This window comes from Burkholderia sp. BCC0398 (assembly GCF_902833245.1).
GTDB lineage: Bacteria > Pseudomonadota > Gammaproteobacteria > Burkholderiales > Burkholderiaceae > Burkholderia > Burkholderia sola.
Genome location: NZ_CADFEM010000009.1, coordinates 225,851 through 281,892, shown reverse-complemented (window position 1 = coordinate 281,892; position 56,042 = coordinate 225,851). Strand labels below are relative to the sequence as shown.

Sequence of the window (56,042 nt, the reverse complement as noted above, 5' to 3'; positions counted from 1 at the left end):
ACCGCGTGCTCGGCATCCCGAGCCAGGCGATCGCGCTGCTGACGATCCTGTTGCTGCGCGGCCCGCAGACGGCCGCCGAGCTGCGCCTGAACAGCGCGCGCCTGCACGGCTTCGCGGATATCTCGTCGGTCGAGGCGTTCCTCGACGAACTCGCGGCGCGCACGCAGCCGCTCGTCGTCCGGCTGCCGCGTGCACCGGGTGCGCGCGAGAACCGCTGGATGCACCTGATGTGCGGCGAAGTGAACATGGCCGACTTCGCGAGCGCGGATGCCGGCGGTGGCGCGGATTCGGTGCCGCCTTCCGAATTCGAGGCACTGAAGGCCGAGCAGAAGCGCCTCGCGGACGAAGTGGCGCGACTCAATGCGCTGGTTCAGCGGATGGCGAGCGAACTCGGTATCGACGTCGATGCGCCGGGCGACGCGGGCTGACAGACGCCCAAGGCACCTGAAACGGAGTGACACCGGCGCACACGCGCTCACGCGCGCGCCGGGTGACGAACGCGCTCCGCAACCCTGCCCGAAGCCGCATTACCAGCGGCACCCCGCCTTCGCGGACGCATCGACGTCCTGCGCCCACGCGAAATCCGTTTGCTTGCCGGTGCGTGCGTTGCGGTACGTCATCGAATAGACGATCGCGCCCTGGCTCGTCATCTCGTACTCGCCGTTGATCTTGCCGTCGACCATTTCCCACCACGTGGTCGTGAACTGGTACGGTCGGCCCTCCGCCAGTTCTTCGTGATCCTCGTGCTTGAACAGCAGCGGGATCGCCGTCTTCGACTTCGCATACCGGACGACACCGCCTTGCCACTTGGCCACGTCGTCGTGGTACGTGCGCAATTCGAAGCGCACGGGTTTGTCTCCGCTCGTCTGAAAACACAGCACTTCGGTACTGACTTCCGCCGACGCGGGCAATGCGATGCACAGCAGCAACGCCGCGAATGTTTTTTTCATGTTCGTCTGTCCGTCATGGAAAAGCGCTTCAACCGACACTGATTCGCGTGGCGCCCGCATCGACGAGCCGGAACAGCAGGTCCTCGACCGCCGCGCCCGGCGCCGAGCCGAGATCCGCGTTGACGCGCCATCCGTGCTCGGTGTTCGCCGGTTCCGACAGATAGTGAACGATGCCGTGCAGGCCGTCGTCGGCCGGCATGCTTTCGTCGTCGGCGTCGAACCACGCGAAGAACCAGGTCTTGAACACCTCGGTGGCCGCGGCTTCGTCGAGACCGTCGGCTTCGATCGTCGCCCAGTCCCACACGAACGGATGGATCGATACGGCTACCGTTTCGAGCTCGAACGCGAACGGCTCGAAATCGAGTTGCGTGGTCGAATCGACCATCGCCGGCTGGCCAGCCGATTCGCCTTCGCCGTGAATGGTGTCGGCCCGGCATGGCAGCGCGAGCGGGCCTTCGGTGGCGAGCGTGCCGTCGGCTTTCCGGTAGGCCGGCTCGACGACGGCGGCCGGTTGCGTGGCCGCTTGCGCGAGCAGCTCGGCGTAGGGTTGGCGGATGGCGCTGAGGAGGTCGGATACGGTCATCGTGGCGTGTCGGGCAAGGGGTGAACGATCGGTCGCAGGCAGGCGGCGCATGTTGCCGCCGGTGTCGAGCGAGGGGCCGCATCGGCAGCGGACAGCCACGATCGTACGGCACCGCGGTGACACGCGACCACTCGGCCGAATGGCCGAATGGCCGGCGGACCGCGATCGCCGTCACGTCGCGACCCGTCGTGTCGATTTCGGTCGACTTCCCCGCAACCCGCTATCGTTCCGCACGGGTGCCATAATCGAGCCTGCCCATCATTCCAGACAGATGTCCCCCGGAGAATCACCATGCAGAACCTCGACAATCCTTCCCACGATCGCGAGGTAGGCAGCGCCGACGCGACGCAGGACACCACCCGCATCGACGACGTCCGCATCGGCGCGGTGCGTCCGCTGATTTCTCCCGCGCTGCTGCTCGACGAGTTGCCGGTGCCGGCCGCGACGCAGACGCTCGTCGAGGATACGCGCCGCGCGATCGGCGACATCCTGCACGGCCGCGACGACCGGCTGCTGCTCGTCGTCGGCCCGTGCTCGATCCACGATCACGACCAGGCGCTCGATTATGCGCGCCGCCTGAAGGCCGCCGCCGACGCGCTGAAGGACGACCTGCTGATCACGATGCGCGTGTACTTCGAGAAGCCGCGCACGACGGTCGGCTGGAAGGGGTACATCAACGATCCGCGCCTCGACGGCAGCTTCCGCATCAACGAAGGGCTGCGCGCCGCGCGGCAACTGCTGCTCGACATCAACGCGCTGGGCCTGCCGGCGTCGACCGAATTCCTCGACCTCCTGAGCCCGCAGTACATCGCCGACCTGATCGCGTGGGGCGCGATCGGCGCGCGCACGACCGAGAGCCAGAGCCATCGTCAGCTCGCGTCGGGGCTGAGCTGCCCGATCGGCTTCAAGAACGGCACCGACGGCGGCGTGCAGGTCGCGTCGGACGCGATCGTCGCCGCGGCCGCGAGCCATGCGTTCATGGGGATGACGAAGATGGGGATGGCCGCGATCTTCGAGACGCGCGGCAACGACGACGCGCACGTGATCCTGCGCGGCGGCAAGAACGGCCCGAATTACGATGCGGAGCACGTCGAAGCGAGCTGCGCGGTGCTGCGCAAGGCCGGCTTGCGCGAGCAGGTGATGGTCGACTGCTCGCATGCGAACTCGAACAAGTCGCACGAGCGGCAGATCGAGGTCGCGCAGGATCTCGCGCGGCAGTTGGGGCAGGGCGAGCACCGGATCGTCGGCGTGATGGTGGAGAGCCATCTCGAGGCGGGCAGGCAGGACCTGAAGCCGGGCGTGCCGCTGCAATACGGCGTGTCGATCACCGATGCGTGCCTGAGCTGGACGCAGACGGAGCCGGTGCTCGACGTGCTGGCGGAGGCGGTGCGGCATCGCCGGGTGTATGCGCGGAATGCGTGATGCTGCGCGGCGGCGCGGCGCCCGCCGCGTGATTCGATGTGTTCGATACGCCGCGAAGATCGGGCGCTCGTCCGTGAGATTGCGCTAATCGACGGGTCACGGCGCCATTTTCCGCGCCGCGCGCGCCGTCTGTTTGCACGAACCTTGATCCTGATCCGTTCCGCCCCGCTTGCCACGTTGCACGCTCAACGCACGATCCGGCGAATCCCGCTACCATGAAAGACGTGTTGCTCGCTGCAGTCCGGCCACGCACACACGCGTGGCGGTGCGGCCGGCCGTCACGCGACCGACGAAGCGCGGGGCGGCCATCCGCGGGGCGGCCATCCGCGGGCGCTCACCGATCAGCCATTGCGCCCGCGTCGCTTCGTTCCCGGAATCCACAACAACCGAACCGGAGTGCATCACACATGAAGTTCTACAAGACCCTCCTCGCAGCAACCGTCCTCGCGTCGAGCATCAGCGCGCATGCGCAGATCGCGGGCGCGCAGCCGATCAGCGTGACCGTCGAGCAATCGCAGGCGCTGCTCGAAGGCTGGAGCGTGAAGAAAAGCGTGCTCGGCAAGACCGTGTACAACGACGAGAACCAGAAAGTCGGCAAGGTGCGCGACCTGATCGTCGCGCCGGACGGCTCGGTGTCGGCCGCGATCGTGTCGGCAGGCGGCTTCCTCGGCGTGGCCGCGCACGACGTCGCGGTGCCGATCGCGTCGCTCGACGTGCGCAACGGCAACATCTACCTGCCGGGTGCGACCAAGGAAGCGCTGAAGGCCACGCCGGCGTTCCAGTACGCGAAGGTGCCGTCGGCGCCGAAGCCGAAGAAGGTCGACGAAAAGCACTGATTTGCCGTATCGCGCGGCACGCGTCGTACGTCGCGTGCCGCGCGTCCTTGCGACGGTCAGGTTGCGTCGAGTCCGCCGTCGACCGTGATCACCTGACCTGTCATCCATGCCGCCTGCGGCGACGCGAGCGACACGATCCAGTTCGCGACGTCCGCGGGCTCGCCGCGCCGGCCAAGCGGAATGCGCGTGCGCTCCTGCGCCTTGATTGCTTCGATGTCGGGTGCCGACAGCTTCATCCGTTCGGACAGGAAGTCCGTTTCCGTCGGGCCTGCCGCGACGGCGTTCACGCGTACGCCCGCCGATGCGAGCTCGAGCGCCCAGCAGCGCGTCAGATGCTCGAGCGCGGCCTTGCTCGCTGCATAGTGCGACAACAGCGCCGCGGCCTTGTGTCCGAACGTGCTCGACACGTTGACAATGCTGCCGCGGGCTGCTTTCAGATGCGGCAGCGCGGCGGTCGCGAGCATCGACGGTCCGAGCGTATTGACGCGGAAGATCGCGCTGATCGCGTCGAAGGTCGCCGACTCGAGCGGCAGGATCGCCCCCGCGCCCGCATTGTTGACCAGCACGTCGAGCCGCCCCGCCAGTGCGACCGTTTCGTCGATCGTGCGCGTGGCGTCGGCCGGATCGCCGGCATCCGCGACCACGTAGTCGATGCCCGGCGCGCTGCGCGCGGCGGCGGAAAGCGCCTCTTCGCGGCGGCCCGTGATGACGACGCGCGCCCCTTCGCGTGCGAACGCGACGGCCGCCGCCCGCCCGATGCCGGCGCCGCCGCCGGTAATGAGGACCACCTTGTTGTCGAATGACTGCATGACTTTCTCGTGAAGATGATGGGTTGAACGTGCGTGCCGTTTAGCGTTCGTGCGCATCGTCCGCCGGCGCCAGCGCCACCACGTGGCTGATTCCCTCATGCGCCATCTTCGTGTAAGGACTGAAACGCTCCGTATTGCGGACGAGCTCTTCCGCCACGACGCGTTCGACGCCCGGCAGCCGCACGCGAATGTTCGCGTTCAGCATGAACAGCCCGTCCATCGGATCGCGGCAGAAGTCGATCGACGCGGACACCGATGCACCGGCGATCGACACCCCCGCCCGTGCAGCCAGCAGGCTCAGCGCGCCGTGAAAACACGCCGCATAGCTCGCGGCGAACAGTTGCTCCGGGTTCGGGCCGTCGCCGGGTCCGCCGAGCGCGGACGGCAGGCGCAGCTCGACATCGAGCCGCCCGTCGTCGGAACGCGCGACGCCCGATGCGCGGCCGTGCTCCGCCGCGCCGCCGGTAACGGTCACCGTCGTCGAGTACAGCGTCTGCGGTTCTCGTCCGCGATACCGGTCGAGCAGCGATAGCGGCGGCGGGCGCAGCGGCGTCATGATGTGCGTGATCCGGCCGAGGCGCTCAGCGCGCGGGCTGGTTCTGCCGGAACCACGCGTCGAAGGTCGTCGCGCCGAGGCGCGCACCGGCTGTCGGCACGAGCGTATCGTCCTGCAGCACGGCGCCGAAGTAGTCGGCGCTGGCGTCGCGCGTCACCGTGCGCGCGTCGTGCGTCGCCGACAGGAAACGCTCGACCAGATCGGCGATCCGCACGCGCTCGGGGCCGCCGATTTCGGCGATGCCGTTGCGCGGCGCGTCGAGCGCGAAGTCGGTCACGGCGGCCGCGACGTCGTCCGATGCGATCGGCTGGAAGTGCGCGGTGGTCAAGCGGACCGTGTCGCCCTGCGCGCCGGCCTGCGCGATCGCGCCGACGAATTCGAAGAACTGCGTCGAGCGCACGATCGTGTACGGCACGCCGGCTTCGCGGATCAGGTTCTCCTGGATGATCTTGCCGCGGAAATACGCGCTCTGCTGCAGCCGGTCGGTGCCGACCACCGACAGCGCGACGTGATGGCGTACGCCGGCCGCGCGCTCCGCGGCGAACAGGTTGCGCCCCGACGCCTCGAAGAACGCCTTCACGGCCGCTTCCTCGAACGACGGCGAATTCGCGAGATCGACGACGACCTCCGCGCCGGCCAGCGCGGCGTCCAGCCCCGCGCCCGTGATCGTATCGACGCCCGTCGACGGCGCGGCCGCCACCGCGTCGTGGCCGCGTGCGATCAGGTTCCTGACGACCTTGCTGCCGATCAGGCCGGTACCACCAATCACGACGATTTTCACGATTGCTCTCCTTGAACGGGCGCGCGACATGCGCGCCGCTTGAATCTGCCGAAACCGGCGCCCATCGCGTTCGCGCGATCGGGCCGGTACGTTGCCGAACGGCGCAGCGCCGTATTCGCGTGCCTGTCGAACAGCCCGCATCGTAGGCATGCGCCGCGCGATCCGGTAGAGGCCGGCAAGCCCTCACCATGTTGCCGGGAATGCATCAATCGACCGTCTCCAGCGGCGCCAGCGTCGTCATCGTGGTCAGGCACTGCAGATCGCGCGCCCGCGTCTGTTCGATCATGTAGTCGATGAACACGCGGATGCGCGTGGGCAGATGCTTGCGGCTCAGGTAGCAGAGATAGTGGCCGCCGTCGTCCGGCGCGTGCTGGCCGAGACAGCTCAGCAGCCGGCCGTCGGCGAGCAGGTCGCACACCTGGTACGCGGGCAGCTGCGCGATGCCGAGCCCGTCGAGCGCCGCGTGCACGACGAGATCGATGTCGTTGAACGTGTGATGCGCGGCGATCTGGCGCTGCTGCGTCGCCCCGTCGATCCTGAATTCCCATTCCGTCACGCGGCCCGATGCGGTGCGCAGGTTGATGCAGCGATGCCGCTCGAGATCGTCGACGTGGCGCGGCAAGCCGTGCCGGTGCGCGTACGATGGCGACGCGCAGACGATCATCTGCATCGGAATCAGCCGGCGCGCGACGATCGCGCTGTCCTCCATGCGGCCGTCGCGAAACGCGACGTCGATGCGGTCGGCGGAGAAATCGACGGGCCTGTCGTTCAACAGCAGTTCGAGCGTGATGTCCGGATACCGCGCATGGAAGTCGCGCAGCAGCGGCGCGATGACCTTGCGGCCGAAGCCCGGCGTCGCGCCGATGCGCAGGTGTCCGCTCGGCGGCCCGCTGCGCAGCTCGCGCATGTCCTCGAGCGCCTGCGCCAGATGCTCGATGCCGGGCCGGCAGTTTTCGTAGAAGAGTTCGCCTTCGCGCGTCAGCGACATGCTGCGGGTCGTGCGCTGGAACAGGCGGGCGTCGAGCCGATCCTCGAGCCGTTGCACGTGGCGGCTGACCGACGAGCGGCCGACGCCGAGGCGATCGGCGGCGCGTGCGAAGCTGCCTTCCGTGACAACGGCCAGGAAGGTGACGACGCCGGCGTAGCAGGTCGAGAAGCTGCGTGCGAAAGGGTCGTCGGCGTCGGGGCGGCGGATGGAGGTGTCGGGCATGGAGGCGCTGGAATCGTGGTGTCCGTATGCGACTAGACGGTTCAGCGCTGCCGCCTGTGACACCGCCCGCCGCATTTTTTCAAAAAAGGGCGCGGCGGCGTGCGGGCCGGCTATTTCTCCGGCACGAGCACGGGTGCACCCTTGTCCTTCAACAGCAGCACGATGAACTTCGCGGGCCGCGTCCGGCTCGCATTGCGTCCGACCGTGTGCAGATCGTTCGGGCCCTCGTAGAAGGTCTGGCCCGGCTTCAGCGTGACGGGCTCGCCGCCCTTCACCTGCATCACGATCGAGCCCTCGACGACATAGACGAAGGCCTCGGCGTGGTGACGGTGGACCGGGTCGACCGCGCCGGGCGGATATTCGACCGAGATCATCAGGGCTTCCTTGCCCGGATACGCGTCGAGCGGCTTCGTCATCAACGGGGTGACGATGGCCGAAGGCGCCGCGTGGACAGCGCCGGTGGTCGAGGCGGCGACGAGCGCGGCCGCGATGGCATGTTTCAGGCGAATCATCGGATGGATTCCAGTGAAGCCGCCGGCCGGCAGCCGGCGGCGAAGCAGGGAGCGGCCCGTAGCCGGGCGCGGGCGTCAGGCGAGATTGGCCTTGTCGAGGCCGTAAGCCTTGTCGGCCGAGCCCGGAGCGGTGCGGAACGCCACGTTCGCGCGGTTCCAGCCGTTGATCGCCATCACCTCGAACGTCAGGTCCGACAATTCCTTCTCGGAGAACTGGCCGCGCACGCGATCGTAGACGTCGTCGGGCACGCCGTGCTCGGGGAGTTTCGTCAGTACTTCGGTCCAGGCCAGCGCAGCCCGCTCGCGCGGCGAGAACAGCGTCGATTCGCGCCACGTCGCGAGATGGTGAAGGCGCAACTCGCGCTCGCCGTGCAGGCGAGCCTCCTTCACGTGCATGTCGAGGCAGAATGCGCAGCCGTTGAGTTGCGACGCACGCGCGGACACGAGGTCACGGATCGATTCCTCGATCGCGCTGCCGCGCAGCAGGTTGCTGAGTTCGAGGAATTGCCGGAACAGTTCCGGCGATTGATGCATGTAGTTGAGACGCTGCGTCATGATTTCTCCTGGCGACGAAGAGGCTGGCCCGCGTTGCGCGGGCGTCGGGGGCGGCAGGGCGCCGCGCGAAATCATCTTAGGAGTGTGGGCCGGCGCGCGGTAGCCACGCACAGGGACGCATCGTGTTGCGCGGGCTGCACCAATGCCGCATCGAGCGGTGCACGACGCGCGCTTCGGGGTTCAACCCATCGCTAGGGCGTGAACACGCCCTAGCCAGCACTGCACGCGGCTGCGATGCGCGCGAGCTTGTCGGGGTTGCGCTGCACGAGAATCCGGACGATGCGCGTGCCGTCCGTCTCGAACGCCATCGCGGATTCGAGCTGGCCGGCGATGATGCGCAGCATCGCCCATTCGCCGTTCAGCACGACCGGACGCATTTCGACGCCGCTGCCGCAGCGCAACCACGTCGCGTAGAACAGTTGTGCGATGCGGCGACCGCCGACCATCGGTTTCGGGAAACTCTGGACCTTGCCGCCGCCGTCGCCGATCAGCATCGCATCTTCGGCGAGGAGCGCCTGGATCGACGGAAAATCGCCCTGCGCGAGGGCATGCGAAAAGGTCTGCAGCAATTGCCGGTGCGTTTCGCGCGGCACGATGTGGCGCGGCCTGTCGTCGTCGCGCAACTGGGCCTTCGCCCGGCTGACGAGCTGCCGGCACGCGGCTTCGGATTTGCCGATCGCGTCGGCAATCTCGTCGTAGTCGGCATCGAACACTTCGCGCAGCAGAAAGGCTGCGCGCGCTTCCGGCGTCAACCGCTCGAGCAGCAGCAAATAGGCGACCGACACGTCGTTCGCGCGCTCCGTCATTTCCTCGGGTGTCGCAGGCGATTCGCCGAGTTCCGGCTCGGGCAGCCAGATACCCGTGTAGTGCTCGCGCCGGATCTTCGCCGCGCGCAGCCGGTCGATCGACGTCCGGGTCGTGACCGCGACGAGCCATGCCTCGGCATTCTCGATACCGTCGCGCGCCGCGTCGTGCCAGCGCAGCCACACGTCCTGCACGATGTCTTCGGCGTCCGCGATGGAGCCGAGCATCCGGTACGCGATCTTTTGCAGGCGCGGACGCAGCGTGTGGAAGATCTGTGCGTCGTCGCTCATGACAGCCACACCCCGCTGAACCCGAATGCAACCGGCCCGCTCAGGAACACATTGCCGGTGCCATCCCAATGCACCGTCACGTTGCCGCCGTCGCATTCGACGTTCACGGTCTCGTCGAGCAGTCCGCGCCGGATACCGTTGACCACCGCGCCGCACGAACACGAGCCGGAGCCGAGCGGCACGCCGCCGCCGCGCTCCCAGATGCGCAGGCGAATGTGCGTGCGATCGATGACCTGAACGAAATGCACGTTGGTTTTCCGCGGAAACAGCGGATGCGTTTCGATCGCCGGGCCGAGCGTTTCGAGGTCGAGTGCAGCGACATCGTCGACGAAGAACGTGCAGTGCGGATTGCCCATGCTGCAGGCGGCCGGTGTGCCGGGCAGCGGCAGCGCGAGCGTGTCGGCGGCTTCGGCAAAGGGTATGTCCTGCCAGCCGAACCGCGGCGCGCCCATCTCGACCTTGATCAGTCCGTGCGCATCCTGCGAACAGTGCAAGCGGCCGCGATTCGTGCGCAGCACGACCGACGCCGCGCCGGTTTCCCGCATCAGCTTCCATGCGGCGCCGCGCGTCGCGCTGCCGCAGGTATCGAGCGTCGAGCCGTCGGGATTCCGGAAGGCGACGTACGCGGTGGCGTCGTCGCAGTCCGAGATCAATGCGAGCTGATTGAAGCCGATGCCGCGATGCCGGTCGCCCATGCGCCGCACGAGATCGCGATCGACGCGGTGCGCTTGCTCGTGTCCCTGATCGCGCAGGTCGACGATGACGAAGTCATCGCCATTCGCGTTCATCTTCTGAAATGCGATCGGCATGGCGGTTCCGGAGTGGGGGTAGGCGAACACTGTACGTGGCTCGGCGGTCGCGGGCAATCGTTGCCCGACGAGGCGCATGCGACAGGGGTCTACGTAATTCTACGTAGCCCCGCATACGTAGTTATCCGCTTGTAAGCCTCCCCCATCGCGCGGAATACTACGGCCCATCGCCGCGGCCTCTGCGAGGCTGCGGCACGACGCATCGACGTCACGCGGGTTCGGCGCCTCGCCGCATCCACTCAAAAACACATTGGAGACCAGGAGACGCCATGAATCGGGCTTCCAGTACCCTGCTATGGATCGCGGTCGCGCTGCTCGGCGCGTTCGCATTCGGCACGATCGCACTCGCGCACGGCGAACGCGTCAGTGCCCTCTGGATCGTGATCGCCGCAGTCTGCGTGTATCTGATCGCGTATCGCTTCTACAGCCGTTTCATCGCCAGCAAGGTCATGCAGCTCGACGGGCTGCGGATGACGCCGGCGGTCAAGTACAACGACGGCCTCGACTACGTGCCGACCAACAAGTACGTGCTGTTCGGCCATCACTTCGCCGCGATCGCCGGCGCCGGGCCGCTGGTCGGACCCGTGCTCGCCGCGCAGATGGGCTATACGCCCGGCATGCTGTGGATCCTGGCCGGCGTCGTGTTCGCCGGCGCGGTGCAGGACTTCATCGTGCTGTTCATCTCGACGCGCCGCGACGGCCGCTCGCTGGGCGACCTCGTCAAGATGGAGCTCGGCACGGTGCCCGGCGTGATCGCACTGTTCGGCGCGTTCCTGATCATGGTGATCATCCTCGCGGTGCTCGCGCTGATCGTCGTGAAGGCGCTGACCAATTCGCCGTGGGGCACGTTCACCGTCGCCGCGACGATTCCGATCGCGCTGTTCATGGGCGTCTATACGCGCTACATCCGCCCGGGCCGCATCGGCGAAGTGTCGATCATCGGCTTCATCGGGCTGATGGCCGCGATCGCGTTCGGTCAGAACGTGGCCGCCTCGCCGGCGATCGCCGCGTGGTTCACGTTCAGCGGCACGCAGCTCACGTGGATCCTGATCGGCTATGGCTTCGTCGCGTCGGTGCTGCCGGTGTGGCTCTTGCTCGCGCCGCGCGACTACCTGTCGACGTTCCTGAAGATCGGCACGATCCTCGGCCTCGCGATCGGCATCCTGGTCGTCGCACCGGAACTGAAGATGCCCGCGCTGACGAAGTTCGTCGACGGCACGGGCCCGGTGTGGGCGGGCAACCTGTTCCCGTTCCTGTTCATCACGATCGCGTGCGGCGCGGTGTCGGGCTTCCACGCGCTGATCTCGTCGGGCACGACGCCGAAGCTGATCGACAACGAAACCAACGCGCGCTTCATCGGTTACGGCGCGATGCTGATGGAATCGTTCGTCGCGATCATGGCGCTGGTCGCCGCGTGCGTGATCGAACCGGGCATCTACTTCGCGATGAACGCGCCGGCCGCCGTGCTCGGCTCGACGCCGGAAGCGGTCGCGAACACCGTCACGCAATGGGGCTTCGTGCTGACGCCCGACATGCTCACGCAAACCGCGAAGGCCGTCGGCGAAACCACGATCATCGCGCGTGCGGGCGGCGCGCCGACGCTGGCCGTCGGCATGGCGCACATCCTGCACCAGGTGATCGGCGGCGAAGCGATGATGGCGTTCTGGTATCACTTCGCGATCCTGTTCGAGGCGCTGTTCATCCTGACGGCCGTCGACGCCGGCACGCGTGCGGGCCGCTTCATGCTGCAGGATCTGCTCGGCACGTTCCACCCGGCGCTCAAGCGCACCGAGTCGCTGCCCGCCAACCTCGTCGCCACCGCGCTGTGCGTGGCCGCGTGGGGCTACTTCCTGTACCAGGGCGTGGTCGATCCGCTCGGCGGCATCAACACGCTGTGGCCGCTGTTCGGCATCTCGAACCAGATGCTCGCCGCGATCGCGCTGGTGCTCGGCACCGTCGTGCTGTTCAAGATGAAGCGCGAGCGCTACGCCTGGGTGACGATCGTGCCGACCGCGTGGCTGCTGATCTGCACGCTGACGGCCGGCTGGCAGAAGATTTTCGACGCGAACCCGAAGGTCAGCTTCCTCGCGCACGCCGCGAAGCTGCAGGCCGCGGTGGACGAGGGCAAGGTGCTCGCGCCGGCGAAGTCGATCGCGCAGATGAAACGGATCATCTTCAACGACTACATCGATGCGGCGCTGGCCGGGCTGTTCATCTTCGTCGTCGTGGCGATCGCGGTGTACGGCCTGCTCGCCGTGCTGCGCGCGCGCCGCGAGTCGAAGCCGACCGTGCGCGAGACGCCGTACGAAGCGATGCCGGCCGCGCAGGCGCTCGGCAGCGGACGTTAAGGGGAGGCCGCGATGTTCAGCGATCTTGGCGGCGACCTGCGCAGCGCGGGGCGTTACCTTGGGCAGGCGTTGCGGCTGATGGTCGGCCTGCCCGACTACGATACCTACGTCGCGCACATGCGCGACACCCATCCGGACCGCGAGCCGATGACGTACGAGGAATTCTTCCGTGAGCGTCAGAATGCGCGGTACGGGTCGGGGGCGGGGAAGTGTTGCTGAACCGGGCCGTTGCAATCGCCTGACGAATCGGTTCGGTATCGAAACGGAAGCGCCGCGATGGCTGTCGCGGCGCTTTTTTCTTTGGTGGGCCGACGACGCGCACCGCAGGGCGCTTGCGTGCCGTTTGCCCGCGCGCAGCGCGGCGGCATCCGGCCGCCGGTATCATTAGGGCACTTTCTTTTCCCGATGGACCGCAGGAGAACACGTCGTGCATGTCGGTGAGCGTTTCAACAGCATTTCCCATCTCGTCGGCGCGGTGCTGTCGGTGGCCGGCCTCGTCGCGCTCGTGACGATGGGCGCGCTCGAAGGCGACCCGTACAAGGTGGTGAGCTTCAGCGTGTACGGCGCGATGCTGATCCTGCTCTACGCGATCTCGACGGCCTATCACAGCGTGCGCAACCCGCGCCTGAAGGCGATCCTGCAGAAATGCGACCATGCGGCGATCTATCTGCTGATCGCAGGGAGCTATACGCCGTTTACGCTCGTCACGCTGCGCGGCCCGTGGGGCTGGTCGCTGTTCGGCGTGAGCTGGGGGCTCGCCGTGTTCGGCATCGTGCAGGAGCTGACGCTCGGGCGCCGCACGCGCCTGCTGTCGATGATCCTGTACGTGCTGATGGGCTGGCTCGCGCTCGTCGCCGTGCGGCCGCTGATCCACGCGCTGCCGCCGGTCGGCACCGCATGGCTCGTGGCCGGCGGCGTGATCTACAGCGCGGGGATCTACTTCTTCATCAACGACGAACGCATCCGCCACGGACACGGTATCTGGCACCTGTTCGTGCTGGCCGGCAGCCTGTGCCAGTTCGTCAGTGTCGCGATGTATGTCGCGTGAGGGGCATGGCGCGTTGAGCGCGTGATGCTCCGCGCGTCGCGAGTCGGCCGCAGCATGCGCTACCGGCGCGGCGCGTCCCGCAGCGCGCCGAAGCCCACCCATCCCCAGTACACGCGATGATGCGCGATCAACCCGTCGCGCAGATCCATCACCTCGACGAGATCGACCTGATCGCCGTCCGGCGTGGCGCGCGGGTATTCCCAGACGAGCTGGCGGCCGTTCGAGAAGAACAGCCCGGTCCGGTACCAGCGTCCGAGCGGGTTGTCCGGATTGCGCAGGCCGGCCGCGAAGAACGCGCCGATCGCGGCCTTGCCGTGCAGCACGCCCGAGCCGTGTTCGGGCAGCGTGGCGACGACGAGCGGCGTTTCGAGCACCGCGTCGTCGGCATACAGCGACATCAGCGCGTCGAGGTCGCGGGCGACGACGGCCGCGTGCCAGTCGTCATGGATGCGCCGGGCATCGGCATCGGTGTCTGCGGGTGTCATGGCGGGTTTCCGGAAGTCGATCACGGAAACCACTGTAGGGGTGCGCCGCCGCGAGACGTTTCACGTCGACCCGAAACGTGGATGCCGGGCCGCGCCGCGGGCGCTCTGCGGGTGGCGCCTAGCCGGCCAGCGCGTCGAGATTCAGCGCATGCGACTTGCCGATCCACACCGCGCAATCGCGGTGGTCGCGCAGTTCGTCGTGCGTATTCGGATGCAGGAAGATGTCGAGCGCGCCGCGGTTCAGCACGAGCCACGGCACGATGTCGTCGAATCGCGCGGCATCGAACGCGATCTGGTACGACCACGCCGGATGCGGGCCGACGAGGCGTTCGTGAAAGCGGCCGAGTTCGATGACCGCGCCGAACCGCGCGTCGACGACCTGGCGAAATGCCCAAGCCGCGTCGCGGCTTGCCGCATCGAAATAGACGTGCGCGTGCCAGCTGTCGATGGCGGTAGTGTCGAGAGCAGCCATGGGAAGACTCGATTAAAAATGAAAATGCCTGGGATGCCGTGCGAAACGGTCGATGCGTGATTATCGCGCGTCCTTGCAGATTGCGTCGCGTCTCAATCCGGCGGGCCGATGCGAGTGATTTGTCCTGCATCAGAAGAATCGGCTGATCCGACTCGATCGCTTCGATGGTATCCGTGTGCGCGATAACACGCCAAGCCTTGTGCGCAGGCGCGCCGGCCGGATTTCCGTCGGCAACACGTCATTTCGGAAATTGAAAGAGCGTGGTGAGCGTCCCACCGGATCGCCGGTAAAAGTCCGATCAGATCGTTGAATGAAATAAAGAAATTCCATTTCGAAGGGATACGCGAACGACGCAGTTCGCACGCCGAATGCGCGGCTGAAAATAACAATTGCGGATTCGGCTATTCAAGCGGGATGCGGCCCGACATACGATGATTTCAACGCATCGATGCTGGATCGATGCGGGGACAACCATCTGGAGGCCATTATGCGATCCCTCGTTCCCGTTGCCGTTCTTTCCTGCGCACTCGCTGCGCTGCCGGCCGTCAGCTTCGCGCAGACGATCGGCGTCGCCGACACTTCGCATGCCGCGTCGTTGACCTGGTCGGCGGCGCGTGCCGAAACCGATGTGCAGCTGATGCAGATGACGCGTGCCGGCTATCGCGCGACGACGGCCGGCAACCAGAACTATCCGCTCGCGATGCAACGTGCGCTCGAGCGCGTGTACAACCCGGTGCCCAACCGGTGGCCCGACGAAAAAGCCGCGATGCAAGCGCGGGCGGCCCGCGACGTGCAGAGCGGCCATCCGGTGAAGGCGTTCTTCGTGAAAACCGCGTACTACCTGAAGGGCGACAACACGTTTTGACACAGGAGACGAACATGGCATGCGCTGACCGATTGCTCGGCGGGTGGCGTGCGTCGGCGATACGCAGGCCGCCGCACGCGTGCGCGGCACGGCGGCGCGCCGATGTGCACGGCATGCGACGCCGAGCGGACGACCTGCGCGACGCGGGCGGGTGCGCGGTTGCATGCGGCGACGCGCGGTCCGGGGCGACGGCGGACGACGCGAGCGCGAGCGAGGGCGGATCATGAAGGCTGCCCGGAAAGGCCGTCGCCATCCGCCGTTGACGCGCGAATGGCTGCTGCCGCTGCCGCCCGCGCATGCACGCGACATCTCGCTGAAATGCCACATGGCGCTGGTCGCGCTGCGCGGCGAGCACGGTAGCGAAACGCTGCTGATGAGGCTGCGCACGAGCGTGTATCTGGTGTTCCTCGCGCTCGACGATGTGGTCTCTCCCGACGCGACCATCGACCTATGCGTCGACGCGGAGCGCGTGCTGGACGCGAGCGTGGCGCGCGCCGCGCGAAGCGGTGCATGGACGCTGCACGACGACGAATGCGCGGTGCTCGAACGCGTGCTCGCCGCGAACGACGCATGCGTCGCGACGCTCACGCGGCATCGGCTGGCCGAGCTGTGGCGTCACGTCTGCACGTTCGCTTCCGCCGAACAGCCGGGGATCGTCGCGCAGGCGGCGGCGAAGATGCGGGCGCCGGCCGTTCTGCATTGAATCGCTGGCCGCGGGCCGCGTTTCATACCCGTCCGATTCCATCGCGCGGCCGCGCGCCGTCTAATGACACGACTGGAACCCGGCGTGGCCGGGCGACGAGGATCCATCCTCGCGTTTGCGGCGATCGTGCGTGTCGACGCGAACGCATTCGTTTCGGTCAGGAGGAGCGATGGCGCTATACAGGAGCGGCGGCTACTTCACGTGCGGAAGTGGCCGCGCATTCAGCGAGAATCTGCCGCCGGGCAGCAAGGTGACGGTGGCGGGCATCTATCGATGCACCGTGTGCGGCGACGAAATCGGCATTGCGAAATGGCAGATGCTGCCGTCCGAGGACGCGCATCCGCACGATCTCGATCCGCCGTCCGACCCGCTGCTCGATCCGGGGCCGACCGCGTGGCAACTGATCGCCGCGGCGGAGTCGCGCAGCTAGGCAACCGACGTTCGCCGCCGCACGCACGCGCGTGAGCGCAATGCGGCACGCGGCGTCCGCCAAAACAAAAAGCGCCGCGGAGCGAACTCCGTGGCGCTTCTTCGATCCCAGGCCGCTGCGAAGGCGCGACCCTCCGCGCGGCTCACCGCGCTGCTTAAGCGGCCGTCGCCGACTTCGCCGGCTTCTGCAGCTTGCCCTTGCCGGCGCGCTGGATTTCCTCGAGCTTGATCTCGACGTGGCGCGAGAACACGTACTCGGCCGGACGCTGCTTCGCGATCGAGATATCCGGTGCGAACGGGCCGTCGGTCTTGATGCCCTTGCGGCTCACGCGCAGCGCCTTCAGCGGGTTCGAGATCGTGTCCATCACGGCCGTGGCCTCGAAGCCGCAGTGGACCATGCAGTCCGCGCACTTCTCGTAGTTGCCGACGCCGTAGTTGTCCCACTCCGTCGTTTCCATCAGTTCCTTGAAGGTCTTCACGTAACCTTCGCCGACCAGGTAGCACGGCTTCTGCCAGCCGAACACCGTACGCGCCGGGTTGCCCCACGGCGTGCACTTGTACGTCTGGTTGCCGGCCAGGAAGTCGAGGAACAGCGACGACTGGCTGAACGACCAGCGCTTGCCGCCTTCGCCGCGCTTCAGGATTTCGCGGAACAGGTTCTTCGTCTTGTCGCGGTTCAGGAAGTGCTGCTGATCCGGCGCGCGCTCGTATGCATAGCCCGGCGACACGGTGATGCCGTCGACGCCGATCGGGCCCAGCGTGTCGAAGAACTTCGCGACGCGTTCCGGCACCGCATCGTTGAACAGCGTGCAGTTGATGTTCACGCGGAAGCCGCGGCGCTTCGCTTCCTTGATCGCCGCGACGGCCTTGTCGTACACGCCTTCCTGCGACACCGAGTGATCGTGCGCTTCCTTGTCGCCGTCGAGGTGGACCGACCAGACGAAATACGGGCTCGGCTGGTAGTCGTCCATCTTCTTTTCCATCAGCAGCGCATTCGTGCACAGGTACACGAACTTCTTGCGCTTCATGATGCCCTTGACGATTTCCGGCATCTCCTTGTGGAGCAGCGGCTCGCCGCCGGCGATCGACACGACGGGTGCGCCGCACTCGTCGACGGCCTGCAGGCATTCCTCGACGGACAGGCGCTGGTTCAGGATCGGATCCGGATAATCGATCTTGCCGCAGCCGTTGCACGCGAGGTTGCAGCGGAACAGCGGCTCGAGCATCAGCGCGAGCGGATAGCGTTTGTTGCCGGACAGGTGCTGGCGCACGATGTAGGCGCCGACACGGACTTGCTGGAGCAGCGGAATAGACAAGGGATGTCCTCCTTAAACTTCGCGGGCGACAGCTTGCGTGAGCTTCGCCGGCAACTTGAATTCGACTTTTTCTTCACGGCCCGCCATCGTCGCGACATCGACGGGCCCCAGCGCGCGCAGCGCGCCGATTACATCCTCGACCATTTCCTCGGGCGCCGACGCGCCGGCGGTCAGGCCGACCGTCTGCACGCCCGCGAACCATTCGGCCTTCACTTCCGAGCCGTCGGCGACGAGATAGCTCGGTACACCGCTTTCGGTGCCGATCTCGCGCAGGCGGTTCGAGTTCGAGCTGTTCGTCGCACCGACGACGAGCAGCACGTCAACCTGTTCGCTCAGCTCGCGCACGGCGGCCTGGCGATTCTGCGTCGCATAGCAGATGTCGCGCGTGTCCGGGCCGACGAGGTCGGTGAACCGGCGCTGCAGCGCTTCGATGATGCCGCGCGTGTCGTCGACCGACAGCGTGGTCTGCGTGATGTACGCGACCGGCGTATCGACGGGCAGCGTCAGCGTATCGACTTCGGCTTCGCTCTGCACGAGGATCACCTCGGCCGGAATCTGGCCGATCGTGCCTTCGACTTCCGGGTGGCCCGCGTGGCCGATCAGGATCAGCCGGCGGCCCGCCGCGACGTACTGGCGGCCCTGTACGTGCACTTTCGTGACGAGCGGGCAGGTCGCGTCGAGCACGTCGAGCCCGCGCGTTTGCGCGTCGCGCTCGACCGTCTGGGCGACACCGTGCGCGCTGAAGATCGCGACAGCGCCGTGCGGCACCTCGTCGAGTTCCTCAACGAATCGTGCCCCTTTATTACGCAGATTTTCGACGACATGCCGGTTGTGCACGATCTCATGACGCACATAGACCGGCGCACCGTGCTGTTGCAGCGCGCGATCGACGATCTCGATCGCACGGACAACCCCCGCACAGAAGCCGCGGGGCTGGGCAAGGATGACTCGCATAAGTGAGCGAACTCCGACGACAGACGCCGGGGTTCGAGGCGCTTGGCACGCGCTTGCTCGCCCCGGCTTGATGTTATGAAGGCAGGAACGAACCGGCCGGCCAGGCCCCGGAACCCCGAATTAATCGCGCATTTTAACCCTATCGGGCCGTCCGTGCTTCGGTGCCGTGTCGACACCGTTGCAATTGCGGGAGAGCCGCGTCGGCGCTGGCGCGCGCGGAACCCGGTAAACTGCGCGGTTTCGCGGGCGGCCGCTCCGGCTGCCCGCCATCGCGCTCATTTCAAGGCCATTCGATGACCGTCGATTCTCACGCGTATTGCCCGTCCGCCCGTGCGGCGTCGGGCGTTTTGTTCCAGACCCTTATTTCTACCGAACGAGCCGACGGGCGGCAGGAGGCAGGCCGATGATGCTCGCGATCGCTTTCCTGGTGTCCGGCCTGTCGCTGGTGATCTGGATCGTGCTGCTCGTCGCGCGCGGCGGCTTCTGGCGCGCGCAGCCCGCACGGCCGCTGCCGCCCGACGCGCGCGGCGCGGCGGCCGAGGCCGGCTGGCCGGCCGTCGTGGCGGTCGTGCCGGCGCGCAACGAAGCCGACGTGATCGCCCGGGCGGCGACTTCGCTGCTCGAGCAGGACTATCCGGGCGACTTCCACCTGATCATCGTCGACGACCACAGCGACGACGGCACCGCCGACGCGGCCCGCGCGGCCGCGCTCGCGATCAACCGCGCCGACCGGCTGACGGTGCTGAGCGCGAAGCCGCTGCCGGCCGGCTGGTCGGGCAAGGTGTGGGCGCAGTCGCAGGGAATCGCGGCGGTGCAGACGCTCGGCCTGCCGGCCGACTACCTGCTGCTGACGGATGCCGACATCGGCCATCCGTCCGACGCCGTCGCGCAACTCGTCACGCGCGCGCAGGCCGAGCAGCGCGATCTCGTGTCGCTGATGGTGCGGCTGCGCTGCGACTCGTTCTGGGAAAAGGCGCTGATCCCGGCGTTCGTGTTCTTCTTCGCGAAGCTGTACCCGTTCTCGTGGATCAACAACCCGCGCAACCGGACGGCCGGCGCCGCCGGCGGCTGCATGCTCGTGAAGCGCACGGCGCTCGAGGAAGCGGGCGGCATCGAATCGATTCGCGGCGCGCTGATCGACGACTGCAGCCTCGCCGCGCAGATCAAGCATCGCGGCAGCGGCCGCCATCCGATCCGGCTCGATCTCGCCGATCGCAGCGTGTCGCTGCGCCCGTACGACAGCTGGCGCGACATCTGGAACATGATCGCGCGCACCGCGTTCACGCAGCTGCACTATTCGCCGCTGCTGCTGGCCGGCACGCTGCTCGGGATGACGATCATCTATCTGGTGCCGCCCGTCGCCGCGCTCGCGTACGGTGCGCGCGCGTGGCCGGCATGGCTCGCGTGGGCGTCGATGTGCGCCGCGTATGCGCCGATGCTGCGCTACTACCGGCGCTCGCCGCTGTGGGCGCCCGCGCTGCCGCTCGTCGCGCTGTTCTATGTGGGCGCGACGTTCGCGTCCGCGTGGCGTTACTGGCGCGGCAAGGGCGGCCAGTGGAAGGCGCGCGTGCAGGCGCCGGTGGAGCGTTGACCACGCCGGCGGAGGCCGGCCGTCCCGATCAACCGGAACGCTGAAAACACACAGCCCGGATCGACGCTAGCCGATCCGGGCTGTTTGCTTTTTGGCCGGTTTCCGGCCGATGCGCGTGCTTACCGCTGCGTCAGCATCATGTACATCTGGATCACGACGTCCGGCGAGAACGTGAACGGCACCCAGCCGTAGCCCGTGTGGCGGGCGACCAGCAGGCGGTCGCCGTTCGACTGCTTCTGCACGGCCATCATCGGATTCTTCGTCGTCACGAAACGCCAGCCGGCCGGAATGCCGGGCGGCGGCTCCGGCTGCATCGACGCGCGGGCGTGCGCGAGTTCCTCGATCAGCTGGCCCAGTTGCTCCGGATGCAGCGTGATCGACTGGCCGTTGATGGTCAGCGTGAGTTCGTTCTGGGACGGGCGCGCGACGTGCAGCGTCGCCTTGTCGGCCGGCGCGGCAGCGGTGTCGGCTTCAACCGCGGTTTCGGCTTGCGTCGTCGGAATCGGCGCGGTCTCGGCATTGGCCGGGGCGTCGGCGACTTCGACCACATCGATCGTTTCCACCGTTTCCGCCGCCAGCGCGGTCGTGTTCACCGACGCTTGCGCCGCCACGGACGGCTCGACGACATCGGCCGTCACGGCAACCGCGCTCGTCGCGGCTTCCTTGACGACGGCCTCGACCAGCGCTTCGGCGTCGGCGATCGCCTTCGCGTGGTGCTGCGCGGCCGCTTCGGCCTGCGCGATCGCTTCGGTATGGCGCTGCGTGATCGCTTCGGCTGCGGCGGTCGCTTCCGCGTGGCGTTGCGCGGCGGCTTCGGCCTGGGCGATCGCTTCGGCGTGACGCCGTGTGATGGCTTCGGCCTCGGCGGTTGCGTCGGCGTGACGCTGGGCGGCGGCCTGCGTGTCGGCGAGCGCTTGCGTATGACGCTGGGCGAGCGCCTCGGCCTCGGCGATCGCGGCCATGTGGCGCTGCGCGGCGGCTTCGGCTTCGGCGGTCGCTTCCGCGTGGCGCTTCGCGGCGGTTTCCGCTTCGGCAGTCGCCGCGGCATGACGTTGCGCGGCCGCTTCGGCTTCGGTCGCCGCGGCGTGATGACGCTGCGCGGCGGCCTCGGCTTCGGCGATCGCCGCCGCGTGGCGCTGCGACGCGGCTTCGGCATCCGCGTGACGTTGCGCGAGCGCTTCGGTCAGCGCGGTGGCTTCCGCATGGCGCTGCGAAGCGGCTTCGGCTTGCGTGGCGGCATCCGTATGACGTTGGGCGGCCGCTTCGGCGGCGGCGGTGGCGTCGGCATGACGCCGCTGCGCGGCTTCGGCGTCGGCGGCTGCGGCCGTGTGGCGCTGCGCGGCCGCCTGCGCTTCGGTTTCCGCCGCCGCGTGACGCTCGGCCGCGGCCCGGGCTTCCGCTGCCGCGGCGCGCGCGAAGGCTTCCGCGCTGCGTGCCGCCTGCTGGGCGGCGTGGTGATCGTGGAGGAGCTGATCGACGCCCGTGGCGAGCGAAGCGATCTGATCGTTCAGGTTCATGCGTGTCTTCTCTGCGTAAGACCCGCGATTTTAACCGCAGCGCCGATGCCGGTCCGTGCGCGACGTGTAACAAAGTGCGCAAAGCGGCGCGACGTGCGCCGCTTTGTGTTACTTCAGGTAGCCCGCCGAGCCGAACCAGTCGAGCGCATCGCGCAACCCTTCGCGATACGGGCGCGCACGGTAGCCGAGCTCGCGCTCGGCCTTCGCGGACGTGAAATACATCTTGTTCTTCGACATCCGCAGCCCGTCGACGGTGACGAACGGCTCCTTCTTCGTGAACTTCGCGACCGCTTCGGCGCCGACCGCGAGCGGGTACAGCGGCCAGCGCGGCAGTGCGATCGTCGGCGCCTTGCGGCCCGTCATCTGCGCGATGTCCGCGAGCATCTGCTGCAGCGGCAGGTTCTCGCCGCCGAGGATGTAGCGCTCGCCGATCCGGCCGCGCTCGAGCGCGAGGAAGTGGCCGTGCGCGACGTCGTCGACGTGCACGAGGTTCAGCCCCGTGTCGACGAACGCGGGAATCTTGCCGAGCGCGGCCTCGACGATGATGCGGCCGGTCGGCGTCGGCTTCACGTCGCGCGGGCCGATCGGCGTCGACGGGTTGACGATCACGGCCGGCAGCCCTTCGTCGGCGATCATCCGTTCGACCGCGCGCTCCGCGAGCACCTTGCTGCGCTTGTAGACGCCGATCGCCTGCTCGGCCGTGAGCGGCCGATTCTCGTCGGACGGATCGCCGGCGCTCGTCACCTTCAGCGTCGCGACGCTGCTCGTATAGACGATCCGCTCGACGCCTTCCGCGCGGGCCGCGCGCATCGTCGCGACCGCGCCTTCGAGGTTCGCGCGCTCGATCTCGTCGGGATCGGGCGCCCACAGCCGGTAGTCGGCCGCGACGTGCAGCAGGTAGCGCACGCCGCGCAGCGCGGCGCGCATCGACGCCTCGTCGCGCATGTCGCCGGTGACGATCTCGGCGTCGAGATCCGCGACGTTCGTGCGCGGGCTGGTGGGGCGCACCAGCACGCGCACCGCATAGCCTTTCTGCTGCGCGATGCGCGCGACGGCCGAGCCGACGAAACCGGACGCGCCGGTGACGAGAACGAGATCGCGGGAAGTATCAGTCATGCGTTTCCTTCGGGGCCGCGCGGGCGGCGCGGCGGTTGAGCATCGGCGAGATTGTACGTGGTCGGCGCGCGCGGCGACGCCCGGCCGGCGCGTGTGCGAAGCGGCCGACGCGACTACAATGCCGGGCTTGAATGCAACGGGAGGGCGACGCGATGAGCCGCAATGAACTGGACGAACGGATCGAGACCTACTACGTGCGGGTGCGCGGCGTCGTGCAGGGCGTCGGCTTTCGTCATGCGACGGTGCGCGAAGCGCATGCGCTGAAGCTGCGCGGCTGGGTCGCGAATCTCGAGGACGGCACCGTCGAGGCGATGATCCAGGGCCCCGGCGCGCAGATCGACCGGATGCTCGCGTGGCTGCGTCACGGGCCGCCTGCCGCGCGCGTGACCGAGGTGACGTTCGAGGAACGGCCGACCGAGAAGCGCTTCGAGCGTTTCCAGCAGCAGTAAGCGGCACGCGAAGGGACACACAACAATATGACGGGGTATCCGGAAGCCGGGCGCGGCCTCTTGCTGTCGGTGATGGCGTCGACGCTGTTCGCGCTGATGTCGGCTTACGCGAAACTGCTCGCGCCGCTCACGGGGCTCGACATCTTCGCGTGGCGCATCGTGTGGACCGCGCCGGGCGCGCTCGCGCTGATCGCGCTGCGCGGTCGCTGGCCGGCGCTCGTGGAGCTCGCGCGGCGCAGTGCGCGCGACTGGCGCCTGCTGGTCGCGCTGCCGGTGAGCGCGGCGTTGCTCGGCGTGCAGCTGTGGCTGTTCCTGTGGGCGCCGCTGCATGGCCGCATGCTCGAAGTGTCGCTCGGCTATTTCCTGCTGCCGCTGACGATGGTGCTCGTCGGCCGCTTCTACTATCACGAAAGGCTCGACCCGCTGCAATGGGCGGCGGTCGCGTGCGCGGCGCTCGGCGTCGCGCACGAAGTGTGGGCGACGCGCGCGTTCGCATGGCCGACGCTCGTCGTCGCGCTCGGCTATCCGCCGTATTTCGTGCTGCGCCGGCGGATCAACGCCGATTCGCTCGCCGCCTTCGCGATCGAGATCGTGCTGCTGTGCCCGATCGCGTTCGCGATGGTCGCGACGAGCGCGACGCGCGTCGCCGGCCATCCGCTGCTGTGGGCCGCGCTGCTGCCGGGGCTCGGCCTCCTCAGCACGCTCGCGCTCGCGAGCTACCTGAAGGCGAGCCGGATGCTGCCGATGGCGCTGTTCGGGATTCTCGGCTACGTCGAGCCGGTGCTGCTCGTCGTGGTGTCGCTGCTGCTGCTCGGCGAGACGCTGAGCGTCTCGCAGCTCGCGACGTACGGGCCGATCTGGGTCGCCGTCGCGCTCACCGCATGGCACAGCGCGATGCTGATGCGGCGCTTGCCCGCGCGCGGTTAAGCGCATCGTCGCGATGCGCGGGCCGTGCGGAACGTGCCGCGCATCGCGCATCGTCCGGCCGTCGAACCGCGTTCGTTCCGCTGCCACGTCCTCTCGAATCCGTCGATACTGACCGCCGACTGACGCCGCGCTGACGCGAATCTGGCGACGCTGCCTGCTTCGCCGCGCCACGCTCACGCTTGTAATCGAAGAGAAGATTCAGTTGCATTTTGTTACTTAGGGTCGCCCCTGATCGGCCATTAGACTGATCTGATCGACTTCCCTTCGTATCCGGCTTTTCATTGAACGGTCACCTCCCTGCCAAGTCGGCCGGGTTGGCACGATACGGGCATACGCGTATCGTCGCCGATCGCGCTCGCCGTCTTTCTCCCGCTCCCTTCCCCGGTGCACGTCGCACCGCCGCCGTGCAGGTGCGCTCATGTCGTTGAGCCCGCTGCATGCCGCCACGGCGCAGCCGTCGCGCAGCGGCCGCCTGATCGAAATCGACTTCTTCCGCGGGCTCGTGCTGTTGATGATCGTCGTCGATCACATCGGCGCGAGCGTGCTGTCGCGCGTGACGCTGCACGCATTCGCGCTGTGCGATGCGGCCGAGGTGTTCGTGTTCCTCGGTGGCTTCGCGACCGCGAGCGCGTACGGCGCGATCGCCGAGCGGCACGGCGCGCGCGCCGCGCAGCAGCGGTTCGTGCGACGCGCGATGCAGATCTACCGCGCGTTTCTCGCGACGTCGACGCTGATGCTCGTCGTGTCGGCGGTGCTCGATCACTACGGGATCGATGCGCCGAACCTCGCGCTCGACGACGTCAGCGTGATGCTCGCGTCGCCGCTGACGGGGGCGGCCGAGCTGCTGACGTTCCAGCGCCAGCCGTATCTCGCGTCGGTGCTGCCGATGTACGTGCTGTTCGCGCTCGCGTCGCCGGTGCTGGTGCCGTTCGCGCGGCGCCGTCCGTGGCTGCTCGTCGCGCTGAGCGTCGCGTCGTGGCTCGCGGCGGGCTGGCTCGGCCCGGAGCTGCTGGACACCGACGGCTTCCGCTGGAGCTTCAACCCGTTCGCGTGGCAACTGATGTTCGTCGCTGGCGTGCTCGCGCGCTCCCAGCCGTTCTACCGGCGCGTCGCGCTCGGCCGCTGGGGCGCGGCGGCGACCGGGCTCGCGTGCGCGATCGTGCTCGGTTGCGCGAGCTACAAGCTGTTCTCGGGGCTGCCGGCGCCCGAAGGCGTGCTCAAGCGCGATCTCGCGCTGCCGCGCGTCGTGAGCTTCGCGGCCATCGCGTGGCTGATGGCCGATTGCGTGCGCTTCGGCTGGATCGCGCGGATCGCGCAGGGCGTGCGGCCCGTCGTGGCGGTTGGCCAGCGCGGGCTGATCTGCTTCGTCGCGGGTGCGGCGATCTCGCTCGTGATCGATTCGCTGCTGCATCCGGTCGCGGGCAGCGCCGATCTGCGGCATGTCGGCGTGGGCCTTGTGGCCGACGCGTGCGCGGTCGGGCTGATGATGGCGGTGGCCGGTTCGGGGACGTGGATCGCGCGATGGCGCGGCGCGGCGGCGTAGGCGCGCGCAAGAAGGGCGGCGCGGCAGGCGCCGCGCGGCGTCAGTGAGGTGAGCCGATACGGGAGCGGGGCGTGGCGGTGGCGTCGTCGGCTTCGGCGTCGTCGCGTTCGTCCGGCGCCGGGTCGTCGCGCTCCGCGAGCACCGCGTCGGCTTCGGCCGCGGCCCGGGCGGCGCGCATCGCGGTGCAGCGCTGCGCGTGCCGGATGTCCGACAGGATCCTCAACAGCCGCGTCGTCTTGCTTTTCATCGGGTTCTCCCGCCAGTGCGCATCTCGGGAAGCGGATGCGTTGCCTGCAACCAGTGTAGGACGCGTTCGCGTTTCCGGCGGGAGAATGTGGCGTGCACGCCGCACGCCGAGGGATAGTACTTACTGCGCGGCGGCGGCCTGCGCCTGCAGCGCTTCTTCTCGGCGCTCGTCCGTGCAGCGCTGATGCTGGCGCGACAGGCGGTTCATCAGCGGCAGCAGCAGCAGCGCGAGCAGCATGCCGATCGCGGCGAGCCAGCCGAGCTTCTCGAACAGCGACAGATAGAGCGGCAGCGATTCGGTGGCCGGCAGCTCGTGCGACGGCATCTGCGCGAAGTTCGCGACGACGCTGCCCAGATACTGCGACACGCCCGTCGCGACGAAATACGCACCCATCATGAAGCCGCTCATGCGCGCCGGCACGTAGCGGGCGATCATCGCGAGGCCGAGGCCGCTCACCAGCAGCTCGCCGAGCGAGTACAGCCCGTAACCCCACACCATGAACCACGACGACACGCGGCCGTCGACCGCGTAGCGGCCGCTGATCGTGAACACCAGGTAGCCGGCGGCGACCGCGCCGAAACCGAGCGCATACTTCGCGGCGACCGGCAGGTCGCGGCCGCCCTTCGCGACGGCGTTGTAGACCCACACCAGCACCGGGCTCAGCAGCATGATCCAGATCGGGTTCAGCGCCTGGAACTGCGCGGCGCTCCACGTGAACAGCGTCGTGCCGAACAGCATGAAGCGCGGGTCGACGTTGCGCAGCGCGAACAGCGTCAGCGACGTCGACATCTGCACGTAGAAGATGAAGAACAGGATCACCTGGCCGATCAGCACGAGCGCCGCGATCAGGCCCGCGCGCTCCGAGCGCTCCGACTTCGCGATCATGTACGCGAAGATCGCGAGGATCGCGAATGCGGCCGCCCACACGCTGGCGACCGCGAGCTGCTTGTGCTGCAGCACGTACAGCGTGACCAGCGCGAGCGCGACGCCGCCGGCCGCGACCGCACCGAGGCGCTTCCAGCGGATCGGCTGGTCGTCCGGCTGCGAGCCGACGTGCGCGAGCGTGCGGTGCATCAGCATGAAGTTCAGGATCGCGAGCAGCATGCCGCCGCAGCAGACCGCGAACGCGGTGTGCCAGCCCCAGTGATCCTTGATCCACGGCGTCGCGAGCATCGACACCGTCGAGCCGATGTTGACCGCCATGTAGTAGATCGTGAACGCGCTGTCGATGCGCGCGTCGTCGCCTTCGTAGATGCGGCGCACGAGGTTCGCCGCGTTGGCCTTGAACAGGCCGTTGCCGACGACGATCACGCCGAGCGACGCGTACATGTACGTCAGCTGATCGTTCGGCACCGCGAGCATCAGGTAGCCGGCGCACAGCACGGCCGCGCCGATGATCATCGTGCGGCGGGCGCCGAGCACCTTGTCGCCGATCCAGCCGCCGATCGACGGCGCGGCGTAGACGAGTGCGGTGAAGGCCCCCCAGGTCAGGTTCGCGTGGCTGTCGGTGAAGCCGAGCCGGTCGACCATGAAGAGGACCAGGAGCGCGGCCATGCCGTAGTAGCCGAAGCGCTCCCACATTTCGATGAGGAAGACCGTCGTAAACGATCGGGTCTGTGAAACAGGTGCGTGCATCATCAATCTCGTTTGAAACGGACGGCGCGGATCGCGCGTCGCCTTAAGGTCGAACTGGCGCCGGAGCACTGTGGCCGGGTAGGCTGGCATCGGCGATGGAGCAGTCGAGCGGTTAGCTCGGGCCGGGGACGGATTCCACCTGGGAAGGCGGAGCGCGGCCCCGACCGGCGCGCGAATGGTAACGTTTGCCGGTCCGGTGCGTCGGGTCCGCGCCACTTAGGGAAACTCCCGATATGGCAGCAGCTTTCAGGAACATTTGTCTCATCATCTACTTGTAAGCTTGACGCCGGTTCTCCGCAAATTCCCGGAGAGCCGCTTGCAGCTTGCCTGTGAAGGCTGCGAGTCTGGCAAGATAGCGCGTCGTTTCGCTCGCTTCGGGCCCTGTTTAGTGCACCGGGCTCAACGCCGAAGACGGGGGCGAACCCGAAGATTAAGCTATCTCGAATTAACTTAGTTACTTTCCATCAAACATTTTTTGACGACCACTTTTCGGCCTGCTATGGTTCCCCCCACTGAAAACTCGCGATCGGCAGACGCTGTCGCACTGGGCAGCAAGATTCGCGCGTTGCGCCAACGTCTGAAGCGCACGCTCGACGACACCGCTACCGCCGCGGGGATTTCGAAGCCGTTTCTGTCTCAAGTCGAGCGCGGGCTCGCGTCGCCGTCACTGACGTCGCTGGCCGGTATCGCCCACGCGCTCGGCGTGACGGTGCAGTACTTCGTGGATACGCCGAGCGAGGAACGCTCGGTGTGCCGAGGCGATCAGCTGCGCTTCTTCGGGTTTGCGGATTCGGCGAACCTGTTCGCGCGACTGACGAACGTGTCCGAAGGGCGCCAGCTGGAGGCGATCCTCGTGAGGATGCCGCCGGGGCAGAAACGGTCCGAGGTGACGACACATGCAGGAGAGGAGTTCCTGTACGTGATTGAAGGGGAAGTGTCGCTGACGCTGGAAGGCAAGACGTTCGTCCTGCAGGCCGGCGACAGTTCGCACTATCAGTCGACGGTCCCGCACAGCTGGGTCAACACCGCGAAGATCGAGTCGGTGGTGGTCTGGGTCGGTACGCCGCGACTGTTCTAACGCACGGGTATTCCTTCGTTTCTTCGACGGGATACCTGTCGAAAGAAATGTAAGGAATACTAACATGCAATACGAGAATCACGGGCCTCCTCAATCGCTGCCCCCGTCAGCGTCTCACGCGTAAGCCGCGGCATCCGCCGCGCGACGCCCACCGAACCACCTTCTCAAGACTGCCACGATGAAATCCTTGCATGCCATGTCGGCCGTGCTGGCCGCGCTCGCCCTGACGACGCCCGTCGCCCACGCCGTAACCGTTCCGTCGAACGTCGCGCTCGCTCCGCAACAGGACCTGACGCGACAGGTGCCGGCCGAAGTCGAGTCGCTCGACCCGGCGCACATCGAATCGTGGACCGGCAACACGATCGGCCTCGACCTGTTCGAAGGGCTCGCGCGCATCGATGCGGCCGGCCAGGTCGTGCCGGGCGTCGCGCTGTCGTGGGAGCGCAAGACGCCGCAGACATGGATCTTCAAGCTTCGCCACGACGCGAAGTGGAGCAACGGCCAGCCGGTGACGGCCGCCGATTTCGTCTATTCGTGGCAGCGCCTCGTCGATCCGAAGACGGGCTCGAAGTACACGATCCTCGTCGAGTTCATCAAGAATTCGAAGGACATCATCGCGGGCAAGGCCGCGCCGTCGACGCTCGGCGTGCGTGCCGTCGATCCGTACACGCTGGAAGTGACGACCGACGTGCCGGTCGCGTTCTTCCCCGAACTGACCGCGATGGCGCCGCTCGTGCCGGTGAACAAGGACGTGGTCGCGAAGTTCGGCGACGCATGGACGCGCCCGGGCAACCTCGTCAGCAACGGTGCATACCAGCTCGTCGACTGGCAGCCGAACAACCGCATCGTGATCGCGAAGGACGCGAAGTACTGGAACGCGCCGAAGGTCGTGATCAACAAGGTCACGTACCTGCCGATCGAAAGCGACGAAACCGCGATGCGCATGTACCAGGCCGGACAGATCGACTACAGCTACTCGATTCCGTCGGGCATCTTCCAGCAGGTCAGCAAGCAGTTCGGCGCCGAGTTGCGCCCGGGCCTGCAGCTCGCGACTTACTACTACTTCCTGAACAACAGCGACGCGGCGCTGAAGGACAAGCGCGTGCGCCAGGCGCTGTCGATGGTGATCGATCGCGACGTGCTGACGTCGAAGCTCACGCAGGCCGGCGAGAAGCCGATGTACGGGCTGATGCCGAACGGCACGAAGGGCGTGCAGCCGTTCACGCCGGAATGGGCGTCGTGGCCGATGGCCAAGCGCATCGCGACCGCGAAGGACCTGCTGAAGCAGGCCGGCTATTCGGACGCGAAGCCGCTGTCGTTCACGCTCACGTACAACACCAACGACCTGCACAAGAAGGTCGCGCTGTTCACCGCATCGGAATGGCGCACGAAGCTCGGCATTACCACGAAGCTCGAGAACGTCGAGTTCAAGGTGCTGATGAAGCAGCGGCATGACGGCAAGGTGCAGATCGCGCGCGACGGCTGGTTCGCCGACTACAACGACGCGATGACGTTCTTCGACCTGATCCGCTGCGGCAGCTCGCAGAACACCGTCGGCTACTGCAACAAGCAGGTCGACGCGCTCGTCGAGGAAGGCAACCAGAAGCTCGACGACAACGCGCGCACCGCGCTGCTCACGCAGGCGCACGACATGGCGATGAAGGACACGCCGATGGTGCCGCTGTTCCAGTACTCGGCCGACCGTCTCGTGAAGTCGTACGTGGGCGGCTATTCGCTGAAGAACGTGATCGACATGCGTGCTTCGCAGGACATGTACCTGATCAAGCACTGACGGAGCGATCATGCTGGCCTACGCATTGAGGCGCACGTTGTGGGCGGTGCCGACGATCCTCGCGGTCATCACCGTCTGCTACCTGCTGCTGCATTTCACGCCCGGCGGCCCGTTCGATACGGAGAAGCAGCTGTCCGCCGCGACGCTCGCGAACCTGAACGCGAAGTACCACCTCGACGAGCCGCTGTGGAAGCAGTACCTGCTGTATCTCGGCTCGCTGCTGCACGGCGATCTCGGCCCGTCGTTCCGCTACGTCGACTGGTCGGTGAACGATCTCGTGAAGAAGGCGCTGCCCGTGAGCCTCGGCGTGGGCGGCGTGTCGATCCCGATCTCGATCGTGCTCGGCGTGCTGCTCGGCACCGTCGCGGCCGTGCGCCGCGACAGCGTGATCGACCGCTTCGTGATGCTGATCGGCAACTTCGGCAACGTCGTGCCGCCGTTCGTGCTCGGCCCCGTCATGGTGTGGATCTTCGCGATCCTGCTGAAGACGTCGGCCGGCAACGGCTGGCTGCCGGCCGGCGGCTGGGGCGACGGCGGCTGGCAGTACCGGCTGCTGCCGATCGCGCTGCTGACCCTCATCAACGTGTCGCTGCTCGCGCGCGTGATGCGCGGCTCGATGATCGAGACGCTGTCGAGCAACTACATCCGCACCGCGCGCGCGAAGGGCCTGCCGGGCTCGACGATCGTGCTGCGCCACGCGCTCAAGCCCGCGCTGATGCCGGTCGTGTCGCTGTTCGGCACGGTCTGCATCACGTCGATCACCGCGGCCGTCGTCACCGAATCGGTGTTCGCGCTGCCGGGCGTCGGGCAGCTCGTCGTGAACGGCGCGATCAACCGCGACTACACGCTGGTGCTTGGCCTCGTCGTGATGACGACCGTCTTCGCGGTGCTGTTCAACCTGCTGGTCGACCTCGCGTACGCGTGGCTCGATCCGCGTATCCGTTATTGAGCGAGGCACAGCGATGACTCCGACCACTCCCGTCGTCGGCCTGCCCGTGCAGACCGATTCGCCGCCGCATTCGCGCTCGCCGCTCGAGCTCGCGTTCGCGCGCTTCCTTCACAACCGCGCGGCGCTGTTCAGCCTCGCGCTGCTCGTGCTGATCACGCTCGCCTGCTTCGTCGGCCCGTGGCTGCTCGCGGCCGATCCCGCCGCGAGCGACTGGGCGTCGATCAGCCTGCCGCCGACCTGGGCGAACCAGCACTGGTTCGGCACCGACGAGCTCGGCCGCGACCTGCTCGTGCGCACGCTGATCGGCGGCCGCGTATCGATCGAGGTCGGCCTGCTCGGCACGCTCGTGTCGGGCCTGTTCGGCGTCGCGTGGGGCGCGACCGCGGGCTTCGCGGGCGGCCGCGTCGATTCCGTGATGATGCGCGTCGTCGACATGATGTACGCGATCCCGTACCTGCTGATCGCGATCCTGATGATGACCCTGTTCGGCCGCTCGTTCATGCTGGTCGTGCTGACCATCAGCGCGTTCTCGTGGATCGACATGGCGCGCGTCGTGCGCGGCCAGACGCTGTCGCTGCGCAATCGCGAGTTCGTCGATGCGGCGCGCGCGATCGGCGTGTCGCCGGCATCGATCGTGCTGCGTCACGTCGTGCCGAACCTGCTCGGCGTGGTCGTCGTGTACGCGACGGTCTCGGTGCCGAACATCGTGCTGACCGAATCGGTGCTGTCGTTCCTCGGCCTCGGCGTGCAGGAGCCGATGACGAGCTGGGGCGTGCTGATCCAGGACGGCGCGCAGAAACTGGAATCGATGCCGTGGCTGCTGCTCGCCCCGGCCGTCATGCTGTGCGTGACGCTTTACTGCGTGAACTTCGTCGGCGACGGCCTGCGTGACGCGCTCGACCCGAAGGATCGCTGAAGATGGTTGCTCTACTGGAAGTTGAAAACCTCGGCGTGCGCTTCACGCGCAAGGATGCGCCGCCGATCGACGCCGTCAACGGCGTGTCGTTCTCGCTCGAAGCCGGCAAGACGCTCGGCATCGTCGGCGAATCGGGCTCGGGCAAGAGCCAGACCGTGATGGCGCTGCTCGGCCTGCTGGCCGGCAACGGCACGACGACCGGCGCCGCGCGCTACCGCGGCGACAACCTGCTCGACATGGATACGCGCGCGCTGAACGCGGTGCGGGGCGATCGCATCGCGATGATCTTCCAGGACCCGATGACGTCGCTCAATCCGTTCCTGACGATCGAACGGCAGATGACCGAGACGCTGCAGCTGCATCGCAGGCTGTCGCGCAAGGAAGCGATCAAGCGCGCGATCGAGGCGCTCGAATCGGTGCGCATTCCCGATGCGGCGCGCCGCATCCGCATGTATCCGCACGAGTTCTCGGGCGGCATGCGCCAGCGCGTGATGATCGCGATGGCGCTGTTGTCCGAGCCGGAAATCCTGATCGCCGACGAGCCGACCACCGCGCTCGACGTGACCGTGCAGGCGCAGATCATCGACCTGCTGCGCGAGCTGAACCGCGAGCGCGGCACCGCGATCGTGCTGATCACGCACGACATGGGCGTGGTCGCCGGCCTCGCCGACGACGTGATGGTCATGTACGCGGGCCGCACCGTCGAATATGCGCCGGCCGAATCGATCTTCGCGGCGCCGTCGCATCCGTACACGATCGGGCTGCTCAACGCGCTGCCGCGCCTGACCGACGCGGACGATGCGCCGCTCGTCGCGATTCCCGGCAACCCGCCGATGCCCGGCACCGCGCCGGCCGGCTGCGCGTTCGCGAAGCGCTGCACGTATGCGGAAGAACGCTGTGGCGCCGAGCGCCCGGCGCTCGAAACCTATGGCGCCGCGGGCGCGGTGCGCGCGTGCCACCGGCCCCTGGCCGATCTGACGGGAGGTCTGCGATGAGCGTCGATGAACGCCGCCAAGCCGGCGCGACGGACGACACGCTGCTGTCCGTCGACAATCTGAAAGTGCATTTCCGCGTGCCGCTCGGCGGCTATCCGTGGTCGCCGAAGGGCACGCTGCGCGCGGTCGACGGCGTGTCGTTCGACGTCAAGCGCGGCGAGACGGTCGGGCTCGTCGGCGAATCGGGCTGCGGGAAATCGACGCTCGCGCGCGCATTGATCGGCCTCGTGCCGATGACGGCCGGCACCGTGAAATGGCGCGGCCAGGCCGTGGCGCCCGATCACCTGCGCGGCACCGCGATGCGGCGCGAAGTGCAGATGATCTTCCAGGATCCGCTCGCATCGCTCGATCCGCGCATGACGATCGAGCAGGTCGTCGCCGAGCCGCTCGTCACGCACCAGCCGGGCCTCGGCCGGACCGAAGTGCGCCGCCGCGTGATCTCGATGCTCGAACGCGTCGGCCTGAACGCGCATCACCTGCTGCGTTATCCGCATGAATTTTCCGGCGGGCAGTGCCAGCGCGTCGGCATCGCGCGCGCGCTGATCGGCGAGCCGAAGCTCGTGATCTGCGACGAGCCCGTATCGGCGCTCGACGTGTCGATCCAGGCGCAGATCGTGAACCTGCTGCGCGATCTGCAACGCGAACTGTCGTTGTCCTATCTGTTCGTCGCGCACGACCTGGCGGTGGTGAAGGCCATCAGCCAGCGCGTGCTCGTGATGTATCTCGGCCGCGTGATGGAGTTCGGCACGCGGCATGACGTGTACGGCGTGCCACAACACCCGTACACGAAGGCGCTGCTCGATGCGGCGCCGACGCCGGAGCCGGCGCGCGAGCGTGCTCGCCGTCCGATGCTGCTGGCGGGCGAGATGCCCTCGCCGCTCAACCCGCCGTCCGGCTGCGCGTTCCGCACGCGCTGTCCGGTCGCGATCGACGCGTGCGCGCAGGACGTGCCGCTGCCGGAAGTGCGGCAGGGGTCGGCGGCGCGCGTCGCGTGCATCCGCGCGGGCGCGGCGTGATGTGAAGTAACGCAGCAAACAAAACCAAGGCAGGTCAACAGGGGTAGGTGCGGCGCGAACGATCTTCGCGCCGCGGGTACAGGCGCGTCCTTAGCCGGGCTCGCCGGGGGGCTGGAAGCGGATCGCAACCGGCGTGGACGATATCAACACAAGACGAGAATGATTACGATGAAAAAGCAGAAGAGGATCGGGACGGCATCGAAGATGCTGCTTGCATGGGGGCTGCCGGCGCTCGCCGGCGTCTCGCTGACGGGTGTCGCGCACGCCGACGACGCGGCGCCGCTGACGGTCGCGCAGGCCGCACCGGTCGCCGCGTCGGGCACGTCGGTTGCGCAGGCAACGACCCCGAACGCCGTGATCAACGCCGAGGCGACCCAGGCCGTCACGCCGCCCGACGAGCCGTCGGCGCAGTCGAAATCGAACGGCTTCATCGCCGACAGCCATCTCGACTTCCTGTTCCGCAACTATGCGGACGTGCTCGACAACAAGGGCGGGCCGCATCGTCATGCGTGGGTTCAGGGCGCGATGGCGAACTTCGAATCGGGCTACACGACCGGCCTGATCGGGATCGGCTTCGACGCGTCGTTGTATGCGGCGCTGAAGCTCGACGGCGGCCAGGGCGCCGGCAGCATGGTGCACATCGCGAAGGGCGGCGGTGGCGGCAACCAGCTCGCGTGGGCGTACCCGGGCATCTACGACATCAAGGCGCGCATCTCGAACACGGTGGTCAAGTACGGTCTGCAGGCCGTCGACAACCCGTTCATGGAGCAGCACGACAACCGCGCGCTGCCGCCGACGTTCCTCGGCGCGACGCTCGTCAGCAATGAATTCAAGAACGTGATGCTCGAGGCCGGCAGCTTCACGAAGACCGACGCGCGCGGCCATACGACGCTCACGAATCTGACGACGCAGTACGGCGGCACGCGCATCAATCGCCTGTCGTACGTCGGCGGCACGTGGGACTACTCGCCGAACGGCGAAGTCGCGCTGTACGCGAACCAGGCCGACGACGTGTGGCACCAGTACTACGCGTCGGTGAAGCACAGCATCGGCAGCCCGCAGACGATCAAGTGGACCGGCTTCGGCAACGTCTATTCGACGCACGACACGGGCGATGCGCTGCAGGGCAAGATCAACAACAACGCGTACAGCCTGTCGCTCGCCGCGCAGCACGGCCCGCATGAACTGCTGCTCGGCTTCCAGCACGTGCTCGGCGATCAGTTCTTCGACTACCTGAACGAAACGAACGGCATCTTCCTGACCAACTCGATGGACGTCGACTACAACGCGCCGCACGAAAAATCGCTGCAGCTGCGTTACACGTTCTACGGGAAGGAAGCGGGCCTGCCGGGCTTCAAGGCGATGGTGTGGGGCGTGACGGGCTGGGGCGCGGACGGCAGCGCGGGCGCGGCCAACGACCCGAGCAAGTCGAGCATCTACTGGAGCAACGGCGCGCCGGTGCAGGGCCGTCACCACGAGTTCGGCTTCATCCCGTCGTACACGTTCCAGAGCGGCAAGCTGAAGAACACGAAGGTCACGTTCATCGCGATGTGGCACAACGGCTCGGCACACTACTCGGACGCGACGAACACCGAGTACCGTCTGGTCGTGAACCTGCCGCTGCACGCGTTCTGATCGAACGGGGACGCACGTCCCCGGTGTCGTACGGGCCGGCCTGCGATCGGTGCGATCACGCCGGCTTGTGCCAGCCCGCCACGGAATCGTTCGCGGCGGGCATCTCTTCCACGAGCGACGTGAGCTGGCGGCCCGTATCGCGCCATGCATCGAGGCCGCCGCGCAGCGCGAGCGCATCGGTGAAGCCTGCATCGAGCAGGCGCTTCGCCATCAGCGCGGCCGTCACTTCGTTCGGGCACGAGCAATACACGACGAATTTCTGCGTGAGCGGATAGCGCGCGACGATGTCGCCGATCTGGCGTTCGTCGGCGAACTGCGCACCGGGAATCGTGAACGGGTCGAGCTTGCGATGCTCGGGCGAGCGGACGTCGAGCACTACCGGGGCGGTGGCGTCGCGCAGCAGCACGTCGAGCTCGTCGACGCCGATCCGCGCGTTCGCGAGCTGGCGGATCAGCGCACGGCGGCGCATCCACCGCACGGCCGCATAGATCGCGAGCAGCGCGACGATGACCAGCAGCACCGCGCGGCCGAGGCGGCTCGCGCCGGCGAACAGCCAGTCGATCTGCCGATAGAACACGAGGCCGGCGCCCAGCCCGACGATCGTCCACAGCGCGGCGCCGAGCGCGTCGTAGCCGGCGAACGTGCGATAGCGCGTGCCGAGCGCACCGGCCATCGGCACCGACACCAGCGACAAGCCCGGAATGAAGCGCGCGACCGCGAGCACGCGCACGCCGTAGCGACCGAAGAAGCGTTCGGTCTTTTTCACGCAGGTATCGCGCGACAGCGACAGCCGGCAGATCGTCTTCAGCGTCGTGCCGCCGTAACGCCGCCCGGCCACGTACCAGACCGTGTCGCCGATCAGCGCGCCGAGCACGGACATCACCACGACCGTCACGAGCTGCGAGCCGATCATCGCCGGATGCATCGCGGACATCGCGCCGAACAGCACGAGCGTCGGCATCGCCGGCACCGGCAGGCCGATGGCCGCCGCGAGTACGTTGGCGAACACGAGAAGCGGCCCGTACTGGGCGACGAGGTCACGGAGCATGACGGCTGGCCGAAAAGGAAACGCGTGGGCGGGAAACGCAGATGGACCGATTATCGGCCTTTTTCAACACAGCGGCGGGAATGACGCAAAAGCGCCTGACGGCGGCAGGGGGATGTGGGTGAGCCGACGCGTTGCACGCGGCTCACCGTTCGGAATCAGGACGGCGTGCGGGCGAGCGATGCGGCGCCGTGGTTTTCGCCGGGCAACTCGGCGCCGTGCGAGCGGATCGCCGCGATCAGTTCGGCCGGGGTGATCTCGTAGCGGACCTCGCGGTGGATGCCCGGCTTGCGTTCGTCGACCTCGATCAGCAGCACGCTCTTGCCGTCGGCCGTTGCCTCGAGCCGGAGCGAGCGCAGTTCGCGGCCGTCGGCCGCGTCGTGTTCGGTGAGCAGGGTCATTGCCCCGGATGAGCCGGTAGTGCGCATCGAACCTATCCTCGTGTCGTGGTGCCGTAGCGGCAAAGATGTCTTTGTTGAATACAGCTTGACGCAGTTTAACGCGAACGGGCCGCGACACGGAGCATTTTCGTGGGGACGAAAAGAGGGTTACACCACCGATCCTTCTGATGTTTGAGCCGCGCCGGGCGGGCGTCTGCGCCGCATCGGGCCCGGCCGGAACCGGTACCCGAACGGCGTTCGCGGCCATGCCGGCGCGGGCGGCGACACGCGCTGCGCCGCGTGTCGCCGCGGCGGTGTCAGAAGCGGTCGGCGAGTCCCATCGCCGGATCGCTGACCGAGTGGCGGCCGGTTTCCACGCGGCCGGCCACGCGGCGCGAAAAGCTCGCGTCGCTGTCGGCGGTGACGATGAAGTCGTACCAATGGCCGGTCGAGTCGAGCTTCCAGTGCAGTTCGGACTGGTCGCCGGCGTGCACCGTGACCGTCCACACGGTGCCGGCGCCATGGCCGTTGCCGTTTTCGTTGCCGTGGCCATGACCGTGGTCGGCGTTTGCGCCGCGCCCGGACAGCGGCCCATAGACCTGGTTCGACTTGACCGTGAAGCGCACCGTGCCGCCGCCGTCGTTGCGTAGCCGCAGGTGGAGGTTGCCGCTCGCGCCCGCGTAGCCGACGCGCACTTCCGGCTGCGGCGCGCGAGCGCCGGCCACGCGGCTCAGGTCGCCGGTGAAGCGCCGGTGAAAGCCGTTCGGGCCGAGCACCCACAGGTCATATTTACCGCCATCGTCGGCGCGCGCGGCCCAGTCGCCGTGCAGCTTTTTGCCCGGCTCGACGACGTAGCGCCGCGGCAGCCGGTCGAGGTGCAGCTTGTCATAGACGTGAAACACGGCGGCGGCGCGGCCGGTGTTCGCGAACTTCAGCGTGACCGTGCCGGCGCCGGCATCGGTGCGCGCGCTCGCATGCAGCTCGTACGGCAGCGCGCGCGACGGGCGCACGCCGGTGGCCTGCGCGGGCAGCGCGGGCGTGGCGGGCGGCACGATCTTCGGCGCGGCTTGCTGCGCGGCGCTCAGCGCGTCGACCTGGCTTTTCGTCGTGCGGCCCGCGAGCGTCGGCAGCGGCTCGTCGTTCGGCGTGCGGAAGTTGAACGCGCTCGTCAGGTCGCCGCACACCGCGCGGCGGTATGCGCTGATCTGTGGCTCCGCGACGCCGAAGCGCGCCTCGAGGAAGCGCAGCGTCGACGTATGGTCGAACACCTGCGAATTGACCCAGCCGCCGCGGCTCCACGGCGACACGATCCACATCGGCACGCGCGGGCCCGGGCCGTACGGACGGCCGTCGGCCGCCGGCTGGCTCGCCGTGGCCGGCGCGAAGTCGTGGTACTCGACCGCGACGTCGGCGGCCGACAGCGTATGGCCGCCCGCGAGCGTGCCGTCGGCGTTGCGCGACGGCACGGCCGGCGACGGCATGTGGTCAAAGAAGCCGTCGTTCTCGTCGTAATTGACCAGCAGCACGGTCTTGCTCCAGACCTCCGGGTTCGCCGTCAGCGCGTCGAGCACGGCCTGCACGTACCAGCCGCCCTGCGCGGGGCTCGACGGCCCCGGGTGTTCGCTGTACGCGGACGGCGGGATGATCCACGACACTTCCGGCAGCTTGCCGTTGCGGATGTCGTCGCGAAACGTTTCGAGAAAGCCGTACGGCATCGTGTTGCCGAAGCCCTTCGCGAGCGGGCTCAGCGGATCGTCGATCGTCGGGTCGTAGAACGCGCCGGCCGCCGTCACCGGCTGCGTGATGTCGGTCGACGCGACATACGCGGGCCGGCGCGCGGCCGGCATCTGCTCGATCGCCGCGCGCCAGTGGCGGAAGCTCATCATTTCGTTGCAGCCGAAGTTGTCGATCAGGCTCTGGTAGACCTTCCAGTTCACGCCGGCCTGTTGCAGCCGGTCGGCATAGGTCGTCCAGGTCCAGCCCTGGCTCGACGGGCCGATGTCGTTGCCGCCGTTGAACTGGTTGTTCAGCGCGGCGATCTTCACGCGATTGCCGTCGGCCGGGCTGATGCCGTTCGGGCCGTTGGTGCCGCTCCAGTAGAACAGGCGGTTCGCGATCGTGCCCGTGTGCATTCCGCAGTGGTAGTGGTCGCACAGCGTGAACGCATCGGCGAGCGCGCGCTGGAACGGCACTTCGGCCGCGTCGTAATAGCCCATCGACAGCGGCGTCTTCGCGTCGGGCCAGCGATTCATCCGGCCGTGATCCCACGCGGCCTGCGAATCGGCCCACGTGTGCGGCGTGCCGCCCGCGCGCTGCGCGTTGCCCTGGCGCGCGTCGAGGTGATACGGTGTCACGGTCGCGGCGGGCGTCCCCTTCGTGTACGCCTGACAGAACACGTCGCGGCCGTTCGGCGACGGCACCGCGAAGCGGTCGCCATAGCCGCGCACGCCCTTGAACGTGCCGAAGTAGCTGTCGAACGCGCGGTTCTCCATCATCAGCAGCACGACGTGCTTGACGTCCTGGATGGTCCCCGTTTCGTGGAAGGCGGGAATGGCGAGCGCGCGGCGGATGCTCGGCGGAAATGCGGACAGTGCGGCGGCGGCGAGGCCGGAGCCGGCGGTCTGCTGAAGGAATTTGCGGCGTGACGTCATGGCGTTCGGATCCTGTGAAGGTGGGAGCGTTCGTGAGTGCGTCTTGTCGTGCCCGGGCGTCGTCCCGCCCCGGGACGATCGCCGATGCGTGCGCGTTCGGTGCGTCGGCCGCACGTCGCGGTGGTGCGCGCGTTGCGCCCGACACGCGACGCCCGGCATCCGACGTCGCGCCGATGCGGCGGCCTCGTCGTCGCGGTCCCGTGCGCCGCGCGCTCGCGATGCGCGGGGCAGGTGTCGGCACGCACCGGCCCGGCGCATGCCGGGCTCGGGCGGCGCCCAGTCTAGGGAGGCGACATGACGTCGACGTGATGAAGAAATGACATCGCATGTCGCGCACGTGACGTTGTGCATGCAACGATTCGTTCAAGCGCGATGCGAGGCTGAAGAAGGTAAGAAATTACCGATCGCCGCCGGTGTGACCGGTCGGAATTTTCCGGATTTCGCGACGATGGCGCGCGCGTTTCGTTGTGGATGCAACGTGATGGGCGCCGCGTGACCTCCGTGTTTCAAATGCATGAAATCGGCTAAGCTCGTTGCGTTGCTGCGCGGTTGTGCAGCCTGCGCCTTGACGCGACTTTTCGGAACCGGCCCACCCATGACCGATATCAGAATCCGGCACTGCGAGACGCACGACGTCGACGCGATCCGGCAGATCGCCGCGCATCCCGCGGTGTACATGAATACGTTGCAGCAGCCGTTTCCGTCGCTCGAAAAATGGCAGAAGCGGCTCGACAACCTGCGCGAGCACGGCGTGAGCCTCGTTGCCGAAATCGACCGTACGGTGGTTGGCCATCTCGGCCTGCATCCCGAGCCGAATCCGCGTCGGCGCCACGCGGCGGCGCTCGGCATGATGGTCGACGCGGCCTGTCACGGGCGCGGCATCGGCGGCCGGCTGCTCGCGGCCGCGATCGATCTCGCGGAGAACTGGCTGAACGTCACGCGTCTCGAGTTGACCGTGTTCACCGACAACCGCGCGGCGATAGCGCTCTACGAGAAACACGGTTTCCGCATCGAAGGCGAATCGCCGGATTACGCGTTGCGCGACGGCGTGCATGCGTCCGTGTATCACATGGCGCGGATCAAGGCGCGGCAATGAAAGGCCGGCCGTCGCGGACGTGACGGCACACGCCGCCGCGCGTCATATCCAATCGAGAATTCGTTCGTTTTCCTTCGGCTGTACCCGTCGTATCGTCGAACGATTTGCCGGTCTCTGCGGCTGGCTTCGCTTTTCCGTATCGATGCATGCGCGGCGCTGCGCGTCGGCCGGCCTCATCGTCATCGCTTCACGGCCCTCGTTGCGTGCGCGGCATCTCCCTGAAACCGTCTTTTTCAACGGAACCCGCTTCGATGAAAACCGTTCTCCGCAGTCTCACCGCCGCGTGCCTGTTCGCTGCCGCCAGCGCGGCGCTTGCCGCCGCCACGCCCGTCGGCGCCCCGGCGGCGAGCGCATCGTCCGACGGTGCGCATCTGCCGCCCGGCATCGCGTGGCAACACGGCGACGTCGATGCCGCGTTCGCGCTCGCGAAGCGCGAGGGCAAGCCGCTGCTGCTGTACTGGGGCGCGGTGTGGTGCCCGTCGTGCAACCAGGTGAAGTCGACGATCTTCAGCCAGCAGGCATTCAAGACGCGTTCGTCGTTCTTCGTGCCCGTGTACCTCGACGGCGATACCGAAAGCGCGCAGAAGCTCGGCGAGCGTTTCAAGGTGCACGGCTATCCGACGATGATCCTGTTCCGTCCCGACGGCACCGAAGTAACGCGGCTGCCCGGCGAAGCCGATCTCGACCGCTACATGCAGGCGCTGTCGCTCGGGATGACGGCCGCACATCCGGTGCGGCAGACGCTCGCGACCGCGCTGAAGAACGGCGCGGCGCTGACGCCGGACGAATGGCGCCTGCTGGCCGACTATTCATGGGATACGGACGGCGCGCTGCCGGTGCCGGCCGATCGTGTCGCGCAGACGCTGCAGTCGCTCGCGCAACGCGCGCGGGCGGCGGGTGCGAAAGCCGAATCGGCGCGCTTCGCGCTGAAGTCGGCGGTGGTCGCCGCGTCGGACGACCCGACGCAGGCCGGCGCGCTCGACAAGGCCGCGCTCGCCGATTCGCTGCGCACGGTGCTGCACGATCCCGCGCTGTCGCGGGCCGATTCGGACGTGCTGGTCGCGGCGCCCGCGCGCGTGGTCGCGTATCTCGGCCGCGACGACGCGCAGCGCACGAAGTTGCGCGGCGCGTACGACACGGCGCTCGCGCGCCTGTCGACCGACACCACGCTGTCGTCGATCGACCGGCTGATGGCGCTGCACGGCCGCGTGCTGCTCGCGCGCGGCGACGCGCGCAACGGCGCACCGCTCGCTGCGCCGGCGCTGGCCGACACCGCGCGCAAGCAGATCGCCGCGTCGGTGCAGGGCGCGGCGAACGCGTACGAGCGGCAGGCGCTCGTCAGCGAAGGCGCGGACACGCTGACCGACGCGGGGCTGTACGACGAATCGGATGTGTTGTTGAAGGCCGAGCTGTCGCGTTCGTCCACGCCGTACTACTTCATGTCGGGACTCGCTGCGAACGCGAAGGCGCGCGGCGACAAGGCGGCCGCGCTCGACTGGTATCGCAAGGCGTACGACGCGGCGAGCGGGCCGGCGACGAAGCTGCGCTGGGGCGCGACTTACTTTGCGAACGCGGTTGAGCTGGCGCCGAACGATTCCGCGCGCATCGAAGGGATCGCGGCCAGTGTGCTTGCGCAGGCCGACAAGACCCGGGATGCGTTCTACGGCGCGAACCTGCGTGCGTTGACCAAGGTCGTCACGCAGTTGAATCGCTGGCGCGGTAGCGGCGCGCACGATGCGTCGGTCAGGACGGTCGTCAAGCAGTTCGACGGCGTATGCGGGAAGCTGCCTGCCGGCGATCCGCAGGCGGCGGCGTGCGCGAAGCTGATCCAGCCCGTGAAGGCGTAACGACGCGCGGGGGGATCGTCGAGCGGGCCGGGGGATTCGTTACCGGCCCGATTCCGACGACGCGCCGCGATCGCTGCCGTATCCGGCGTCGTGCTCGCGGGCGATCTTCGCTTCGGCCGATACGATGCTGGCCGGATAGAACCAGTCGCTCGACTGGAAGCCGGCCTGCTTGAGCGCCTTGACTTCGGCGTGGACCTGCGCGCGCGTGAGCGGCTGGTTCGACTGCGCTTGTGCGGCGAACGGGGCCGAGACGGCCAGGGCGATGGCAACGGCTTGGATCAGGCGCTTCATGATCGGGACCTCCTCGATTCCGGTGAATCGCGGCGCTTCGTTCGTCGAAGCGCCGTGCGACGTTGAAACCAGTGTAGGCCGCGGCCGGCGCGCGAAAAATGCGATCGCGCCCAACGCAGTGTTTTGCTGCGGGTAACAATGGGCCGCTGGGGCGGACCGACCGCGAGACGGTGTGCGCGATGAAACCGTACCGGTCGCGGGAAACGGGGTGCTCGGGTCGATCACGCCGGGGTCGAACAAAACCCAACACGATGCGGCCGCGCATTCGTGCGGTCAGCGGCGGCTCATGGTGAGATAGTCAAGGTATTGCGCGTGGTGCAGACGACACGTGACGCGACAGGTGCGTTACCGACCTGCCAGTAGGTCGGGAAGCGGGCCCAGCCGGCGCTTGAACGTGCGGGCGTGTTTCTGAGGAGCAGGTTCTTGACGTCTGCCAGGATGAGGGACGTATCTCCGAAATAGCCATGCGACGGGAAATCGTCCGGGAGCGTGGACACCACGTTGGCAATCCCCGGGACATCGACCTGGGGTTTATCGCCGCAGCCGACGCGAGGATAGTCGTGAACGACGTTGGACGAGAGGCCGACGGCGAAATCGTACGGGGATAGATAGACCGTCGTCCGGTCCGATGACTTGACGTAGCTGCCGCCGAGGGTGCCGAACAATTCCCGGTCGACGTCGGCAGCGGCCAGAATGATTTGGCCAAACTTGATGGACGAGGTAGCGGGATCCGTCGCGAGCGCGTCGACGACGCGGAGAAGGGCGCGATTGCCCATGCTATGGGCGATCAGGTGAATCTTGCGGCCTTGCGCGACGTGAGCGGCGACGTCAATCAGGAATTGTCTGAGAAATATCTCACTTGCGTCGATCGTTGCTTCATCGATCGTGTATTTCAACACGTCGTGCAGTGCCGGCCAAGAGAACAGCATCATGTGATTGGGCGGGATGTCGAGATCCGCACCCAACTGGGCCGCGCGTATCGCCGCGTCGTCGAATGAGTTGTTGTATCCGTGGACGTAGACGACGACATATCCGTCCTGCGGTCCGGTGACCGAGCCCAGCGCCCGGCGGGCCAGCGCAAGGAATGCGTCGCGGTCCGCCATTTCATCGATTCTCTCAATTCGGAGAAACGGATCGGTACCGGTCATGGTTCCCCACCACGAGCCTTGCGAGCCGATGCGATGATGCTTTGGAATGGAAACGAATACGCGGCCGTAATGCAGTTTCCGATCGCGCTCTCCGGCGTATGTGGCCGGTACTTTGTTCGACGGCCCGTAAACCGGTTTTCGATTGGTTCCGTAAAGGACCGGATAAAGCACCGGTTGGTCGCTAGATTGATGATCAATCGTCAACTCCGGCGTGCCCGGACCGTAGTAACCCGCAAGGCTGCTACCCGATGGCGGCGAGGACAGGTTGGTGCATCCCGCCAGTGCCAGTGCGGCGAAGCACGCGACCATGCCACGAATCCGCCGAAGAAGCGCTGTCCATGTACCGAAAGCCGCCGGCCAGCGTGTCCGGTCATGCGTGCCGATACGACGGATGTTGCACGTAGAACGCTTGTTCCCGGCGCGCTGGCCGGTTTTGTTCTTGTACATGATATGCCCCGGTTTCTTATTGTTCGACAGCCCGATCGACCTGATTTTTCATCGCGTGCGGCATGACGCTTCTTCGTATCGCGCCAATATAAAAGAGCGGCGACGAAAACGCCACAAGGAATACCCGAGGGTATTTCGCGCGTCAGATGACTAGGTTTTTCATGAATAGCGCCGACGCGTGTAACTAAGCGCTCGGGGACTGTCGCACGCGTTTGCGTGAAGTAATCGATAAGTGGAAACACCACCTGCATTCCCTTGTGATGGCAATTGACTTTTATCGGCAATCTCCTATGCTCAAGCAATCTGAAATTGCTGTTCACGTTCAAAAGAAACACAACGGGGATCCATCGTGAACAAGAAAGCAATCTGGTCGTGGTCATGTATTGCCGGTACGGTTGTTTGCGCGGGATGCGTGTCGCTCGATTTTGGCGGGATGTTGCTGCCGGTTGTGCCCGCGACGGATGCGCCGCCGCGACAGTCTTTGCAGACATGCAAGTCCACTTTCGTTGAAGTGCTGCGCCGGGATGCCGAATTCGCCTATGTATTGCCGCAGGCGGCCGTTGCAGAGACGATGGGGCGAACGGTTCAGCAATTGCAGGCGGCAGCGCCGGACGGTGGACTTTCGCGTAGCCTGCCGCGCGAATCGGTGAAGCGCTTCGATGCGTTCAGGAAGTCGATCGAAGCGGGAGCCGATGCACGGGTTCCGGCGGTGATCCGTGGCGATCCGGTTTACATCGCATTTCGGTCGGCAATGATCAAATCGGTAGCGACGGCACAGACTTCGCTAGGGTTTGCGGCCGGCATCCCCGGTGCCGACAAGCAAGCGGCGGAGGTGCAGGCCTATTCGCCGAATCTGACGGTGACCCTCCGGGAGTTTAAGGATTTTTCCGCCAAGATCAGCCGTGCCCAATTGCGGCCGGTACTTCGCGCACCCGTGGACAGTGCGGATGCGAAACACGACAACCTGTTTGCTGCCTATTTCTCGGCGTATTACGACGGGAAGTTTATCGATCGCTTCGGGCAGAAGATATCGAAGCCCGCATTGAAATTGCCCGACCTCGGTAGCGCGAAGGGTATCGATCTGTCGATTACCGTTTCCGATGCGGACATCTCGGGTGCGCTCACAGTACTCGTCGAATATCTGGCCGATCTCGTCGATACGACGCCGGTGTTCGGCGTGACGTCGACGGCGAAAGGCGCTAACACCGTAACTTACTACCCGGGGGGGAGCGACGCTGAACCGACGGCGCTGACGTCGAAGGCCGCCTCCTACAAGGACATATCCGCCGGCTGCGGCGTGACCGCGAAGAATGCGAAGGTTCTCGGATATGTGGCAAAGGGCGCGGGCGATGTCGCGCAGCTCGAGAACGGGTTGATCGCACAGAGCGCCGGCGGTTTCGGCGTATCGCTCGGCATCTTCGGCAAGATTTCGGTCGGTGACAACCAGACCCTCGGGACGGCCATCAAGGTCATCAGTTCGCGTGCGGCGATGCGAATTGCCTTCGCGTCGGCGTATCTCGCACTCGAACAATATTCCGCAAGCAATCCGTCCATTGCTGCCACCCAGAACTTCGTGACCGGCGCACCCGAAGCACTGGACCCCGCGGGGCCGAATGGCTATCTGGATTTTTTGGAATAGATTCCGGTTCGAGACGAGACAAGACAAGGGAATGGAGATGGCGAACGACATTGTTGACCTGCCCGGCTTTCCCTGCACGACGGGGTGGCGCATCACGGGTTATTACCTGCCGGCGGAAACGGATTTCCAGGATCCTGCCGTTCCTGCTTCGGTGACGGAATGGGGCGAGGATGTGTTTCCCGCCAAATTCCTCGACGCCTGCAGGATGGAAGGATGGGGCGAAACGCGATACGGCTGGTTTCTCGGTTGGTCGGGCGGCCACTGGGTGAAATCGGATTTTCCGAAGGATGCACGCGACGGGCGTCTGGAAATCGGCTGCGTAGCGGTCGACGTTCACGCGATTCCGTTGGGCACGGTGCTTCGCATTCCGACCGCGCCCGCTCCGTGGTGCGACCGGATTTTGACTGCCGCCGATACGGGCGGCGGCATCAAGGGCAAACACATCGACATCTTCTGCGGGTTCGGCAATGCAGCGAGGCAGGAAACCTACCATGTGACAGCCGGGAACGGCACCGTTTGCGTGTCGGCCAATACCGCGTTGTAGCAGGCAGAAGGGCGTCGATGATGCCGGCCCCGTGGTGCGACGGCACGAGCGGGCCGGGCAGGGCCGAGCTTGAGGCCGACGCGTGTGGGCGTTTGTGTCGGCGGTCGGCTCCCCGTGTTACACGAGCCCCGTCGCGTAGTACACGGCGATCACGAAGAACACCGCGAGCGTCTTGATGATGGTGACCGCGAAAATGTCGCGATACGACTCGCGGTGCGTGAGGCCCGTGACCGCGAGCAGCGTGATGACCGCGCCGTTGTGCGGCAGCGTGTCCATGCCGCCGCTCGCCATCGCGACGACCCGGTGCAGCACGTCCATCGGGATGTTGGCCGCCTGCGCGCCCTTGATGAACAGGTCCGACATCGCGGCGAGCGCGATGCTCATGCCGCCCGATGCCGAGCCCGTGATACCCGCGAGCGAGCTGACCGACACGGCTGCGTTGACGAGCGGGTTCGGGATGCTCTTCAGCGCGTCGCTGACGACGAGGAAGCCCGGCAGCGCGGCGATCACGCCGCCGAAGCCGTATTCCGACGCGGTGTTCATTGCGGCGAGCAGCGCGCCGGCGACGGCGGCCTTCGAGCCGGCCGCGAAACGGCCGCTGACGCGCTTGAACGCGGTCAGCACGACCAGCACGATACCGAGCAGCAGCGCGGCCTCGACCGACCAGATCGCGACGACCGTCTTGATCGACGTGGTGACCGGCGCGTGCACGCCCGGCAGCACTTCCGGCGCGACCGTGTACGACGCGGCGCCGTACCACTGCGGGATCAGCTTCGTGAACGCGAAGTTCGACACGCCGACGAGGATCAGCGGCAGGATCGCCAGCGCGGGATGCGGCAGCGCCTTCGCCTCGACGCGCTCAGGCTCGTTGACGAGCGACGTGCCGTAGCCTTCGCCCTTTGCCATCGCCGAACGGCGGCGCCATTCGAGATAGGTGAGACCGACGACGATGATGAACAGCGAGCCGATCGTGCCCAGCGCGGGCGCGGCCCACGCGGTCGTCTTGAAGAACGTGGTCGGGATGATGTTCTGGATCTGCGGCGTGCCGGGCAGCGAATCCATCGTGAACGAGAACGCGCCGAGCGCGATCGCGCCGGGCATCAGCCGTTTCGGGATGTTGCTCTGGCGATAGAGTTCGGCCGCGAACGGATAGACCGCGAACACCACGACGAACAGCGAGACGCCGCCATAGGTGAGCAGCGCGCACACCGCGACGATCACGGCATTCGCGCGCGAGCGGCCGATGTAGCGGATCGCCGCGTGGACGATCGACTCGGAGAACCCGGACAGTTCGATCACCTTGCCGAACACGGCGCCGAGCATGAAGACAGGGAAATACAGTTTGACGAAGCCGACCATCTTCTCCATGAAGATGCCGGAGAAGACCGGTGCGACGGCGGCGGGTTCGGTCAGGAGCACCGCGCCGAGCGCGGCGATCGGCGCGAACAGGATCACGCTGTAGCCGCGATACGCGGCGAACATCAGGAACGCCAGCGCGGCGAGGACGATCACGAAAGACAAGGGAGTCTCCTAAAAGCTTGGAATGGCTTTGGTTGTTGTTCGATCGCGCGATGCGCCGCGGACCAACTCAGGTTCGTGCAGGTTTCGTGCCATCGGCCGGATTGCGCCGCCGGACATGGGTCCGCCGGCGGCCGGCGGGCCCGCGCCGGTCCAAGTCTGACGATTCTACATAAAACGTCTCCATCTGGAGACGTTTCGGCCATCCGGCCAACCCTCGACATCGTGCAGGGCTTTCCCGGAAAACGCGTTGCGGTGTGTCTCCGGAGTGAGATAATCCGTCCCGTTCCGGAGACATCCGGCCGACGATATACGGAGACGACGACACGATGATGAACGACTGGGCCCGCCTGCCCGTCAACTACGGCGACGTGCTGCGGCGCGCCGCCGAGTCGCTGTTCCGGACCTTCGAGGATTCGAGTGCGGGCACGGTGGTCGTCGATCGCGACGCGCGTGTCGTGTGGATGAACGAGCGTTACGCGGCGCGCTTCGGTTTCGCCGATCCGCAGCAGGCCGTCGGCCTCGACTGCGAGGCCGTGATCCCGAACAGCCTGATGCGCGAGGTCGTATCGACCGGCCAGCCGATCCTGCTCGACATCATGGAGACGGGCCGCGAGCCGCTCGTCGTCACGCGCCTGCCGTTGAAGAACGAGGCCGGCGAGACGGTCGGCGCGATCGGCTTCGCGCTGTTCGATCAGTTGAAGACGCTCACGCCGATTTTTTCCCGCTATGCGCAGCTTCAGCAGCAACTGATCGCGACGCAGCGCTCGCTCGCGCAGGCGCGCCGCGCGAAATACACGTTCGCAAGCTTCGTCGGCACGAGTGCCGCGAGCCTCGAGACCAAGCGCCAGGCGCGCCGCGCGGCGCAGGTCGATTCGCCGGTGCTGCTGCTTGGCGAGACGGGCACCGGCAAGGAACTGCTCGCCCACGCGATTCACGCGGCGTCGGCACGTGCGCTCCAGCCGCTCGTGACCGTCAACGTCGCCGCGATCCCCGACACGCTGCTCGAAACCGAATTCTTCGGCGCGGCGCCTGGCGCGTACACCGGCGCCGATCGCAAGGGCCGCGTCGGCAAGTTCGAGCTGGCCGATCGCGGCACGCTGTTTCTCGACGAGATCGGCGACATGCCGCTGCCGTTGCAGGGCAAGCTGCTGCGCGTGCTGCAGGACAAGGAGTTCGAGCCGGTCGGCTCGAACCGGATCGTGCGCGCGGACGTGCGCATCATCGCCGCCACGTCGGCCGACCTGCCGGCGCTGGTGGCGGCCGGACGTTTTCGCGCGGATCTCTATTACCGGCTGAACGTGCTGACGATCCATGCGCCGCCGCTGCGCGAACGCGCATCCGACATCGCGGCGCTCGTCTACGCGACGCTCGAGGAACTGGCCGCGCAGCACGGGCGCGCCGCCCACTGCGAGCTGACCGACGATGCGCTGCGGATGCTGTGCGCGTATCCGTGGCCCGGCAACGTGCGCGAGTTGCGCAATACGCTCGAGCGCGCGCTGATGCTGTCCGACCGTTCGGTGATCGATGCGCGCGCGCTCGCGCCGTTTCTCGGGCCGGTGCGCATCTCGGCGGACGGCGCGGCGCCGGCGCAGCGGGTTGCCGCGGTGCCGGCCGAGCAGCGTGCGGGCGATGCGTCGACGGCCTCCGGGGCGCCGGCCGCTTCGTATGCCGATGCACTGGCGGCGTGGGAGCGCCAGTTCCTGAGCGATGCGCTGGCGGCTTGTGACGGCAAGGTCATTGAAGCGGCTGCGCGCATCGGCATCGGCCGCGCGACGCTGTACAAGAAACTGGCCGCGCTCGGTATTGGCCGTTAGGCCGTTCGGCGACGCCGATGCGGCCCGATGTAACGCATCGAACAGGAGGTCACGATGAAGCGGATCGGCTTCGCAGGGTGGTTGACCCTGTTGCTGGCGAGTGCCGCGCTCGCGCAGTCGGGCGATGCCGACGCGCCCGACGCGCGGCGCAACTGGTACAACGATCCGTTCGTCGCGCTGTCGCAGGACGTCGCCGAATGCCCGTTGCCGCTCGGCCCGTGGATGACGCGCGCCGAGATGACGGACGATGCGCACTACCGCGCCGAGCGCGGCACGACCTGCTGGCTCGCCCATCGCTGCACGAAGCCGAACTCGTATATGTATGACGCGTCGATCGCCGATGCGGCGAAGGCGCACTTCGCCGGCTCCGATCGCCTGCGCGGCACGAGCCTGTGGATCACCGTGCAGCGACGTTTCATCTACGTCGAAGGATGCGCGGATACGACGCTCGATCGCCACGCGCTGCAACGCGAATTCGAGGCGCTTCCGGACGTCGAGCAGGTTTTCGTTCGCATCACCGATGATCCGCGCAAGCGCTTGCCGTACAAGGCGCGCGGCCAACCCGACCGCGCGCCGGACTGACGGCCGAAGGGCAGCCCATGGCATACTCGCGACATTCAAAAAAAGGTTGACGGGAAGAATAATGAAACACATGCTTGCGTCGGTCTGTCGGTGGCCTCGGGCGGCCGTGATGTTGGCTCTGGTTGCAGGGCTCGGCGGGTGCGGCGGCGGTGCTCCGCTGTTCACGTCGGATGGGCGCCCGACCACTCAGGTGCAATGCACCGGCAGCGACTGGAGCAATTGCACGGACAATGCCCGGGCCATGTGCAACGGGGATTTCGACGTGATCCAGCAATCCACGGATGACGCCGTGCGAAACCTTCTCTTCGCATGCAAGAAGAAAAGCGGTTATTGATCCCGAAATGACCGGCTGAGGAGACACGATCGGGCAAAGCGCTTTTCCGTTTGCTTTGAGTCACTTGTTTTTCACGAATAACACTCATGGAGTCCCATCCATATGGCGACCTACAGGCAACTGAGCGCGCAGCTCGAACGGCTTCAGCAAAAGATCGACAAGGAACGTGAAAAGGCGATTGCCGACGCGATTGCGCATATCCGCGCGAAAATCGACGAATACGACATTACGCCCGAAGAGCTCGGTTTTCGCCCGGCAGGATCGGCCGCCGCCAATGCCGCCGCGAAGCCCAAGCGCACCTTGCCGCCGAAGTACCTGAACCCGAAGACGGGCGAAACGTGGAGTGGCCGCGGGCGGGCGCCGGCATGGCTCGGCAAGAACCGCGGACGTTTCCTGATCAAGGACTGACTCCCGGAAATCCTCACCTTTCGTGTGCCGACTGACGGTGCGAACGGCCATGCGGCCTTCGCACCGTTTTGTTTTCGCGCAATCGTCACGCGATTTTCCCCGACGAATTGAAGTGCAATGCCGCGCAATTAACAGATCCCGTTTTGCGAATTCGCCGCGATCCGGCTGCATGTTGCTGGTAATTCCCGTAAACAACCGCGTAATGGCGCAATGTATGCGCATTGGCATGTGCGATTTTCGCGGTGCATGCATCACGCGGATTTTCATCACCTTTCGCATGCGGATGCGGTGTGTCGTGCGATTCCCGAAGATACTCACCATGGCTCCTGTAAATCCTCACCTTTGAAAAAACGGCTGCAGCGTCGTGCCGCGTGGCGTGCCTCGTGCATGCGGCGCTACGATGCCGGGCCGTATGTGTTGCAGGTCCATGGTGCGGGCGTTGACACCCGTCGAATAGTCGGCCGTTCGGCATATAGGCAGTCGCAAGCGGTTCGCCTATGCTTGGGGTTCGCGTCGATCGGCGCACGGCCTGCCCGGCCGCATGCCGATCGTGTCGTCTTTCGTCACCGCAGGGAGCCGATGTGACCGTTCGCCATCTCGATGCGTTGTTCCAGCCCAAGTCCGTTGCGGTCGTCGGCGCGTCGTCACGCGCCGGCAGTATCGGCGCGATGGTGTGGTCGCGTGTGCTCGACGGCGCGTTCCAGGGGCCTGTGTGGCCGGTCAATCCGAAATATCGCGAGCTCGACGGGCATGCGGTCGTCTCCGATGTCGACCGGCTGCCCACGCCGCCGTCGGTTGCCGTGATCTGCACGCCGCCCGCGACCTGGGCCGGCATCGTGCGCAAGCTCGGCGAACTCGGCACGCGCGTCGCGGTGATCGTCGGCGACGCGCGCACCGATGCCGATCGCGTCGCGGTCGATCGCACGCTGAAGGCGGCGAAGCCGTTCGTGCTCCGTATCGTCGGGCCCGGCAGCCTCGGCGTGTTGTCGCCTGCGCGGCATGCGCATTTCGGCGCGCCTGCCTATACGGCGCGATCGGGCGGCGTCGCGTGGGTGTCGCAATCGAACGCGCTGACGAACGCGGTGCTCGGCTGGGCCGATGCGCGCGGCCTCGGCTTTTCGCACGTCGTCGCGCTCGGTAGTGAAGCCGATGTCGATGCGGGCGACGTCCTCGACTATCTGGCAAGCGATCCCGGCACGCGCGCGATCCTGCTCGAACTCGATACCGTGCGCGCGGCGCGCAAGTTCATGTCGGCGGCGCGGGCGGCCGCACGCAACAAGCCGGTACTCGCGTTGCGCACCGGCCGTGCCGATCCCGGCGACGCGCTGTACACGGCGGCATTCCAGCGCGCGGGCATGGTGCGCGTCGATGCGCTCGACGATCTGCTCGACGAAATCGAGACGCTCGGCGTCGGCCGCGTCACCGCGCGGGGCGCGGCGACGCTCGTGACGAGCGATGCGGGCGTGGCGAAACTGGCGGTCGATGCGGTGGCCGACGTGCGCGACGTGCTGACCGACTGGTCGCCCGCGGTAACGTCGGCCGTCGCGGCCGCGCTGCCGCATCTCGCGGCGCCCGGCAATCCGCTCGCGCTGGGCGACGATGCGCGCCCCGAGCACTTTGCCGCGGCGATCAAGGCGCTCGCCCCGTTTCCGCAGACGGGCACGCTGTTCGTCGTTCATTCCACTTCGCACAGCGCGCCGGCCGAGTCGGTCGCGCGCACGCTGATCGATTCGCGGCAGTACGCGCATCGCGGCATCCTCGCGTGTTTCTTCGGCGCGGTCGACGCGGCGACGCGCGATGCGCTGCACGCGAACGGCATTCCGGTGCACACGACGCCGCAGCGGCTCGCACGCGCGTATGCGCGTCTCGTCGACTACAACCTCGGGCGCCAGTTGCTGATGCAGACGCCGGAGGGCACGCCGCTGCAGCCGGCCGAGTGCGTGGCGTCCGCCCAGGCCGATGCGCGCCGGCTGGTCGAAGCCGGTCAGCATGAACTGGCCGGCGAGGGCGCGCTGCACTGGCTGTCCCGTTTCGGTCTGCAGGGCGAGCAGCCCGACGAACCGGCCGGCAAGAAGGTTGTCGATATCGCGGTCGACATGTACGACGATTCGAACTTCGGTCCGGTGTTTCGCTATGCCGTGCCACCGGCCGATGGCGTATCGGCACCGTTTGTCGTCTACGGCCTGCCGCCGCTGAACACGGTGCTCGCCCGCGCGGTGATGGAGCGCTCGCCGTATGCGCGCAGCACGCGTGTCGAGCCGACGCTCGACGCGCTGACGGCCCTGTCGCAGGTCGTCTGCGACGTGCGCGAAGTCGTCGCGATGTCGGTCACGCTGCGCGTGCTGTCCGACCGCGCCTGGGTGATCGCGCCGCGCATCACGCTTGCCTCGGGGCGCAGCCGGCTCGCGATCATGCCGTATCCGCGACACCTCGAGCAGACGCTCGAGTGGCGTGGCGAGACGGTGACGATCCGTCCGATCCGTCCGGAGGACGAGGCCGCCCACAACGAACTGCTCGGTGCGATGACGCCGGAAGATCTGCGGATGCGTTTCTTCGGCGCGGTGCGCAGCTTCGATCATTCGCAGGTGGCACGCATGACGCAGATCGACTACGACCGCGAAATGGCGTTCATCGTGTCGTTCACCGATGTGTCCGGGCGCGACCACACGCTCGCGGTGGTGCGTGCGGTCGCCGATCCCGACAACGAGACGGCGGAGTTCGCGATCGCGGTGCGACCCGATCAAAAGGGCAAGGGGCTCGGCCGGTTGTTGATGACTCGCATCATCGATTACGCACGCTCGCGCGGCACCGCGTGGATGGTCGGCGAGGCGCTGCGCGAGAATTCGGCGATGATCTCGCTCGCGAAAGCGTGCGGGTTTGCGGTGTCGACGACCGAGGAGCCCGGCGTCGTGGGTTTCAGGATGAAGTTACAGCCGTAGGCGTCGGTCCGTGGTTCGACGCCGAGGGCAGCGCATGGCGCCGATGCTGAAATGTGCCGCCATGCTGCGAATTCAATCAGGAATGCAAATAACTCCAAATCAATCTCTGCGGTGAAACGTCTGCCAACATGTCGGATCTGTCGATCGCGGCGATATCGCGCCGCACGCAGGGTGTCCGGAGACGCATGCAGTGGGCTGCGATGGCCACCTTCCGCAGCCGTTTCGAGCGATGTGCATGTACATGTTCGTGGCCGTATTCCGGCCTCGCCAATTCAAGGCCATCAGCAAGGTGAGACTTTTCGGGAGCAGCGAGTGAGCTTTTCCGGGACAGCGTGGTGAGCCGATACGGGAGCGTTCGGTGAGCCTTCCCGGGAACGGCCGGTGAGCACCTGCGGGAGAGGCCGGTGAGCCTTTTCGGGACATGTCGGTGAGCCCTTGCGGGAGCGATCGGTGAGGACGTTCGGGAGACGTCAGCGAGCGTCTCAGGGGGCCTTGGGTGAGACGTTTCGGGAGGCCGCGGTGAGTGCTTGCGGGATGCCGAGGTGAGCTTTTACGGGAGCATGCGAACGCACGGCTCCCGTGGGCGTGGCGCCGGCCCATGCCGGCGCGACACGCGGGTGCGGGCACGCAGGAACCGTGCCCGCGGTCACGTTCACGCAGCGAGTTTCGACGCCGCGTCGTTCACCTGGTCGCGCGAAATCGCGAGTTCCTCGAGGTGCGGATCGGCGTAGACCGCGCCGGTTTCGCGCTCGAGGCGGGCGATCGTCAGCGCACAGCGCGCGGTGTCTTTCGGCATCGCGATGAAGCGCTTGACCGACTCGCCGGCCGTGAACGCGTCGAACAGTGCGCCGCGCACGTCGTCCGGAAGCGTCTTGGTCCACTGGTACGGCTTGCCGTTGAACGTGATCGACGGCGGCAGCGTGCGTTCCTTCTTGGTCGCCGTGATGAGCCCGTAGGTGCGCGCCGCGTCGCCGATCTGCTCGGGCGAGAAGAGTTCGTCAGGCGTGATGCCGAACTGCTCGATGTAGTTCTCGATCGCCTGCATCGCGGCGGCACGATCGTCGCGCTTCTTCTGCGCGCGCGCGACGATATCGCGCAGCTCGTCCGCTTCCTCGGGCGTGATCGTGAAGCTTGCCTGCTTCTGCTGAAGTTCGGAGAAACGCTGGAATTCTTGATCGTTCAGAAGTTTGGCCATGACATCCATCGGACACGA

General features: G+C 66.9%; 55 protein-coding genes (1 of these 55 cut by a window edge). 30 read left to right on the top strand and 25 right to left on the bottom strand.

All coding sequences use genetic code 11. From position 1 onward, the window contains the following. On the top strand, positions 1-428 hold the 3' portion of the coding sequence (locus HWX76_RS21350) for a YceH family protein (protein ID WP_050013493.1). It extends 283 nt beyond the left edge of the window; only the last 428 of its 711 coding nucleotides appear in the window; its start codon lies off the left edge, out of view; the stop codon is at positions 426-428. A gap of 99 nt (positions 429-527) precedes the next feature. Here HWX76_RS21350 and HWX76_RS21345 read toward each other — a convergent pair whose 3' ends face one another. Continuing rightward, positions 528-950 (bottom strand): hypothetical protein, encoded by a 423-nt coding sequence (locus HWX76_RS21345; protein ID WP_050013401.1) that lies wholly within the window; start codon positions 948-950, stop codon positions 528-530. Positions 951-978: 28 nt separating this feature from the next. After that, positions 979-1,533, bottom strand: coding sequence for a hypothetical protein (locus HWX76_RS21340; RefSeq protein ID WP_176016305.1), 555 nt, complete (start codon positions 1,531-1,533; stop codon positions 979-981). A 291-nt stretch (positions 1,534-1,824) separates the two neighbouring features. On the opposite strand from HWX76_RS21340, the gene HWX76_RS21335 reads away from it, so the two are divergent. Beyond that, on the top strand, positions 1,825-2,955 hold the full coding sequence (locus HWX76_RS21335; RefSeq protein WP_050013399.1) for a 3-deoxy-7-phosphoheptulonate synthase: 1,131 nt from the start codon (positions 1,825-1,827) through the stop codon (positions 2,953-2,955). A 407-nt stretch (positions 2,956-3,362) separates the two neighbouring features. Further along, positions 3,363-3,791 (top strand): PRC-barrel domain-containing protein, encoded by a 429-nt coding sequence (locus HWX76_RS21330; protein ID WP_050013398.1) that lies wholly within the window; start codon positions 3,363-3,365, stop codon positions 3,789-3,791. 56 nt (positions 3,792-3,847) lie between these two features. Here the strand turns inward: HWX76_RS21330 and HWX76_RS21325 are convergent, their stop codons facing one another. The 8 genes from HWX76_RS21325 to dapF form a co-directional block, all read right to left on the bottom strand. Beyond that, the gene (locus HWX76_RS21325) at positions 3,848-4,600 is read right to left on the bottom strand and encodes an SDR family oxidoreductase (RefSeq protein WP_050013397.1); all 753 of its coding nucleotides are present in this window, start codon (positions 4,598-4,600) and stop codon (positions 3,848-3,850) included. 40 nt (positions 4,601-4,640) lie between these two features. Then, positions 4,641-5,156, bottom strand: coding sequence for an Ohr family peroxiredoxin (locus tag HWX76_RS21320; RefSeq protein ID WP_050013396.1), 516 nt, complete (start codon positions 5,154-5,156; stop codon positions 4,641-4,643). Between the two features lie 25 nt (positions 5,157-5,181). Further along, positions 5,182-5,937, bottom strand: a complete 756-nt coding sequence (locus tag HWX76_RS21315; protein WP_050013395.1) for an SDR family oxidoreductase — start codon at positions 5,935-5,937, stop codon at positions 5,182-5,184. A gap of 205 nt (positions 5,938-6,142) precedes the next feature. After that, on the bottom strand, positions 6,143-7,147 hold the full coding sequence (locus tag HWX76_RS21310) for a LysR family transcriptional regulator (protein ID WP_050013394.1): 1,005 nt from the start codon (positions 7,145-7,147) through the stop codon (positions 6,143-6,145). Positions 7,148-7,257: 110 nt separating this feature from the next. Further along, entirely contained in the window at positions 7,258-7,659 is a 402-nt protein-coding gene (locus HWX76_RS21305; protein ID WP_050013393.1) for a cupin domain-containing protein, read from the bottom strand. Between the two features lie 75 nt (positions 7,660-7,734). After that, complete coding sequence (locus tag HWX76_RS21300; RefSeq protein WP_050013392.1) at positions 7,735-8,214, bottom strand: carboxymuconolactone decarboxylase family protein; 480 nt, start codon at positions 8,212-8,214, stop codon at positions 7,735-7,737. A 209-nt stretch (positions 8,215-8,423) separates the two neighbouring features. After that, positions 8,424-9,308, bottom strand: coding sequence for an RNA polymerase sigma-70 factor (locus tag HWX76_RS21295; protein WP_089489895.1), 885 nt, complete (start codon positions 9,306-9,308; stop codon positions 8,424-8,426). Next, on the bottom strand, positions 9,305-10,117 hold the full coding sequence (gene dapF, locus HWX76_RS21290; protein ID WP_089489894.1) for a diaminopimelate epimerase: 813 nt from the start codon (positions 10,115-10,117) through the stop codon (positions 9,305-9,307). The genes HWX76_RS21295 and dapF overlap by 4 nt, the downstream gene beginning before the upstream one ends. Positions 10,118-10,386: 269 nt before the next feature. Between dapF and HWX76_RS21285 the strand changes: the two genes are divergently transcribed. The 3 genes from HWX76_RS21285 to HWX76_RS21275 all read left to right on the top strand — a co-directional run bounded on the left by HWX76_RS21285 (position 10,387) and on the right by HWX76_RS21275 (position 13,513). Further along, entirely contained in the window at positions 10,387-12,465 is a 2,079-nt protein-coding gene (locus HWX76_RS21285) for a carbon starvation CstA family protein (protein ID WP_050013389.1), read from the top strand. 12 nt (positions 12,466-12,477) lie between these two features. Beyond that, positions 12,478-12,684, top strand: coding sequence for a YbdD/YjiX family protein (locus HWX76_RS21280; RefSeq protein ID WP_050013388.1), 207 nt, complete (start codon positions 12,478-12,480; stop codon positions 12,682-12,684). Between the two features lie 208 nt (positions 12,685-12,892). Next, positions 12,893-13,513, top strand: coding sequence for a hemolysin III family protein (locus tag HWX76_RS21275; RefSeq protein WP_050013387.1), 621 nt, complete (start codon positions 12,893-12,895; stop codon positions 13,511-13,513). 59 nt (positions 13,514-13,572) lie between these two features. Here the strand turns inward: HWX76_RS21275 and HWX76_RS21270 are convergent, their stop codons facing one another. Both HWX76_RS21270 and HWX76_RS21265 read right to left on the bottom strand, forming a co-directional pair. Further along, a complete protein-coding gene (locus HWX76_RS21270; protein ID WP_050013386.1) occupies positions 13,573-13,998 on the bottom strand; it encodes a nuclear transport factor 2 family protein in 426 nt (141 codons plus the stop codon). Between the two features lie 118 nt (positions 13,999-14,116). After that, positions 14,117-14,470 carry a DOPA 4,5-dioxygenase family protein gene (locus tag HWX76_RS21265; RefSeq protein ID WP_089489893.1) on the bottom strand — a complete coding sequence of 118 codons (354 nt, stop codon included), beginning with the start codon at positions 14,468-14,470 and terminating at the stop codon, positions 14,117-14,119. Positions 14,471-14,957: 487 nt separating this feature from the next. Between HWX76_RS21265 and HWX76_RS21260 the strand changes: the two genes are divergently transcribed. From HWX76_RS21260 to HWX76_RS21250, 3 genes are all read left to right on the top strand, one after another. Then, entirely contained in the window at positions 14,958-15,335 is a 378-nt protein-coding gene (locus HWX76_RS21260) for a hypothetical protein (RefSeq protein WP_176016304.1), read from the top strand. Between the two features lie 223 nt (positions 15,336-15,558). Next, the gene (locus tag HWX76_RS21255; protein WP_089489892.1) at positions 15,559-16,038 is read left to right on the top strand and encodes a hypothetical protein; all 480 of its coding nucleotides are present in this window, start codon (positions 15,559-15,561) and stop codon (positions 16,036-16,038) included. 169 nt (positions 16,039-16,207) lie between these two features. Continuing rightward, complete coding sequence (locus tag HWX76_RS21250) at positions 16,208-16,468, top strand: hypothetical protein (RefSeq protein WP_050013382.1); 261 nt, start codon at positions 16,208-16,210, stop codon at positions 16,466-16,468. Positions 16,469-16,622: 154 nt separating this feature from the next. On the opposite strand, the gene hpnH is transcribed toward HWX76_RS21250, so the two are convergent. After that, positions 16,623-17,783 (bottom strand): adenosyl-hopene transferase HpnH, encoded by a 1,161-nt coding sequence (hpnH, locus tag HWX76_RS21245; protein ID WP_012339213.1) that lies wholly within the window; start codon positions 17,781-17,783, stop codon positions 16,623-16,625. Between the two features lie 12 nt (positions 17,784-17,795). After that, positions 17,796-18,737, bottom strand: a complete 942-nt coding sequence (gene ispH / locus HWX76_RS21240) for a 4-hydroxy-3-methylbut-2-enyl diphosphate reductase (protein WP_050013381.1) — start codon at positions 18,735-18,737, stop codon at positions 17,796-17,798. A gap of 403 nt (positions 18,738-19,140) precedes the next feature. Here ispH and HWX76_RS21235 point away from each other — a divergent pair, with 403 nt between their 5' ends. After that, a complete protein-coding gene (locus HWX76_RS21235; protein ID WP_050013380.1) occupies positions 19,141-20,328 on the top strand; it encodes a glycosyltransferase in 1,188 nt (395 codons plus the stop codon). 119 nt (positions 20,329-20,447) lie between these two features. On the opposite strand, the gene HWX76_RS21230 is transcribed toward HWX76_RS21235, so the two are convergent. Together HWX76_RS21230 and hpnA are read right to left on the bottom strand one after the other, a co-directional pair. Beyond that, complete coding sequence (locus HWX76_RS21230; protein WP_176016303.1) at positions 20,448-21,845, bottom strand: phage tail protein; 1,398 nt, start codon at positions 21,843-21,845, stop codon at positions 20,448-20,450. A gap of 108 nt (positions 21,846-21,953) precedes the next feature. Beyond that, positions 21,954-22,961, bottom strand: a complete 1,008-nt coding sequence (hpnA, locus tag HWX76_RS21225; RefSeq protein ID WP_011353724.1) for a hopanoid-associated sugar epimerase — start codon at positions 22,959-22,961, stop codon at positions 21,954-21,956. 152 nt (positions 22,962-23,113) lie between these two features. Here hpnA and HWX76_RS21220 point away from each other — a divergent pair, with 152 nt between their 5' ends. The 3 genes from HWX76_RS21220 (at position 23,114) to HWX76_RS21210 (ending at position 25,880) form a co-directional block, all read left to right on the top strand. After that, positions 23,114-23,410: an acylphosphatase gene (locus tag HWX76_RS21220; protein ID WP_050013378.1), complete on the top strand. Its 297-nt coding sequence runs from the start codon at positions 23,114-23,116 to the stop codon at positions 23,408-23,410. Between the two features lie 27 nt (positions 23,411-23,437). Further along, the gene (gene rarD, locus HWX76_RS21215; RefSeq protein WP_050013377.1) at positions 23,438-24,337 is read left to right on the top strand and encodes an EamA family transporter RarD; all 900 of its coding nucleotides are present in this window, start codon (positions 23,438-23,440) and stop codon (positions 24,335-24,337) included. A gap of 418 nt (positions 24,338-24,755) precedes the next feature. After that, the gene (locus HWX76_RS21210) at positions 24,756-25,880 is read left to right on the top strand and encodes an OpgC domain-containing protein (protein WP_089489889.1); all 1,125 of its coding nucleotides are present in this window, start codon (positions 24,756-24,758) and stop codon (positions 25,878-25,880) included. Between the two features lie 40 nt (positions 25,881-25,920). Here HWX76_RS21210 and HWX76_RS21205 read toward each other — a convergent pair whose 3' ends face one another. After that, positions 25,921-26,127 carry a hypothetical protein gene (locus HWX76_RS21205; RefSeq protein WP_050013375.1) on the bottom strand — a complete coding sequence of 69 codons (207 nt, stop codon included), beginning with the start codon at positions 26,125-26,127 and terminating at the stop codon, positions 25,921-25,923. 120 nt (positions 26,128-26,247) lie between these two features. Then, positions 26,248-27,765 carry a peptide MFS transporter gene (locus HWX76_RS21200; protein WP_050013374.1) on the bottom strand — a complete coding sequence of 506 codons (1,518 nt, stop codon included), beginning with the start codon at positions 27,763-27,765 and terminating at the stop codon, positions 26,248-26,250. A gap of 496 nt (positions 27,766-28,261) precedes the next feature. Here HWX76_RS21200 and HWX76_RS21195 point away from each other — a divergent pair, with 496 nt between their 5' ends. From HWX76_RS21195 to HWX76_RS21165, 7 genes are all read left to right on the top strand, one after another. Beyond that, complete coding sequence (locus HWX76_RS21195; protein ID WP_011548888.1) at positions 28,262-28,840, top strand: cupin domain-containing protein; 579 nt, start codon at positions 28,262-28,264, stop codon at positions 28,838-28,840. A gap of 178 nt (positions 28,841-29,018) precedes the next feature. After that, positions 29,019-30,632, top strand: a complete 1,614-nt coding sequence (locus HWX76_RS21190; protein ID WP_050013373.1) for a peptide ABC transporter substrate-binding protein — start codon at positions 29,019-29,021, stop codon at positions 30,630-30,632. 10 nt (positions 30,633-30,642) lie between these two features. Further along, positions 30,643-31,581 (top strand): ABC transporter permease subunit, encoded by a 939-nt coding sequence (locus HWX76_RS21185; protein ID WP_050013372.1) that lies wholly within the window; start codon positions 30,643-30,645, stop codon positions 31,579-31,581. 13 nt (positions 31,582-31,594) lie between these two features. After that, entirely contained in the window at positions 31,595-32,497 is a 903-nt protein-coding gene (locus tag HWX76_RS21180) for an ABC transporter permease subunit (protein WP_050013371.1), read from the top strand. A gap of 2 nt (positions 32,498-32,499) precedes the next feature. Continuing rightward, positions 32,500-33,492: an ABC transporter ATP-binding protein gene (locus HWX76_RS21175; RefSeq protein WP_089489888.1), complete on the top strand. Its 993-nt coding sequence runs from the start codon at positions 32,500-32,502 to the stop codon at positions 33,490-33,492. Further along, positions 33,489-34,508, top strand: a complete 1,020-nt coding sequence (locus HWX76_RS21170) for an oligopeptide/dipeptide ABC transporter ATP-binding protein (protein ID WP_050013369.1) — start codon at positions 33,489-33,491, stop codon at positions 34,506-34,508. The genes HWX76_RS21175 and HWX76_RS21170 overlap by 4 nt, the downstream gene beginning before the upstream one ends. Before the next feature lie 168 nt (positions 34,509-34,676). Continuing rightward, positions 34,677-36,143, top strand: a complete 1,467-nt coding sequence (locus tag HWX76_RS21165; RefSeq protein WP_050013492.1) for an OprD family outer membrane porin — start codon at positions 34,677-34,679, stop codon at positions 36,141-36,143. Between the two features lie 55 nt (positions 36,144-36,198). Here HWX76_RS21165 and HWX76_RS21160 read toward each other — a convergent pair whose 3' ends face one another. The 3 genes from HWX76_RS21160 to HWX76_RS21150 form a co-directional block, all read right to left on the bottom strand. Beyond that, positions 36,199-37,191 (bottom strand): DedA family protein/thiosulfate sulfurtransferase GlpE, encoded by a 993-nt coding sequence (locus HWX76_RS21160; protein WP_050013368.1) that lies wholly within the window; start codon positions 37,189-37,191, stop codon positions 36,199-36,201. 155 nt (positions 37,192-37,346) lie between these two features. Continuing rightward, on the bottom strand, positions 37,347-37,616 hold the full coding sequence (locus HWX76_RS21155) for a hypothetical protein (RefSeq protein WP_050013367.1): 270 nt from the start codon (positions 37,614-37,616) through the stop codon (positions 37,347-37,349). Positions 37,617-37,885: 269 nt separating this feature from the next. Then, positions 37,886-40,219 (bottom strand): phospholipase C, phosphocholine-specific, encoded by a 2,334-nt coding sequence (locus tag HWX76_RS21150; protein ID WP_176016302.1) that lies wholly within the window; start codon positions 40,217-40,219, stop codon positions 37,886-37,888. Positions 40,220-40,568: 349 nt separating this feature from the next. Here HWX76_RS21150 and HWX76_RS21145 point away from each other — a divergent pair, with 349 nt between their 5' ends. From HWX76_RS21145 to HWX76_RS21135, 3 genes are all read left to right on the top strand, one after another. Beyond that, complete coding sequence (locus tag HWX76_RS21145) at positions 40,569-40,715, top strand: hypothetical protein (protein ID WP_244137993.1); 147 nt, start codon at positions 40,569-40,571, stop codon at positions 40,713-40,715. A 99-nt stretch (positions 40,716-40,814) separates the two neighbouring features. Beyond that, on the top strand, positions 40,815-41,315 hold the full coding sequence (locus tag HWX76_RS21140; protein WP_176016300.1) for a GNAT family N-acetyltransferase: 501 nt from the start codon (positions 40,815-40,817) through the stop codon (positions 41,313-41,315). A 251-nt stretch (positions 41,316-41,566) separates the two neighbouring features. Beyond that, on the top strand, positions 41,567-43,162 hold the full coding sequence (locus HWX76_RS21135; protein WP_050013364.1) for a thioredoxin family protein: 1,596 nt from the start codon (positions 41,567-41,569) through the stop codon (positions 43,160-43,162). Positions 43,163-43,201: 39 nt separating this feature from the next. Here HWX76_RS21135 and HWX76_RS21130 read toward each other — a convergent pair whose 3' ends face one another. Together HWX76_RS21130 and HWX76_RS21125 are read right to left on the bottom strand one after the other, a co-directional pair. Continuing rightward, positions 43,202-43,453, bottom strand: coding sequence for a DUF4148 domain-containing protein (locus HWX76_RS21130; protein ID WP_011694888.1), 252 nt, complete (start codon positions 43,451-43,453; stop codon positions 43,202-43,204). A 284-nt stretch (positions 43,454-43,737) separates the two neighbouring features. After that, entirely contained in the window at positions 43,738-45,048 is a 1,311-nt protein-coding gene (locus tag HWX76_RS21125; RefSeq protein WP_080334224.1) for an alpha/beta hydrolase, read from the bottom strand. 349 nt (positions 45,049-45,397) lie between these two features. Between HWX76_RS21125 and HWX76_RS21120 the strand changes: the two genes are divergently transcribed. Together HWX76_RS21120 and HWX76_RS21115 are read left to right on the top strand one after the other, a co-directional pair. After that, positions 45,398-46,687: a hypothetical protein gene (locus HWX76_RS21120; RefSeq protein WP_124631352.1), complete on the top strand. Its 1,290-nt coding sequence runs from the start codon at positions 45,398-45,400 to the stop codon at positions 46,685-46,687. Positions 46,688-46,724: 37 nt separating this feature from the next. Then, complete coding sequence (locus HWX76_RS21115) at positions 46,725-47,231, top strand: 3D domain-containing protein (protein WP_050013361.1); 507 nt, start codon at positions 46,725-46,727, stop codon at positions 47,229-47,231. Between the two features lie 117 nt (positions 47,232-47,348). Here HWX76_RS21115 and HWX76_RS21110 read toward each other — a convergent pair whose 3' ends face one another. Beyond that, positions 47,349-48,752, bottom strand: coding sequence for a GntP family permease (locus HWX76_RS21110; RefSeq protein ID WP_050013360.1), 1,404 nt, complete (start codon positions 48,750-48,752; stop codon positions 47,349-47,351). A gap of 326 nt (positions 48,753-49,078) precedes the next feature. Between HWX76_RS21110 and HWX76_RS21105 the strand changes: the two genes are divergently transcribed. The 5 genes from HWX76_RS21105 (at position 49,079) to HWX76_RS21085 (ending at position 54,829) form a co-directional block, all read left to right on the top strand. Then, on the top strand, positions 49,079-50,566 hold the full coding sequence (locus HWX76_RS21105) for a sigma 54-interacting transcriptional regulator (protein WP_124555228.1): 1,488 nt from the start codon (positions 49,079-49,081) through the stop codon (positions 50,564-50,566). A 54-nt stretch (positions 50,567-50,620) separates the two neighbouring features. After that, positions 50,621-51,148, top strand: a complete 528-nt coding sequence (locus HWX76_RS21100) for a BON domain-containing protein (RefSeq protein WP_050013358.1) — start codon at positions 50,621-50,623, stop codon at positions 51,146-51,148. Between the two features lie 61 nt (positions 51,149-51,209). After that, positions 51,210-51,482 (top strand): hypothetical protein, encoded by a 273-nt coding sequence (locus HWX76_RS21095; RefSeq protein ID WP_012493616.1) that lies wholly within the window; start codon positions 51,210-51,212, stop codon positions 51,480-51,482. 102 nt (positions 51,483-51,584) lie between these two features. Next, a complete protein-coding gene (locus HWX76_RS21090; protein WP_124555229.1) occupies positions 51,585-51,890 on the top strand; it encodes an H-NS histone family protein in 306 nt (101 codons plus the stop codon). Between the two features lie 581 nt (positions 51,891-52,471). Next, the gene (locus HWX76_RS21085) at positions 52,472-54,829 is read left to right on the top strand and encodes a GNAT family N-acetyltransferase (RefSeq protein ID WP_176016299.1); all 2,358 of its coding nucleotides are present in this window, start codon (positions 52,472-52,474) and stop codon (positions 54,827-54,829) included. Positions 54,830-55,481: 652 nt separating this feature from the next. Here the strand turns inward: HWX76_RS21085 and HWX76_RS21080 are convergent. Continuing rightward, a complete protein-coding gene (locus HWX76_RS21080; protein ID WP_050013355.1) occupies positions 55,482-56,033 on the bottom strand; it encodes a hypothetical protein in 552 nt (183 codons plus the stop codon). Between the last annotated feature and the right edge of the window lie 9 nt (positions 56,034-56,042).

Bases quoted from the DNA above. Each gene is read 5' to 3' on its own strand.
- dapF (WP_089489894.1), bottom strand. From the start codon at position 10,117: ATGCCGATCGCATTTCAGAAGATGAACGCGAATGGCGATGACTTCGTC.
- HWX76_RS21340 (WP_176016305.1), bottom strand. From the start codon at position 1,533: ATGACCGTATCCGACCTCCTCAGCGCCATCCGCCAACCCTACGCCGAG.
- HWX76_RS21255 (WP_089489892.1), top strand. From the start codon at position 15,559: ATGAAGGCTGCCCGGAAAGGCCGTCGCCATCCGCCGTTGACGCGCGAA.
- HWX76_RS21280 (WP_050013388.1), top strand. From the start codon at position 12,478: ATGTTCAGCGATCTTGGCGGCGACCTGCGCAGCGCGGGGCGTTACCTT.
- HWX76_RS21130 (WP_011694888.1), bottom strand. From the start codon at position 43,453: ATGAAGCGCCTGATCCAAGCCGTTGCCATCGCCCTGGCCGTCTCGGCC.
- rarD (WP_050013377.1), top strand. From the start codon at position 23,438: ATGACGGGGTATCCGGAAGCCGGGCGCGGCCTCTTGCTGTCGGTGATG.
- HWX76_RS21320 (WP_050013396.1), bottom strand. From the start codon at position 5,156: ATGACGCCGCTGCGCCCGCCGCCGCTATCGCTGCTCGACCGGTATCGC.
- ispH (WP_050013381.1), bottom strand. From the start codon at position 18,737: ATGCGAGTCATCCTTGCCCAGCCCCGCGGCTTCTGTGCGGGGGTTGTC.
- HWX76_RS21260 (WP_176016304.1), top strand. From the start codon at position 14,958: ATGCGATCCCTCGTTCCCGTTGCCGTTCTTTCCTGCGCACTCGCTGCG.
- HWX76_RS21285 (WP_050013389.1), top strand. From the start codon at position 10,387: ATGAATCGGGCTTCCAGTACCCTGCTATGGATCGCGGTCGCGCTGCTC.
- HWX76_RS21140 (WP_176016300.1), top strand. From the start codon at position 40,815: ATGACCGATATCAGAATCCGGCACTGCGAGACGCACGACGTCGACGCG.
- HWX76_RS21300 (WP_050013392.1), bottom strand. From the start codon at position 8,214: ATGACGCAGCGTCTCAACTACATGCATCAATCGCCGGAACTGTTCCGG.
- HWX76_RS21155 (WP_050013367.1), bottom strand. From the start codon at position 37,616: ATGCGCACTACCGGCTCATCCGGGGCAATGACCCTGCTCACCGAACAC.
- HWX76_RS21145 (WP_244137993.1), top strand. From the start codon at position 40,569: ATGCAACGATTCGTTCAAGCGCGATGCGAGGCTGAAGAAGGTAAGAAA.
- HWX76_RS21205 (WP_050013375.1), bottom strand. From the start codon at position 26,127: ATGAAAAGCAAGACGACGCGGCTGTTGAGGATCCTGTCGGACATCCGG.
- HWX76_RS21080 (WP_050013355.1), bottom strand. From the start codon at position 56,033: ATGGATGTCATGGCCAAACTTCTGAACGATCAAGAATTCCAGCGTTTC.
- HWX76_RS21180 (WP_050013371.1), top strand. From the start codon at position 31,595: ATGACTCCGACCACTCCCGTCGTCGGCCTGCCCGTGCAGACCGATTCG.
- HWX76_RS21230 (WP_176016303.1), bottom strand. From the start codon at position 21,845: ATGAACCTGAACGATCAGATCGCTTCGCTCGCCACGGGCGTCGATCAG.
- HWX76_RS21115 (WP_050013361.1), top strand. From the start codon at position 46,725: ATGGCGAACGACATTGTTGACCTGCCCGGCTTTCCCTGCACGACGGGG.
- HWX76_RS21195 (WP_011548888.1), top strand. From the start codon at position 28,262: ATGGTTCCCCCCACTGAAAACTCGCGATCGGCAGACGCTGTCGCACTG.
- HWX76_RS21250 (WP_050013382.1), top strand. From the start codon at position 16,208: ATGGCGCTATACAGGAGCGGCGGCTACTTCACGTGCGGAAGTGGCCGC.
- HWX76_RS21305 (WP_050013393.1), bottom strand. From the start codon at position 7,659: ATGATTCGCCTGAAACATGCCATCGCGGCCGCGCTCGTCGCCGCCTCG.
- HWX76_RS21105 (WP_124555228.1), top strand. From the start codon at position 49,079: ATGATGAACGACTGGGCCCGCCTGCCCGTCAACTACGGCGACGTGCTG.
- HWX76_RS21185 (WP_050013372.1), top strand. From the start codon at position 30,643: ATGCTGGCCTACGCATTGAGGCGCACGTTGTGGGCGGTGCCGACGATC.
- HWX76_RS21150 (WP_176016302.1), bottom strand. From the start codon at position 40,219: ATGACGTCACGCCGCAAATTCCTTCAGCAGACCGCCGGCTCCGGCCTC.
- HWX76_RS21095 (WP_012493616.1), top strand. From the start codon at position 51,210: ATGAAACACATGCTTGCGTCGGTCTGTCGGTGGCCTCGGGCGGCCGTG.
- hpnA (WP_011353724.1), bottom strand. From the start codon at position 22,961: ATGACTGATACTTCCCGCGATCTCGTTCTCGTCACCGGCGCGTCCGGT.
- HWX76_RS21100 (WP_050013358.1), top strand. From the start codon at position 50,621: ATGAAGCGGATCGGCTTCGCAGGGTGGTTGACCCTGTTGCTGGCGAGT.
- HWX76_RS21325 (WP_050013397.1), bottom strand. From the start codon at position 4,600: ATGCAGTCATTCGACAACAAGGTGGTCCTCATTACCGGCGGCGGCGCC.
- HWX76_RS21310 (WP_050013394.1), bottom strand. From the start codon at position 7,147: ATGCCCGACACCTCCATCCGCCGCCCCGACGCCGACGACCCTTTCGCA.
- HWX76_RS21090 (WP_124555229.1), top strand. From the start codon at position 51,585: ATGGCGACCTACAGGCAACTGAGCGCGCAGCTCGAACGGCTTCAGCAA.
- HWX76_RS21220 (WP_050013378.1), top strand. From the start codon at position 23,114: ATGAGCCGCAATGAACTGGACGAACGGATCGAGACCTACTACGTGCGG.
- HWX76_RS21345 (WP_050013401.1), bottom strand. From the start codon at position 950: ATGAAAAAAACATTCGCGGCGTTGCTGCTGTGCATCGCATTGCCCGCG.
- HWX76_RS21170 (WP_050013369.1), top strand. From the start codon at position 33,489: ATGAGCGTCGATGAACGCCGCCAAGCCGGCGCGACGGACGACACGCTG.
- HWX76_RS21265 (WP_089489893.1), bottom strand. From the start codon at position 14,470: ATGGCTGCTCTCGACACTACCGCCATCGACAGCTGGCACGCGCACGTC.
- HWX76_RS21295 (WP_089489895.1), bottom strand. From the start codon at position 9,308: ATGAGCGACGACGCACAGATCTTCCACACGCTGCGTCCGCGCCTGCAA.
- HWX76_RS21175 (WP_089489888.1), top strand. From the start codon at position 32,500: ATGGTTGCTCTACTGGAAGTTGAAAACCTCGGCGTGCGCTTCACGCGC.
- HWX76_RS21160 (WP_050013368.1), bottom strand. From the start codon at position 37,191: ATGCTCCGTGACCTCGTCGCCCAGTACGGGCCGCTTCTCGTGTTCGCC.
- HWX76_RS21200 (WP_050013374.1), bottom strand. From the start codon at position 27,765: ATGATGCACGCACCTGTTTCACAGACCCGATCGTTTACGACGGTCTTC.
- HWX76_RS21190 (WP_050013373.1), top strand. From the start codon at position 29,019: ATGAAATCCTTGCATGCCATGTCGGCCGTGCTGGCCGCGCTCGCCCTG.
- HWX76_RS21335 (WP_050013399.1), top strand. From the start codon at position 1,825: ATGCAGAACCTCGACAATCCTTCCCACGATCGCGAGGTAGGCAGCGCC.
- HWX76_RS21330 (WP_050013398.1), top strand. From the start codon at position 3,363: ATGAAGTTCTACAAGACCCTCCTCGCAGCAACCGTCCTCGCGTCGAGC.
- HWX76_RS21165 (WP_050013492.1), top strand. From the start codon at position 34,677: ATGAAAAAGCAGAAGAGGATCGGGACGGCATCGAAGATGCTGCTTGCA.
- HWX76_RS21125 (WP_080334224.1), bottom strand. From the start codon at position 45,048: ATGTACAAGAACAAAACCGGCCAGCGCGCCGGGAACAAGCGTTCTACG.
- HWX76_RS21210 (WP_089489889.1), top strand. From the start codon at position 24,756: ATGTCGTTGAGCCCGCTGCATGCCGCCACGGCGCAGCCGTCGCGCAGC.
- HWX76_RS21270 (WP_050013386.1), bottom strand. From the start codon at position 13,998: ATGACACCCGCAGACACCGATGCCGATGCCCGGCGCATCCATGACGAC.
- HWX76_RS21135 (WP_050013364.1), top strand. From the start codon at position 41,567: ATGAAAACCGTTCTCCGCAGTCTCACCGCCGCGTGCCTGTTCGCTGCC.
- HWX76_RS21235 (WP_050013380.1), top strand. From the start codon at position 19,141: ATGATGCTCGCGATCGCTTTCCTGGTGTCCGGCCTGTCGCTGGTGATC.